The sequence below is a fragment of the Flavobacterium mesophilum genome, assembly GCF_039581405.1.
Lineage (GTDB): Bacteria > Bacteroidota > Bacteroidia > Flavobacteriales > Flavobacteriaceae > Flavobacterium.
This window is the reverse complement of the sequence record NZ_JBCPXZ010000004.1, coordinates 230,687-287,721: the sequence shown is the minus strand read 5'-3', so window position 1 is coordinate 287,721 and position 57,035 is coordinate 230,687. Positions and strand designations below refer to the sequence as shown.

The 57,035-nt window shown below is 33.5% G+C and carries 60 protein-coding genes and 1 tRNA gene (2 of these 61 running past the window's edge); 24 read left to right on the top strand and 37 right to left on the bottom strand.

What is annotated here, in order from left to right:
* The 11 genes from AAYQ19_RS14475 to AAYQ19_RS14425 form a co-directional block, all read left to right on the top strand.
* Positions 1–287: the 3' end of a hypothetical protein gene (locus tag AAYQ19_RS14475; RefSeq protein WP_343537186.1), read on the top strand. It extends 328 nt beyond the left edge of the window; only the last 287 of its 615 coding nucleotides appear in the window; its start codon lies off the left edge, out of view; it ends in the stop codon at positions 285–287.
* A gap of 4 nt (positions 288–291) precedes the next feature.
* The gene (locus tag AAYQ19_RS14470; protein WP_132989222.1) at positions 292–582 is read left to right on the top strand and encodes a winged helix-turn-helix domain-containing protein; all 291 of its coding nucleotides are present in this window, start codon (positions 292–294) and stop codon (positions 580–582) included.
* Between the two features lie 59 nt (positions 583–641).
* On the top strand, positions 642–2,036 hold the full coding sequence (locus AAYQ19_RS14465) for a DUF4153 domain-containing protein (protein ID WP_343537185.1): 1,395 nt from the start codon (positions 642–644) through the stop codon (positions 2,034–2,036).
* A gap of 221 nt (positions 2,037–2,257) precedes the next feature.
* Positions 2,258–2,716 (top strand): hypothetical protein, encoded by a 459-nt coding sequence (locus AAYQ19_RS14460; RefSeq protein WP_343537183.1) that lies wholly within the window; start codon positions 2,258–2,260, stop codon positions 2,714–2,716.
* A 94-nt stretch (positions 2,717–2,810) separates the two neighbouring features.
* Complete coding sequence (locus AAYQ19_RS14455; RefSeq protein ID WP_343537181.1) at positions 2,811–4,553, top strand: tetratricopeptide repeat-containing sensor histidine kinase; 1,743 nt, start codon at positions 2,811–2,813, stop codon at positions 4,551–4,553.
* On the top strand, positions 4,546–5,292 hold the full coding sequence (locus AAYQ19_RS14450; protein ID WP_343537179.1) for a LytR/AlgR family response regulator transcription factor: 747 nt from the start codon (positions 4,546–4,548) through the stop codon (positions 5,290–5,292). Before AAYQ19_RS14455 ends, AAYQ19_RS14450 begins: the two co-directional genes overlap by 8 nt.
* Positions 5,293–5,568: 276 nt before the next feature.
* Positions 5,569–6,504, top strand: coding sequence for a DUF2589 domain-containing protein (locus AAYQ19_RS14445; protein ID WP_343537177.1), 936 nt, complete (start codon positions 5,569–5,571; stop codon positions 6,502–6,504).
* Between the two features lie 30 nt (positions 6,505–6,534).
* Complete coding sequence (locus tag AAYQ19_RS14440; protein ID WP_343537175.1) at positions 6,535–7,305, top strand: hypothetical protein; 771 nt, start codon at positions 6,535–6,537, stop codon at positions 7,303–7,305.
* The gene (locus AAYQ19_RS14435; RefSeq protein WP_343537173.1) at positions 7,302–7,850 is read left to right on the top strand and encodes a DUF2589 domain-containing protein; all 549 of its coding nucleotides are present in this window, start codon (positions 7,302–7,304) and stop codon (positions 7,848–7,850) included. The genes AAYQ19_RS14440 and AAYQ19_RS14435 overlap by 4 nt, the downstream gene beginning before the upstream one ends.
* On the top strand, positions 7,847–8,071 hold the full coding sequence (locus AAYQ19_RS14430; protein WP_343537171.1) for a hypothetical protein: 225 nt from the start codon (positions 7,847–7,849) through the stop codon (positions 8,069–8,071). The genes AAYQ19_RS14435 and AAYQ19_RS14430 overlap by 4 nt, the downstream gene beginning before the upstream one ends.
* A 41-nt stretch (positions 8,072–8,112) precedes the next feature.
* Positions 8,113–8,877: a trypsin-like serine peptidase gene (locus AAYQ19_RS14425; RefSeq protein ID WP_343537170.1), complete on the top strand. Its 765-nt coding sequence runs from the start codon at positions 8,113–8,115 to the stop codon at positions 8,875–8,877.
* A gap of 93 nt (positions 8,878–8,970) precedes the next feature.
* On the opposite strand, the gene rluF is transcribed toward AAYQ19_RS14425, so the two are convergent.
* The 3 genes from rluF to AAYQ19_RS14410 all read right to left on the bottom strand — a co-directional run bounded on the left by rluF (position 8,971) and on the right by AAYQ19_RS14410 (position 11,397).
* Positions 8,971–9,789 carry a 23S rRNA pseudouridine(2604) synthase RluF gene (gene rluF / locus AAYQ19_RS14420; protein ID WP_343537168.1) on the bottom strand — a complete coding sequence of 273 codons (819 nt, stop codon included), beginning with the start codon at positions 9,787–9,789 and terminating at the stop codon, positions 8,971–8,973.
* A gap of 99 nt (positions 9,790–9,888) precedes the next feature.
* On the bottom strand, positions 9,889–10,236 hold the full coding sequence (locus AAYQ19_RS14415; RefSeq protein WP_343537167.1) for an antibiotic biosynthesis monooxygenase family protein: 348 nt from the start codon (positions 10,234–10,236) through the stop codon (positions 9,889–9,891).
* 12 nt (positions 10,237–10,248) lie between these two features.
* Entirely contained in the window at positions 10,249–11,397 is a 1,149-nt protein-coding gene (locus AAYQ19_RS14410; protein WP_343537165.1) for a cytochrome P450, read from the bottom strand.
* 77 nt (positions 11,398–11,474) lie between these two features.
* On the opposite strand from AAYQ19_RS14410, the gene AAYQ19_RS14405 reads away from it, so the two are divergent.
* Complete coding sequence (locus AAYQ19_RS14405; protein WP_343537163.1) at positions 11,475–12,152, top strand: ArsR/SmtB family transcription factor; 678 nt, start codon at positions 11,475–11,477, stop codon at positions 12,150–12,152.
* Positions 12,153–12,202: 50 nt separating this feature from the next.
* Here the strand turns inward: AAYQ19_RS14405 and AAYQ19_RS14400 are convergent, their stop codons facing one another.
* From AAYQ19_RS14400 to AAYQ19_RS14390, 3 genes are all read right to left on the bottom strand, one after another.
* Entirely contained in the window at positions 12,203–13,075 is an 873-nt protein-coding gene (locus AAYQ19_RS14400) for an alpha/beta fold hydrolase (protein ID WP_343537162.1), read from the bottom strand.
* Positions 13,076–13,232: 157 nt separating this feature from the next.
* Entirely contained in the window at positions 13,233–14,012 is a 780-nt protein-coding gene (locus tag AAYQ19_RS14395; RefSeq protein ID WP_223708607.1) for a zinc ribbon domain-containing protein, read from the bottom strand.
* Between the two features lie 3 nt (positions 14,013–14,015).
* Positions 14,016–15,110 carry a Nif3-like dinuclear metal center hexameric protein gene (locus AAYQ19_RS14390; protein ID WP_343537161.1) on the bottom strand — a complete coding sequence of 365 codons (1,095 nt, stop codon included), beginning with the start codon at positions 15,108–15,110 and terminating at the stop codon, positions 14,016–14,018.
* A 98-nt stretch (positions 15,111–15,208) separates the two neighbouring features.
* Here AAYQ19_RS14390 and lpxK point away from each other — a divergent pair, with 98 nt between their 5' ends.
* Positions 15,209–16,231 (top strand): tetraacyldisaccharide 4'-kinase, encoded by a 1,023-nt coding sequence (lpxK, locus tag AAYQ19_RS14385; protein ID WP_343537160.1) that lies wholly within the window; start codon positions 15,209–15,211, stop codon positions 16,229–16,231.
* A 28-nt stretch (positions 16,232–16,259) separates the two neighbouring features.
* Here the strand turns inward: lpxK and AAYQ19_RS14380 are convergent, their stop codons facing one another.
* From AAYQ19_RS14380 to lipA, 3 genes are all read right to left on the bottom strand, one after another.
* A complete protein-coding gene (locus AAYQ19_RS14380) occupies positions 16,260–18,434 on the bottom strand; it encodes a tetratricopeptide repeat-containing hybrid sensor histidine kinase/response regulator (RefSeq protein WP_343537159.1) in 2,175 nt (724 codons plus the stop codon).
* Positions 18,435–18,459: 25 nt separating this feature from the next.
* Positions 18,460–19,458, bottom strand: a complete 999-nt coding sequence (gap, locus tag AAYQ19_RS14375) for a type I glyceraldehyde-3-phosphate dehydrogenase (protein ID WP_343537158.1) — start codon at positions 19,456–19,458, stop codon at positions 18,460–18,462.
* 83 nt (positions 19,459–19,541) lie between these two features.
* Positions 19,542–20,408, bottom strand: a complete 867-nt coding sequence (gene lipA, locus AAYQ19_RS14370) for a lipoyl synthase (protein ID WP_343537157.1) — start codon at positions 20,406–20,408, stop codon at positions 19,542–19,544.
* A gap of 294 nt (positions 20,409–20,702) precedes the next feature.
* On the opposite strand from lipA, the gene AAYQ19_RS14365 reads away from it, so the two are divergent.
* Both AAYQ19_RS14365 and AAYQ19_RS14360 read left to right on the top strand, forming a co-directional pair.
* Entirely contained in the window at positions 20,703–21,572 is an 870-nt protein-coding gene (locus AAYQ19_RS14365) for a M48 family metalloprotease (RefSeq protein WP_343537156.1), read from the top strand.
* Positions 21,573–21,771: 199 nt separating this feature from the next.
* Positions 21,772–22,653: a M48 family metalloprotease gene (locus AAYQ19_RS14360; RefSeq protein WP_343537155.1), complete on the top strand. Its 882-nt coding sequence runs from the start codon at positions 21,772–21,774 to the stop codon at positions 22,651–22,653.
* A 65-nt stretch (positions 22,654–22,718) separates the two neighbouring features.
* Here the strand turns inward: AAYQ19_RS14360 and AAYQ19_RS14355 are convergent, their stop codons facing one another.
* The 12 genes from AAYQ19_RS14355 to recF form a co-directional block, all read right to left on the bottom strand.
* Positions 22,719–23,099: a PH domain-containing protein gene (locus AAYQ19_RS14355; RefSeq protein ID WP_343537154.1), complete on the bottom strand. Its 381-nt coding sequence runs from the start codon at positions 23,097–23,099 to the stop codon at positions 22,719–22,721.
* A gap of 77 nt (positions 23,100–23,176) precedes the next feature.
* Positions 23,177–23,566, bottom strand: a complete 390-nt coding sequence (locus AAYQ19_RS14350) for a DUF4184 family protein (RefSeq protein WP_343537153.1) — start codon at positions 23,564–23,566, stop codon at positions 23,177–23,179.
* 8 nt (positions 23,567–23,574) lie between these two features.
* On the bottom strand, positions 23,575–23,904 hold the full coding sequence (locus AAYQ19_RS14345; protein WP_343537151.1) for a DUF4184 family protein: 330 nt from the start codon (positions 23,902–23,904) through the stop codon (positions 23,575–23,577).
* An 85-nt stretch (positions 23,905–23,989) separates the two neighbouring features.
* On the bottom strand, positions 23,990–24,811 hold the full coding sequence (locus AAYQ19_RS14340; RefSeq protein ID WP_343537150.1) for an energy transducer TonB: 822 nt from the start codon (positions 24,809–24,811) through the stop codon (positions 23,990–23,992).
* 156 nt (positions 24,812–24,967) lie between these two features.
* Positions 24,968–25,519 carry an RNA polymerase sigma factor gene (locus tag AAYQ19_RS14335; RefSeq protein WP_343537149.1) on the bottom strand — a complete coding sequence of 184 codons (552 nt, stop codon included), beginning with the start codon at positions 25,517–25,519 and terminating at the stop codon, positions 24,968–24,970.
* Positions 25,510–26,616, bottom strand: coding sequence for a glycosyltransferase (locus tag AAYQ19_RS14330; protein WP_343537148.1), 1,107 nt, complete (start codon positions 26,614–26,616; stop codon positions 25,510–25,512). The genes AAYQ19_RS14335 and AAYQ19_RS14330 overlap by 10 nt, the downstream gene beginning before the upstream one ends.
* An 83-nt stretch (positions 26,617–26,699) precedes the next feature.
* Complete coding sequence (locus AAYQ19_RS14325) at positions 26,700–27,314, bottom strand: FMN-binding negative transcriptional regulator (protein ID WP_343537147.1); 615 nt, start codon at positions 27,312–27,314, stop codon at positions 26,700–26,702.
* Between the two features lie 63 nt (positions 27,315–27,377).
* Positions 27,378–28,391 (bottom strand): UDP-N-acetylmuramate dehydrogenase, encoded by a 1,014-nt coding sequence (gene murB, locus AAYQ19_RS14320; RefSeq protein WP_343537145.1) that lies wholly within the window; start codon positions 28,389–28,391, stop codon positions 27,378–27,380.
* Positions 28,392–28,534: 143 nt separating this feature from the next.
* Positions 28,535–29,509 carry an AbiH family protein gene (locus AAYQ19_RS14315; RefSeq protein WP_343537144.1) on the bottom strand — a complete coding sequence of 325 codons (975 nt, stop codon included), beginning with the start codon at positions 29,507–29,509 and terminating at the stop codon, positions 28,535–28,537.
* Between the two features lie 54 nt (positions 29,510–29,563).
* Positions 29,564–30,604: a glycosyltransferase gene (locus tag AAYQ19_RS14310; RefSeq protein ID WP_343537143.1), complete on the bottom strand. Its 1,041-nt coding sequence runs from the start codon at positions 30,602–30,604 to the stop codon at positions 29,564–29,566.
* Positions 30,605–30,703: 99 nt separating this feature from the next.
* The gene (locus AAYQ19_RS14305) at positions 30,704–31,381 is read right to left on the bottom strand and encodes a DUF2461 domain-containing protein (protein WP_343537141.1); all 678 of its coding nucleotides are present in this window, start codon (positions 31,379–31,381) and stop codon (positions 30,704–30,706) included.
* 114 nt (positions 31,382–31,495) lie between these two features.
* Complete coding sequence (gene recF, locus AAYQ19_RS14300) at positions 31,496–32,575, bottom strand: DNA replication/repair protein RecF (protein WP_343537140.1); 1,080 nt, start codon at positions 32,573–32,575, stop codon at positions 31,496–31,498.
* 242 nt (positions 32,576–32,817) lie between these two features.
* Here recF and AAYQ19_RS14295 point away from each other — a divergent pair, with 242 nt between their 5' ends.
* The 6 genes from AAYQ19_RS14295 (at position 32,818) to AAYQ19_RS14270 (ending at position 39,200) form a co-directional block, all read left to right on the top strand.
* Positions 32,818–33,597, top strand: a complete 780-nt coding sequence (locus AAYQ19_RS14295; protein WP_343537139.1) for a tetratricopeptide repeat protein — start codon at positions 32,818–32,820, stop codon at positions 33,595–33,597.
* Positions 33,598–33,693: 96 nt separating this feature from the next.
* Entirely contained in the window at positions 33,694–34,266 is a 573-nt protein-coding gene (gene ribH, locus AAYQ19_RS14290; RefSeq protein WP_343537138.1) for a 6,7-dimethyl-8-ribityllumazine synthase, read from the top strand.
* 209 nt (positions 34,267–34,475) lie between these two features.
* The gene (gene mutL, locus AAYQ19_RS14285; protein ID WP_343537137.1) at positions 34,476–36,413 is read left to right on the top strand and encodes a DNA mismatch repair endonuclease MutL; all 1,938 of its coding nucleotides are present in this window, start codon (positions 34,476–34,478) and stop codon (positions 36,411–36,413) included.
* On the top strand, positions 36,410–37,222 hold the full coding sequence (locus AAYQ19_RS14280) for a rhomboid family intramembrane serine protease (RefSeq protein ID WP_343537135.1): 813 nt from the start codon (positions 36,410–36,412) through the stop codon (positions 37,220–37,222). Before mutL ends, AAYQ19_RS14280 begins: the two co-directional genes overlap by 4 nt.
* A gap of 46 nt (positions 37,223–37,268) precedes the next feature.
* Positions 37,269–38,135 (top strand): rhomboid family intramembrane serine protease, encoded by an 867-nt coding sequence (locus AAYQ19_RS14275; RefSeq protein ID WP_343537134.1) that lies wholly within the window; start codon positions 37,269–37,271, stop codon positions 38,133–38,135.
* Positions 38,136–38,153: 18 nt separating this feature from the next.
* Positions 38,154–39,200, top strand: coding sequence for an endonuclease/exonuclease/phosphatase family protein (locus AAYQ19_RS14270; RefSeq protein WP_510727477.1), 1,047 nt, complete (start codon positions 38,154–38,156; stop codon positions 39,198–39,200).
* 62 nt (positions 39,201–39,262) lie between these two features.
* On the opposite strand, the gene AAYQ19_RS14265 is transcribed toward AAYQ19_RS14270, so the two are convergent.
* The 6 genes from AAYQ19_RS14265 to AAYQ19_RS14240 form a co-directional block, all read right to left on the bottom strand.
* The gene (locus AAYQ19_RS14265) at positions 39,263–39,877 is read right to left on the bottom strand and encodes a WbqC family protein (RefSeq protein ID WP_343537132.1); all 615 of its coding nucleotides are present in this window, start codon (positions 39,875–39,877) and stop codon (positions 39,263–39,265) included.
* Positions 39,878–39,969: 92 nt separating this feature from the next.
* The gene (gene lepB, locus AAYQ19_RS14260; RefSeq protein WP_343537131.1) at positions 39,970–41,526 is read right to left on the bottom strand and encodes a signal peptidase I; all 1,557 of its coding nucleotides are present in this window, start codon (positions 41,524–41,526) and stop codon (positions 39,970–39,972) included.
* 71 nt (positions 41,527–41,597) lie between these two features.
* The gene (gene dapB / locus AAYQ19_RS14255) at positions 41,598–42,296 is read right to left on the bottom strand and encodes a 4-hydroxy-tetrahydrodipicolinate reductase (RefSeq protein WP_343537129.1); all 699 of its coding nucleotides are present in this window, start codon (positions 42,294–42,296) and stop codon (positions 41,598–41,600) included.
* 36 nt (positions 42,297–42,332) lie between these two features.
* Positions 42,333–42,896, bottom strand: coding sequence for a DUF5683 domain-containing protein (locus AAYQ19_RS14250; RefSeq protein WP_132989256.1), 564 nt, complete (start codon positions 42,894–42,896; stop codon positions 42,333–42,335).
* A complete protein-coding gene (locus AAYQ19_RS14245; protein ID WP_343537127.1) occupies positions 42,896–43,798 on the bottom strand; it encodes a ParB/RepB/Spo0J family partition protein in 903 nt (300 codons plus the stop codon). Before AAYQ19_RS14245 ends, AAYQ19_RS14250 begins: the two co-directional genes overlap by 1 nt.
* 5 nt (positions 43,799–43,803) lie before the next feature.
* Positions 43,804–44,571: a ParA family protein gene (locus AAYQ19_RS14240; RefSeq protein WP_132989258.1), complete on the bottom strand. Its 768-nt coding sequence runs from the start codon at positions 44,569–44,571 to the stop codon at positions 43,804–43,806.
* A gap of 457 nt (positions 44,572–45,028) precedes the next feature.
* Between AAYQ19_RS14240 and AAYQ19_RS14235 the strand changes: the two genes are divergently transcribed.
* Complete coding sequence (locus AAYQ19_RS14235) at positions 45,029–47,188, top strand: pectate lyase-like domain-containing protein (protein ID WP_343537122.1); 2,160 nt, start codon at positions 45,029–45,031, stop codon at positions 47,186–47,188.
* Between the two features lie 82 nt (positions 47,189–47,270).
* Here the strand turns inward: AAYQ19_RS14235 and AAYQ19_RS14230 are convergent, their stop codons facing one another.
* Positions 47,271–47,522: a GIY-YIG nuclease family protein gene (locus AAYQ19_RS14230; protein ID WP_343537120.1), complete on the bottom strand. Its 252-nt coding sequence runs from the start codon at positions 47,520–47,522 to the stop codon at positions 47,271–47,273.
* A 49-nt stretch (positions 47,523–47,571) separates the two neighbouring features.
* Positions 47,572–47,646, bottom strand: a tRNA-Pro gene (locus AAYQ19_RS14225).
* 249 nt (positions 47,647–47,895) lie between these two features.
* On the opposite strand from AAYQ19_RS14225, the gene trxB reads away from it, so the two are divergent.
* On the top strand, positions 47,896–48,843 hold the full coding sequence (gene trxB / locus AAYQ19_RS14220; RefSeq protein ID WP_343537119.1) for a thioredoxin-disulfide reductase: 948 nt from the start codon (positions 47,896–47,898) through the stop codon (positions 48,841–48,843).
* Between the two features lie 146 nt (positions 48,844–48,989).
* On the opposite strand, the gene AAYQ19_RS14215 is transcribed toward trxB, so the two are convergent.
* From AAYQ19_RS14215 to AAYQ19_RS14195, 5 genes are all read right to left on the bottom strand, one after another.
* Positions 48,990–49,823, bottom strand: coding sequence for a GIN domain-containing protein (locus AAYQ19_RS14215; protein WP_343537117.1), 834 nt, complete (start codon positions 49,821–49,823; stop codon positions 48,990–48,992).
* An 84-nt stretch (positions 49,824–49,907) separates the two neighbouring features.
* Positions 49,908–50,642, bottom strand: a complete 735-nt coding sequence (locus AAYQ19_RS14210) for a head GIN domain-containing protein (protein ID WP_343537115.1) — start codon at positions 50,640–50,642, stop codon at positions 49,908–49,910.
* Between the two features lie 11 nt (positions 50,643–50,653).
* A complete protein-coding gene (locus AAYQ19_RS14205; RefSeq protein ID WP_343537113.1) occupies positions 50,654–52,384 on the bottom strand; it encodes a PspC domain-containing protein in 1,731 nt (576 codons plus the stop codon).
* Positions 52,385–52,387: 3 nt separating this feature from the next.
* A complete protein-coding gene (locus tag AAYQ19_RS14200; protein ID WP_017498072.1) occupies positions 52,388–52,720 on the bottom strand; it encodes a PadR family transcriptional regulator in 333 nt (110 codons plus the stop codon).
* Between the two features lie 119 nt (positions 52,721–52,839).
* Entirely contained in the window at positions 52,840–53,295 is a 456-nt protein-coding gene (locus AAYQ19_RS14195; protein ID WP_343537105.1) for a DUF4870 domain-containing protein, read from the bottom strand.
* 254 nt (positions 53,296–53,549) lie between these two features.
* Between AAYQ19_RS14195 and AAYQ19_RS14190 the strand changes: the two genes are divergently transcribed.
* Positions 53,550–54,002, top strand: a complete 453-nt coding sequence (locus AAYQ19_RS14190; RefSeq protein ID WP_343537103.1) for a DUF4442 domain-containing protein — start codon at positions 53,550–53,552, stop codon at positions 54,000–54,002.
* 82 nt (positions 54,003–54,084) lie between these two features.
* Here AAYQ19_RS14190 and AAYQ19_RS14185 read toward each other — a convergent pair whose 3' ends face one another.
* The 3 genes from AAYQ19_RS14185 to AAYQ19_RS14175 form a co-directional block, all read right to left on the bottom strand.
* Complete coding sequence (locus AAYQ19_RS14185; RefSeq protein WP_343537101.1) at positions 54,085–54,243, bottom strand: hypothetical protein; 159 nt, start codon at positions 54,241–54,243, stop codon at positions 54,085–54,087.
* Positions 54,244–54,351: 108 nt separating this feature from the next.
* Entirely contained in the window at positions 54,352–55,035 is a 684-nt protein-coding gene (locus AAYQ19_RS14180) for a hypothetical protein (RefSeq protein WP_343537099.1), read from the bottom strand.
* A 480-nt stretch (positions 55,036–55,515) separates the two neighbouring features.
* Positions 55,516–57,035, bottom strand: the 3' portion of a protein-coding gene (locus AAYQ19_RS14175; protein WP_343537097.1) for a multicopper oxidase family protein. Its footprint extends 721 nt past the window's final position; only the last 1,520 of its 2,241 coding nucleotides appear in the window; its start codon lies off the right edge, out of view; its stop codon occupies positions 55,516–55,518.

Here is a 57,035-nt window from a genome sequence, read left to right as displayed (position 1 = left end):
TGTTTAATTTGGCTATACCTCTTGTTTCAGGAGGGATATTTTGTTTGGCATTAATCTATCATGGAAACTTTGGTTTAGTAGCGCCATCAACATTGATTTTTTACGGACTTGCAGTTGTAAATGCAGAAAAATATACTTTTTCAGATATTAAATATTTAGGCTATTTAGAGCTTATTTTAGGAGGTATTTCGCTTTTTTATATAGGATATGGTTTGATATTTTGGATCATCGGATTCGGAATTCTGCATATTATATACGGATTAGTGGCGTTCAAAAAATACAAATAACCCAATGGGAATTATTGATAAACTAAATAAAGATTTTGAAAGCCGTGTCAGACTGGGTATTATGTCCGTTCTGATGGTGAACGACTGGGTAGATTTTACCGAGATGAAAACCCTTTTGAATATCACCGATGGTAATTTAGCAAGTCATGCATCAGCGCTTGAAAAATCAGAATATATTGAAGTTAAAAAAGAATTTGTTGGCAAAAAACCGAAAACATCCTATCAAGTAACAGCTTTAGGGCGAGCGGCTTTTAAAGAACATCTTTCTTACCTCGAAAAATTAATGAAATCTTAATAACTATATTTTTTTGTCTAATAACTTTGAAATACAAAGTACTTTTAAATTAAATAACCATGAAAAAACACCACATTATTTTTGTTTGCAGTTTTATTTTCCTACTGCTTTTTTATAGAGAAGATCCAGGACTTAACTGGTCTATTTTTGGACTTGTGTTAACGGGTTTTATTTGTTATTTCTTTCAAGATAAATTCACTGAAAGGACACATTTGTTGTTAGTTATAACTTCGGTTTTGTCCTGTTTGGCGTTTGGATGGTATGGCGATGCGGCTTCATTTTTTGCAATGGCAATTTCGATTTTGTTTTTGCAGTTCAAAACGCAGGATAACAAACTAAAAATGATTCAGATTTTTCCGTTGGTAATCTTAAACGGAATAACTTCTTTAGGACGCATTTGGATTTTTAAACAGTGGCTTCCAGAAAAGCAAATCCATAATAATTTTGCTAAAAAGTTGGTTGCTTTTGTTTTAATTCCGGCTATTTTTCTAGGATTGTTTTTTGTTGTGTATTCTTTCGGGAGCGAGCATTTTTCTTCTCTTTTTACCGATTATCAATTAGATATTGATGTGCCGCAATTTTTACTGTTGAGTATCGCTGGATTTTATATTTCTTTCAGTTTCTGGAATTATTGGGTTCCTGAAGTTTGTTACGAAAAAAATGAACTTCTTGACAATGAATTTAAAAATATTGCAGAAGTAAAAAATCAAAATACATTTTCATTTTTGGATTTGGATTTCGAGAGAAAAAGTGGCGTAATTACTTTGTTGTTGTTGAATTTGATGCTTTTGGTTTTTATTGTAACGTATAATTACGAGCAGTTTTTTGAAGTAGTGACAGCGCAAGCTTCTAAATTGAGTGCAGATACACATGAAAGAGTAAATTCTGTTATTCTTTCCATTCTAATGGCAGTTGGTGTAATTATGTTTTATTTTAAAGGCGGATTCAATTTTGATAAAAAAGCAACACTTCTTAAAACATTGGCTAAAATCTGGATTTTTCTAAACGGAATTTTGATTGTAAGTACGATTATTAAAAATTCAGAATACGTTTCATTTTTTGGTTTAACATATAAACGTCTTGGAGTTTACGCTTTTCTTATTTTGGCAATTATTGGTTTGGTTTATACCTTTTTGAAAATTTCAAAACAGAAAACAAACGCTTATTTGGTCAATCAAATGGTTTGGTATTTTTACGGAACCGTACTTTTATGCAGTTATATAAACTGGGGAAATTTAATAACCAATTATAATATCTCAGTAAATAAAGGAGTGACACCTACTTTTTTAAGTAGTTTGAATTTTAATGATGATGCGCGTCGAGCATATTTTCAAACGAATCATTTAGATGGAGGCAAAACTGAAATGCAACGAGAAGAATTGATTGATTTTTACCAAAATTCTACATTTTTGTCAAAAGCTTTATATTACGAGTTTTTGAATAAAAAAAAGTAATTATATAAATTGTAAATATTTTTTAAAAGCCTCATTATCTATGATAATGAGGCTTTTTGTTTTTGTGAATTTGCAATCTGTGAAAACAAATTCTTAAGAAAATCTTTACTATATTTGATTTGTAATAGTTTTCTATATTTTTTTTGATTACGCAGTTTTATTGAAGTGATTTTTTTGTCAACCAAAAGCAAACTAGATAAGTATAATTAATTAATAGTATTATGGAAAAAAACAACGACCAATTGAACCGAAAGACAGTTAAGCCTCCCGGAGAAAGAATTACCGAGGTGATAAAAAAATCGAGAGGATCAATTAATTTTCCCGAAAGCAAATCAAAATCTCTTTTATCCCCTCTTGTAGAAGCTTTATACAATAATGGTACAATGACAATAACAGCCGTTATTTTTGTAGCACCTCTAGAGAATGAAGCGATAGACCTTAAAATTTACCAAAACTGGTATACAAATATTGAAGGATTTCCACAGCTCCAATTTTTTGTATCGTATGACATGTCTGAAAAAGTTTCTAAAGATTTTTTAGTGTATGAAGTTACCTTTGATGCAAAATCGTTTCCTTTTCAGGATCAAATGTCTCAGATAAAAACAATTCAAACCTTTTTATGGGATGTAGATCCCGTTACCTCTAGAGGTACTGTAACAACCGTACAATCAGGAGGATAATTTGGTTCTGTAATTTTGATCGCTACAATCACAAACAATCAAAATAATATAATTGTTTGTGATTAGTGTTTTTTTGATCACCTAAAAAAAGGCAATGCTAAAAAGTCTACTATTTATTTTTTTCCTACTATCTTCTTCCATATTTAATCTTTATTCTCAAGAAAAATTCATTCAGAATGATTTCTTGTACCAAGAAATAAAATTAAAAGCACAAGAATATAAGGACGATATCAATTTTTATAAGGCGCAATATTATTTTACAAAAAAGAACTGGGATTCAACGTTAGTTTATTCTGGGAGACAACTTGAAAGTAATAGGAATTTGGCACTAAAAGATTACTGTTATTATTTTAGGGGATTCGGTTTTAGAGAAAAAAAACTTTTTCCTGAGGCCGTAAAAGATTTTAAGAAAGTCTCTAGAAAGTTTACATTCTATTGCAAGATTCAAATCAATCTAGGTGAAATTGCTTTGGAACAAAATAAATTTAAAGATGCTTTATATTATTTTCATTCTGCTGAAAAATCCGAAAATGATAATTGCAATTTTAAAAAAAGCACTGCTATTCATAATATAGGATTGTGTTATTTGCATATTGACCAATTTGACAAAGCTGAAGCTTATTTGTTTAAAGCCTCAGAATTGCAGGAGCTTGAAAAAGATACTCTTTTGCTTATTGGATCTTATATGGATATTGCTAATTTATATTATAATCAATTTAAAGACAGCCAAGCAATTCCTTACTTCGAAAAAGCCTATAAACTCGCAACAAAAGTCAAATCGTTTGAATTGAAACAGAATGCCACTCTTAATATGGCAATTGTCGAAGAAAACAGAAAAGAATTTCAAAAAGCTTTATTGTATCGCAAAGAATATGAATCATGGAGAGATTCGCTTCGGAATCAAAATAAAGTTTGGGCGGTAGCAGATTTAGAAAAGAAGTTTACTGTAAAGCAAAAACAAAAAGAGATTGATGTTCTTGAAGCCGAAAATAGACTTAAAAATTCAGAGAGAAATTTGTTTCTTACTGTCTCCGTATTCCTGCTGTTTTTGTTTGGCGCAGGTATTTATTTTTATAGAGAAAAAAGTCGAAGCAATAAAATCATTCTAATTCAGAAAAATGAATTAAAAGAGTTAAACAATACAAAAGACAAGCTTTTTTCTATCGTAAGCCATGATTTGCGCTCTTCTGTTAATGCTTTGAAAAGAAGTAATTCTAAATTATCAGAAAACCTTGAAAACAGAAATTTTTCAGAGTTAGACGTTTTGCTCACAAAAAACACTGCAATAACTAATGATGCCTATAATTTATTAGATAATTTACTCAATTGGGCAATACTGCAAACGGCACAAACTTATTTTTATATTGAATCTCTGCATCTTCATTCGATTGTCGAACAAGTTCAATACAACTTTAAAGCGTTATTGCTAGATAAAGAAATAAGTTTTGAAAATAACGTTGATGAAGAAGTTTATATCCTTGCTGACCTAGATTCGTTGAAAATAATTATTAGGAATCTATTAGATAATGCAATCAAATTTACACCTCCAAAGGGAAAAATTTCTTTTTGTGCAAATACTGAAATTGAAGAAGATTTTTGCTACATAATAATTGAAGATTCTGGAATAGGAATAAGTCCTTCTCTTCAAAAAGAAATATTAGAAGAATCATTTCTGCTTTCAAAAAAACGCACCGATGATACTAAAGGTACTGGGTTGGGAATGCAACTCTGTAAAAACTTAATTAGCAAAAATGAAGGAAGGTTAAAGATTGAGAGTGCAGAAAATCAAGGGACAAAATTCATTATAATATTGCCTAAGAGTAAAAAAGATGGATAATATAAATGTACTGGTAATTGAAGACAATAATGAAGAGAGCGGTTTACTTGCTTCATATCTCATTGCAAATGGTTACAATGTTGCCGGTGTTGCTACGACATTTAAACAGGCTTTAGATCTTTTTTATAATAATGTTGTGGACATCATTATTATAGATATATATTTAGATGGCAAACCAGATGGCATTACTTTTGCCGAAACGATTAGTATTGTTCCTAATGCTTTAAAGCCATTTGTGTTTTTGACAAGCTCTAAAGACCGTGAAATTTTTGATCGCGCAAAACTGACTCGTCCTTTTAGTTTTTTATTAAAACCCTTTAACGAATTAGAACTGTTGTATTCACTTGAAATGGCAGTCGAAAAATTTTATCATCAGCCAAGTATTTTAACAGGTAAAAATCAGAATGCAATCATTAGTGATAAATATCTTTTTATAAAAAAAAACAAAGCACTCAAAAAAGTGCGTACAGATGATATTTCTTACATAGAAGTTGAAGATCGATATTGCAATATTATTACCGAGAAAGAAAAGTTTCTAATTCTAATGTCGCTCATTAAGATTTTAGAAATTCTAGATCCGGTAAAATTTATTAGAACACATCGAAATTATATTGTAAACTCAGATAAAATTGTTGAAATTATTCTGAGCGATAATGTGGTGATTTTAAAAGGAAACCATACTGTAATACTTAGTGAAAAGTATAAAGACTTTGTAAGTAAGTTTACGATATTAAAATAATACAGCGTTTATAGTTGGTAAAAAAAATCCTTCTTCTTGAAGAATTTTTTTTTTTGATACAATCTTATGTCTCATTTATTAAATCTTGTACCAATAAATACGGGTCTTGTACCATCTTTTTATTTAGAATACTAATTATAATCTAGTTTTACTATTGAAAATCAGGGAATTGCTAGCGTTTTTTGATTTTTGATGAGTAGTGGAGTTCAGAATCCACTTAAAAAAACGAGGTGTACCCGAAAAACCAAACGAGTAGGTAATTAAATAATTTTTATCATGCCAATCGATACTACTCCGTCCACAGTGGCGACAAATGCCTTACAGGCATTACCGTTTTCATCCCTTATTGGTGGCCCTCTTGATGCTGCAATCAAGGCTCAAGCTATGGCTGCTAAAACAAGTTGGGAATTTATTCAACAAGTAGGTCTTAATGAAGACAAAGCGACAGGAAAAAAAGAAGCAGTCAACGTGACGTTTTACTACAACAAAAACGGACAAATGACAAAGCTTATCGTCCCGCTCTTAACGATTGTACCAATACCATATATTGCTATAGATGAGGTACAAATTAATTTCAAGGCTAATATTTCTGCATCTTCATCTTCAGTTTCTGAAACATCTTCATCTGAAAGTACAGAAGCAGGAGGTAGCGCAAAAGCAAGTTTTGGTTATGGACCTTTTAGTGTTTCTGCTGAGTTTAAAGCTAACTATTCAAGTAAAAAAGATTCAAAAGCTTCTGAGGAATCTAAATACTCTGTAGAATATACAATGGATGTACAAGTGCATGCAGGACAATCAGATATGCCAGCAGGACTTGCAACGGTTTTGAATATTTTGCAGTCAAGTATTACAGATGCAAATTCAAAAGGAACGTTTACTTTCTCTCCTGCAAACCCTCAGGTTGATGCAGCGACTTTAGCTAAAGACGGAAAATTTGCTGTAAATATAACTGCAAATATTAAAGACTCTAACGGTCTTGTTCTAGCTGGTGAAAAAGTTACGTTTACTCCTGAAACAGGTAAAAACATCACTTTTGATCCTGTAACAGAGCAAACAACAGACGACAATGGTAACGTGACATTTAGTGTAAAAGGTGTATTAACTTCGGCAGATGCTTATGACGAAGCAGTGGGCTTTACACTTGCAGATGCTAAACAAGGATTAAGTGCGTCTGGCGTACTATCTTTCATCGGTCAATTGCCAACGACTTAATTGATTTTTTAACCTTAAATACGTACAGCCATGACAGTGGAAAATTTATTTACAGATGTTCTTAATAACCTCGTAGAGGCACAGTATCATTCTTACGTATTTTCTCAGAAATTAGGTGAGCGGGATAACAACCTGCTCCCTATTCCTACTGCTGAAATAAAACAGATTACATTAGATATAAACTATGCTTACGAGAAAAGAGATGAAATAGGATATCAAGAATGTTTTGATATAGTTTTGATATTCAATAAGATGAAAAAATTGATAAAAAAATCTTTGCTAAGGTATCAAAACAAGATTATTGATGAAGTCGATCATTCTTCGGAATCCTTGGATGCCAAATGGTTGGAGATCAAAAAAAATCTTTTATCCGGAAAACTAATCGATTTTATGCTTGCTGATATAAAAACGGCTTTTGTTAATGATCTCGATACGCTTCTTAATAAATCAAATGAAAAGGAGTCAGAGCATCATCAGATTGTGACAAGTACATTAATTCCTCTTGCACAAGATGCGGTAGAACGAAATATTTTGAATCACCAGCATATGGCGCCCTTTGTTAAGCATATTAGTCTAAATGATGTTTCAGAGAAAGTCAAAAACAATCTCGAAAAACATACTCAGGAAATTGATGATTCTGTTAAGTCTTCTGTAAAATATATTCCAAAAAGCATAAATATAATTGTAGATGCGCAGGTTTTAAAAGAGCTTCCGCCTCATGCAATACAAAATGCTAAAGTAGTCATGAAAATGCGAAATCTAATGGTAGAAAGAGTACCACCAAACACATCAGAAAAATGAGAAGAGGATTATTTAGTACAGGGGCAACAAGACTAACAGATATTTTTCTGGCCCCTCTCGAAGCAGTTATTCAGGCTGATATAGATTTATCTGAAAGAATAACCAAATTTATAATGGACTATGGATTTGACGATTGGGATAAAAAGGGAAAATTGCCAAAACTCAAAATGGTCAGCTTTTCGTATAGAAACGAACAGGGCAAAGTGGAAGTTTTTAGTTTGCCTGTACTTTCCTTAATCCAGCTTCCGCTACTACGGATCAAAGACGCCAATTTTGATATGAAAGTTAAAATGATAACCGTAGACGTAGACGAAGCAGATCAGCCTCCTTCATTGCTAGATGATGATGACACAGCTGTAAGATTACCTCAAAGACAATCCGCGATAAAAGCCTTTCTGACTCCAAGTACGGCTAGTAATATGGAGACTATGAAATCTAACATGAAGGTTAGGCTCAATATGATTGATGGAGACATGCCGGGTGGTATTATTCAGCTTTTAGCAATGATGGGTGAAATTAATAACATAAAAGAAATAGAGTTATGAAAAATTCAAAACCAAAAGAGGAGCCTAACGGACTAGAATGTCCTGCCTGCAGATTCAAGATTAAGTTTACGATGATGGATCTTGTGATGAAGAAAAACATTATTTGTCCTTCATGTCATTTAACGATGGATATGGATGTTCCAGTAGAAATGAAGAAGCATTTGCAAGAAATCTCATTAGCAGAACAAATGGTGAAGGAGTCGAGTACTTTTTCTAGATAACTAAAAAAAAATAAGTTAATTAACTTTTAAAAATTAAAACTATGAATGCACATAATTTAAATGAAGAAAATGTTTATGCACCAATTCCTGGAAATATTCCAGATCCTGTTGCAGATACAAAAGTAGCACCCTACAAATTTATCGGGTTATTGAAAATGACATTTCCGAACGGTAAAAAATATTTTGGAACAGGTACAGTAATTGCAAAAAGTAATGAGAACGATAGCCATTATGTATTAACTTGTGCCCATAATCTCTACGATTCTGAAGATGGAGGTAAAGCAACAAAAATAGAATTCGTTAGAGCTTACAATGATCCTGATAAGCCATTTCCGTCAATAGAAGCAGTAAGTTGGAAGTATCCAGACGGATATCCTGCTGTTTCAGTATCCAAACATCATGAAAAAATATTATTGTTAGAAAATAAAATTGACCTTTTACAGAAAGATATTAATCTTGATTATGGAATTGTCAAGCTTGCATCTAAAGTGAATTCAGTTGACGGTTTCCCTGGATTAATTGTTAAAACAACCGAAGAACTAAAAGATCTGGCAGTTCAGATTAATGGGTATGGATGGCTAGATGAAAAAATGTCAAGCGCTAAAGGACCTATTAAAGAAGTAGGAGATAAATATCTTAGATATCCAATTTCGACAAGAGTAGGAGCCAGTGGTTCTGCCATTACTAAAGGGAATAGCAAAGAAATTGTTGGGATTCATACTCGTGGATACGATGACAAATTAAACCAAGGTGTACGCATCACGCAAACGGTTAAAGATGAGTTTCTTGGCTGGATGAATGAATGATGTAGATATTGATATACATGTAGACATCCGTTAAATAATTCTATAAATAAAATGGCCACTATATATTTATAATGGCCATTTTTTGATTTATATTTATTTATCTCCTCTTTTTCTAAATCTAGGATCGTGTTTTGAAATAAAAGTCTTTCTTCGCGTTGGAGCTGGTGCTTCAACTTTTGGAAGACTTGCTTCTTCTGTTTTGCTCGAAGGCTCAATCAACTGATTTAATTCTTTTATTTCGTCATCAGTCAAATCGCGGTAACGACCAATAGGGACATCCAAAGAAATATTAATAATTCGGATACGTTTAAGCGCAGTAACTTCGTAACCCAAATATTCAGACATTCTCCTAATTTGACGGTTTAAACCTTGCGTCAAAATGATTTTAAAAGTGTATTTGCTGATTTGTTCTACTTTACACTTTTTGGTAACAGTATCCAAAATCGGAACTCCATTTCCCATTCTTTGAATAAATCGCTCTGTAATAGGTTTGTTTACCGTAACCGTATATTCTTTTTCGTGATTGTTTCTTGCACGAAGAATCTTGTTTACAATATCACCATCATTGGTCATAAAAATCAAGCCTTCACTGGCTTTGTCCAATCTTCCAATAGGGAAAATACGTTTTGGATAATTGATATAATCGACAATGTTGTTTCGAACTTCTAGATTAGTTGTACATTCAATTCCGACAGGTTTGTTGAATGCCAAATAAATCATTTTTTCGTGTTTTTCCACGATTAACTTTCCGTCTATACGTATTTCATCCTCTGACGAAACTTTGGTCCCCATTTCTGCGACAGCGCCATTTAATGTTACGCGTCCTTCTTCGATCAGCTTATCTGCTTCACGACGAGAACAATAACCAGTTTCTCCAATAAATTTATTCAGACGTTTTAAATTCTCTTCCATACTGCAAAAGTAGGCAAAATTTAAATTTTAGACTTCAGATTTTAGATTTTAGATTTTTTGAAAAACTTTGTCCCTTTGTTTCTTTGTGCCTTTGTAACTTTATTGGCGGTGAAACTCCTTGCTATCTTCTGGAGTCTCTTTTCTTTCAAACATTCCATAATCACGAACTACAGTAGCAATTCGCAAATGATAATCTTTAAATATTTCATTTCTGCCTTTTTCCTGTGCGTGACGATGCATTTCAAGATTTCGCCATTGCTGAATACTGTCTTCATCTCTCCAAAAAGACAAAGACAAAATTTTCCCTGAATCGCTTAAACTCTGAAATCTTTCAATAGAAATAAATCCGTCGATATGACTTAATTCAGGTTTCAGACTCGCTGCGATATCTAAATATTCTTCCTTTTTTCCTTCATTCGGAATTACTTCAAAAATTACGGCTATCATTTTCTGTGTTTTTTAATTATAAAGTGAAATCCAAACTGCTTTTGGCAATCTGGCATTAATAAGCGGTTCATATTCTATTTCTTGTTCTAAAATAGCTATATTTTCAAAACTGTGGAACAAATAATACAATGCTTCTGTTGCAAGATTTATAGAAAAATATTTGGCAAGACACATATGTCCGCCAGTTCCAAAAGTTAAGTGTTCGTGATTGTTTTTTCTTTCGGTATCAAAAAGCATTGGTTTCTCAAATTGCTTGGAATCTCGGTTTGCCGAAGCTAAAACAAGTAAAATAGATTCGTTTTTTCGGATCGTAATTCCATTCAATTGAATGTCGTTTATAGCAATTCGTCGCGTGTTATGAATTGGCGGATCAAATCGTAATGTTTCTATAACCAGTTTCTGAATCTGAGTTTTGTCGGTTTTGTCGAATTTTATTTCTTCAGAAAAATAGTTTAACAATGTATTACTCAACAATCCTCTTCCGGCATCATAGCTTTGAATAAATAGGCCAATTAAATTGCTGATAAGCATTGATTTTACTTCTTCTTCAGAAATGCCATGTTTCGTTGAAATCGTCGTTATTAAATTTTCATAAAATGAAAGTGTACGAATGTGATTTTCGACAACCAAGAAAACTTCTTTCGAAACAATATTAATAAATTCGATGTCTTCAGACTTTTTAATGGGTTGCATTATTTTTATAAGCTGAAAAATGTTTTCTGAAATAAAAAGAGAATCATTGTCATTAAAATCAAAGCTTTTTAAAACAGCCAAAACAGGAAGTTTTTTGCAGATCAATTCGACCCAATCTATTTCAGTACTGGTATTTTCAAGGAATAACTCAGAAAGTATTGAATTCACTCCGACAGATTTCATATAAGAAAAAAGAACCATTGCAGTTTCTTTTGAGATTTCATGATGCACTCCATTTGAAAGTCGGGCCAGATTTCTGCTGATTTTTAAAGCATATTCATTCAGATTGTTTTCCGAAACTGCTGGAATGTGCGCGTTTCTATGATTTAATATTTCGAGACAATATTCATAAGAATAAACAGCCCATATTTTATTTAGTTCATCCCAATAAACAGGATTTTCTGCTATATTTTTTTGATAGAACAAATAAGGGTTTTTAGTTTCCGATTGTAGAAATAAAGTTGACATGGTGTATGTTTTTTAGCAAAGTTATTTACCTTTATTCTTCAATACTTCAGTTTACCCTTAACTATGATTGTTTTGAAATGGAAAATCAGTTTGTAAAGATAGCGGCATTACTTGGTGACCCAACGCGCGCGATTGTGATGTGGACATTGCTTGATGGAAAGGCTTTTACTGCAACCGAATTGGCAATAACTGCTAATACTTCGCCTCAAAATATGAGTATGCATTTGGCCAAACTTCTTGATGCAGGATTATTGTTTGTTGAAAAACAAGGGCGTCATAAATATTACAGATTTGCTAATAAAGAAACGGCTTATGCCATTGAAGCCATGGCAAGTTTGATTCCGCCTTCAATTCCTGAAAAAAAGAAGGCAGACAACAATTCACCCATAAAACATTGCAGAACTTGCTACGATCATTTAGCAGGAAAAATTGGTGTGGCTGTTGCCGAAAGTTTGCTGGAACAAGAAATTATTTTGAAGACTGATAGCGAATTTGAAATCAGTTCAAAAGGAGAAAAATGGTTTTCTGATTTTGGAATCAATGTTGAAGAACTCAAAAAGCAAAGACGCATTTTCTTGAAACCATGTCTAGATTGGAGTGAAAGAAAAAATCATATTGCAGGATCAATAGGTTCTTCTTTATTGGATAAAATGATTGCGGATGATTGGTTGCGAAAAACGAAAAATTCAAGAGCAATCCAAATTACCGGCAAAGGCGAAAAAGAATTGTTCCGAATTTTTAAAATAGTAATTTAAAGATAAGCCAAAGTTGAGAGCCTTTGCAACTTTGTCCCTTTGTTACTTTATTACTTTGTTTCTAAAGAGCTTTGCTCGTTAAAGAGAAATTCAATCACTTTATCATACAAATCGTCATCATGCATTCCGTGACCTAAGCCTGTTGTTTCAATAAATTGGCTGTTTTTCCAATTGCTGGCTATTTTTTTTCCTTCTTCAAAAGCAACAATTTTATCCGAAACATCGTGGGCAATTAATCCAGGAATATTAAATTCTGATGCAAATTTCTGTCCCGAAAAATCTTCCAATTTAAAATTAAATCGATCCAGGAATTTGCTTTCTAAAAGTGAAAACATTTTGGTGTTCAAACTCAACATTGAAACATAATTGTCGATCAAAGTTTTTAGCTCAGATGGTGCTCCTAAAATCACCATTTTATTGATGCTCGTATTCGGAAATAAATATTGATGATACACAGATGCTGCGCCACCAATTGAATGTCCAATAATGATTTCTGGCTGATATTTTTCTACCGCCTTATTGATGAATTCAGCATAAAGAGGAACATTGAACTCTTTTCCGCTGCTTTGTCCGTGCGCCGGTGCGTCAAGGGCAATAATGGTACTTCCTGATTTTTGAAGATGAGGTAATGTTTTTTTCCAACGCGAAGCATTGCTTTCCCAGCCGTGGACTAATAAAATTTTGGTTTCATTTCCTTTCCAGATATAAGTTTGAAAATGATGTTCATTGTGATGAAACGTTTCGGTTTCTGTATTTTTTAAAACTTTTGGTAGTGATTCTTTCTCAAGTCGTCCAATTCTTGGCTGGCTAAATAAGGCATAAGAAAGTTCAACAGCCTTTTGCGGGCGCACATAACTTAAAAAGTTAATATAAGATCCAACCGATTTTAATGTAATAAAACGAATTCCTTTTTTAATTCCCAAAACTTAAATTTTTTCTAAAGGTAAAAAAAGGTCTGCCACGAATTACACGAATTAACATGAATTTTTTATTCTCATTAGTTTACACAAAAGAACAATTAGTGAAAATTTGTGTAATTAGTGGCAAAAAAAAAGTCCCGATTTAATCGGGACTTGATATTTAGAATTTTGCGAACAATTGTTCCATTTTTTCTTTTTCTTCTTCAGCTAACTGCGTATCAACTAAAATTCTTCCAGAGTGCTCATCAGTGATGATTTTCTTTCTTGAAGCAATTTCAACCTGAGTTTGTGGTGGAATTGTGAAGAAAGATCCAGCAGAAGCTCCTCTTTCGATAGAAACTACAGCTAATCCGTTACGAACACTGCTTCTGATTCTGTTGTAAGCTGCTAATAATCTGTCTTCGATTTGTGCAGCATATTCAGCAGATTTCTCAGTTAAGAAAGCTTCTTCTTTCTGAGTTTCAGCCATGATAGCGTCTAATTCAGATTTTTTATGTTTTAAATGAGAGCTTTTAGCATCAAGTTTTTCTTTTAAGTTAGAAATAACTTCTTTTTTGTGCTCGATAGAAGCTTTCATTTCTTTGATTTGCTTTTCAGCTAATTGAATTTCTAATTCTTGAAATTCAACTTCTTTTGTCAAAGAATTAAATTCTCTGTTGTTACGTACTGATTCTTGTTGTTTTGTGTACTTTTTAATAACCTCTTTATGCTCCTCAATAGCAATTTTCTTTGCTTTGATTTGCTCCTCAATCACTTCAAGTTCACCTTTCAGTTTCTCTGAACGAGTGCTCAAACCTGCAACTTCATCTTCTAAATCTTCAACCTCTAAAGGAAGTTCTCCTCTAACGTTTCTGATTTCGTCAATTCTAGAGTCAATAAGCTGTAAATCGTATATTGCTCTTAACTTGTCCTCAACACTTAATTCTTTCGTATTCGTCATATTTTATAAGTACTTAACTGGATTTGTATTTTCTTCCGATAAAATGATGGCAAAATTAAGAATTTTTTTTCGAAGAAAATCAACAATATAGTTTTTTGTATAGCGTTCGCTCTCAAAATGACCAATATCGGCTAAAAGTAACTTGTTTTCGGCTTCATAAAATTGATGATATTTCAAATCGGCGGTCAAAAAAGCATCTGCTCCAGCCTGAATAGCATTTCTTATCGCAAAACTGCCAGAACCTCCAAGTACTACTACTTTCTTGATTTTCTTGCCTAAAAAAGCAGAATGACGAATTCCGTCAGCAATCATTTTGTCTTTTACAAATTGCAGAAACTCTTTTTCATCCATTTCGTTTTCAAATTCACCAATCATTCCCAGACCAATATTTTGATGCGAATTTTCAAGATTGTAAATCTCATAAGCGACTTCTTCGTAAATATGATTTGCAAAAAGGGCTTTCAAGATTCTAGATTGAAGATGTTTTTCAAACGTAACCTCAATTTTAATTTCGTCTGTTTCTGTCAATTCAAAACGCTCACCAATTACTGGATTACTTTCAGAATTTCCTTTGTATGTACCAATTCCATTGGAGTTAAAACTACAATTTTCATAATTTCCAATTGTTCCGGCGCCTGCTTCAAACAAAGCTTGACGCACTTTTTGAGCATTTTCAGGAACAGTATACGTCACTAATTTTTGAATGAAATTTTGTTTCGGAATCAAAACTTTGGTATTTGTCAAACCCAAAGCATCGCAGAAAATTTTGTTTACGCCTTGCGAATGATTATCAAGCGCGGTATGAACGGCAAAAATAGCAATGTCATTTTTGATTGCTTTTAAAATAGCGCGCTCCACATAATTTTTTCCTGTGATTTTTTTGATTCCAGAAAATAATATCGGGTGAAAACAAACGACCAAATTGCAATTTTTACTGATTGCTTCCTCAATTACATTTTCTAAAGCGTCATGGCAAACTAAAACTCCAGTACTTTCGGTTTCAGAATTTCCAACTAAAAGTCCAACATTGTCAAAATCTTCGGCGTATGCCAAAGGAGACATTTCCTCCAGAACGGATATGATATTTTTGATTTTCATTTTGAATTTTGTTTCACGTTTTAGGTTTTAGGTTTCAAGTTCTATGACTTCCACCAAAACTTAAAACAAAATAACGAAAAAAATTATACTTTCGTAAAATGAACTTACTTCGAAAATTACTTTTCCCATTCGCTATTTTATACGGATTCATAACTTCGATCCGTAATTTTCTTTTTGATAAAGGGTTTTTAAAATCAACTTCATTTGATCTCCCAGTAATTGCAGTTGGAAATCTAAGCGTTGGCGGAACAGGAAAAACGCCTCAAATTGAATATTTGATTCGATTATTATCTGATAAGTATAAAGTAGCAACTTTAAGCCGTGGTTACAAAAGAAAATCGGAAGGTTTTGTTTTGGCTGATGAAAATTCGAATGCTGAAATTTTGGGAGATGAGCCTTTTCAATTTTATCAAAAATTTCCAAATGTGATGGTTGCTGTTGATGCCAATCGTACAAACGGAATTCAGCAATTGCTTTCGCAGATCGAAAAACCAGAAATTATTTTACTAGATGATGCTTATCAGCACAGAAAAGTAAAAGCAGGTTTTTACATTTTATTGACTTCTTACGGAGATTTGTATGCAGATGATTTTATGCTCCCAACTGGAAATTTAAGAGAAAGCAGGAGTGGAGCAGAAAGAGCAAGTATTGTTGTGGTTACAAAATGTCCTAAAATTTTGACTGAAGAAGAACAAGCCGAAATTCGCTTAAAGCTAAAGTTAAGCTGTTCGCAACAGATCTTTTTTACCTTTATAGATTATGATGAAATAATTTATGGAGAAAATGAAAAACTTGAAGTAGTTAAAATTAAATCAGAATCAAAACTGCTTTTGGCGGGAATTGCAAAACCAAAACCATTTTTTGATTATTTAAAAAATGAAAAGGACGAATATTTGACTTTTCCAGATCATCATCATTTCTCTGATGCAGATTTAGACGCTATTCGAAATAAAGCAAACGGAAGAAAAATAATTACAACCGAAAAAGATTATGTGAGATTAAAAGATTCAAAATTGGTTTCGCAATTGTATTATTTGCCAATAAAAAGCTCCTTTATCAACCACCAACAAAATTTTGATGCGACAATTTTAGAGTACGTAAAGAAAAACTTAGAATCTTAGCAACTTAGTATCTTAGCGCCTAAAAAAATTAATCAAAAAACTTAGCAATTGTGCTATAAAATTCGTCTGGAACAAATGGTTTGGTAATAACGTCATTCATTCCGAAAGATAAAAGCATATCCCTATTTTCGTCAAGAGAAATCGCAGTTAAGGCGATAATCGGCGTTGTTTTGTCAAACTCGCGAATCATTTTTGTCGCAGTTGTTCCGTTGATGCCAGGCAGATGGACATCCATTAAAACCATGTCAAAACGTTTCACTTTCAAAAGTTCGACAGCTTCTTCACCGTTGTCGATTATTTCGCAACAAATAGCTTTGTTTTCAAGCATTTTGCGCGTAATCATCTGGTTGATTTTATTGTCTTCAATCAATAAAATCGATTTGTGCTCAAGTTGTTTGTCATTGTAAAGTTTAGATGTTTCTTCTACTACTTCCAATGGTTCCGTATTGATATTGAAATTCAGCTTGAATGTAAAAGTTGATCCTTTGCCTACTTCACTTTTAAGTTTTATTTCTCCGCCTAAAAGCTCAATGAGTTTTTTCACAATAGTCAATCCCAAACCTGTACCGCCATATTTGCGGTTTACTTCGATAGAGCCTTGAGAAAAACTTTCAAATACGGTTTGCAATTTGTCCTCCGGAATTCCAATTCCCGTATCGACGATTTCAAAGTACACAGTTGCATTTTCTTCTTCAATTGCATACAATTTCGCGATCACATTTACATGTCCGTTTTGTGTAAATTTTAAAGCATTGTTGATTAAGTTGAGTATAATCTGAGATAATTTTGTTGGGTCCCCAATTAAATTATCTGGAATAGCTTCATCAATTTCAAGATTGAAATAGTTTTTATTGGCTGCAGCCAATTCTTTTAAAGAGCTTTGAATGTTAAATAAAAGCTCTTTTAAATTGAAACTAATATATTCAACTTCAGCTTTTGTAGAGTCGATTTTGTTGATTTCCAGAATCTCATTGATAAATGTAGTCAAGTAATTACCTGAAAATTTCAAAGATTCCAAGTATTTTAACTGATTCTTTTTTGGATTGTCTTCTAAAAGCAAATGCGTAATTCCGTTGATTGCATTCAAAGGAGTCCGGAGTTCGTGACTTACGGTCGACAAAAATTCAGATCTGGCTTTTGACGCTTTTTCGGCTTTGTTTTTGGCAAGAATCAATTCTTTGTTTTTTTCTCTTAAAAGCAAATTATTCTGATTTCGAATAATGTTGTTTTTGTATAGAGCCAAACTCAAAAGCGACAAAATAGAAATCAAGGCTATTGCCAAAATACTTACTAATTTGGAATAACGATAGGTTTTCAGTTGGATTTTTTGATCACTTTCGCGTTTTAGCGTATTGTTTATGGATTGCGTTTTTTTGAATTTTTCAAAATCGTTGAAATCCAGTTTCGCATTTTTCAGTTTTAAAATATAGTTTTCGATTTGATAATGCTCATCGAGATAAGAATAGGCAAGATCAAAGTTTCGATTCTTTTTATAGTACTGGCTAATTGCAAGTATGATTTTTGATTTTTGAGTCAGATTATTGTTTTTGGCACTGTAATCTAATGCATTGTCAAAATGAACTAAAGCCGAATCATTTCTTTTAAGTGTTGTCTCGATCAATCCAAGCTGATAATACGAATCGGCTTTGGTTTTGATTATTTTTGGGTTGTCTGGTTTCTTTACTATTTTTTGGAAAGTCTTTGCTGAAAGTGGTAGATTTTTTCCAATTTTTAAAGCCATTGCCTTTTGATAATCCAAAATTTCGGCATGGTCAACAAGTTTTAGTTGTCGCAATAAACTATCGGCTTTTTTGTAATAGATGTTTCCGATTTCAAAATTTCCCTGCGCAGTGTTTGAGGCTCCAATATAATGCAGTGCCAAAATTTTAGTGCAAGTTGGTTTTACTTTGTCAAATAAGGAAACGCTTTTATGAAAGTTTTTTAGTGCCTCATCATATTTTTGCTGGTTATAATAAATTTTCCCCAGTTTAAAAGTCTGATTGGCTAAATTTTCGGTTTTATTGTTTGTTTGGCAAAAGTCAATAGATTTTTTAGTGTAAAAAACGGCTTGTTTGTACTTTTGCTTATCAAGATTTGAATTGGCTAATTTATTGTAATAGGAAACGCTATCTGTATTCTTTTTGGTTTGAGAATACAAAAATGAATTAAAAAAACAAATAAGAATAAGAATGTGGTATTTCATGTATGGCAACGCTTTTACAATGAATCTATGTTTTTCTTATCAGTAAAATCAAATCTATTAATCTTGATGAATAGCCAATTTCATTATCATACCAACCCACAACTTTTACCATTTTATCAATAACCGAAGTAAGTTGAGCATCAAATAAACACGAATGCGTATTGCCAATAATATCAACAGAAACGATTGGATCTTCTGTGTAATCTAATATTCCTTTTAAATTTGTTTTTGAGGCTTTTTCAAAAGCTTTATTAATTTCTTCAATAGTAACAGCACGCTTTACATTGAATGTGATATCTGTTAATGAACCATCGGGAACTGGAACTCGAATACCACATCCTCCGATTTTTTGATGCAATTTAGGAAAAATTTTTGTTAATGCCTTAGCTGCACCTGTAGTTGTTGGAACAATTGATTGACTTGCGCCTCTCGCTCTGCGTAAATCCTTATGTGGCTGGTCATGAAGACTTTGGTCAGTGGTATATGAATGGATAGTTGTAATGTAAGCTTGCTCGATGCCACATAGCTCGTCAATGATTTTTATCATTGGAGCCGCATTGTTTGTGGTACAGCTTGCATTTGAAACTATGGTTTCATTTCCGTCCAAAATATTTTCATTCACACCTAAAACAACAGTCTTTATTGTGTCAACTTCAGAAGGAGCCGAAAGAATCACTTTTTTTGCTCCAGCTTCCAAATGCGCATTTAATTCTTCGTGTGTTTTATATTTTCCAGTTGATTCTATTACAAAATCAATATTATGGCTTTTCCAGTCTAAATTTGAAATGCTTTTTTCGTGAAAGAATAAAAATTGTTTGTTGTCGACAATAATTGATTCTTCATTATGGCTCACGGCATAAGGTAAAACACCATGAATGCTGTCGTATTTTATCAAATGTGCCATCGTTTTGTTGTCAGCAATATCGTTGATGGCAACAACTTCAATTTCAGGATGGTTTAAAAGCAAACGAAATAAATTTCTTCCAATTCTTCCAAAACCATTAATAGCAATTCTTGTTTTCAATTATCTAGTTGATTGGTTTAATCGTTTAGTCGTCAAATTATTTATTCGATTAAACGATTTGACGATTAAACAGTTAAACTATTTTATAAAATATGTTTTTGTGCTTTGTATGAAGAACGAACCAAAGGACCGCTTTCAACATGGCGGAAACCTAGCTCAAGTCCGAATTTTTCGTATTTCTCGAATTGTTCAGGAGTAATAAATTCTTTTACTGGCAAATGTTTTTTACTAGGTTGAAGATATTGGCCAAGTGTAACCACATCTACATTTGCGTTGCGTAAATCAGTCATTGTTTGAAAAACTTCTTCTTCAGTTTCGCCAAGACCTAACATGATGCCAGATTTTGTTCTGTTGATTCCTTTTTCTTTTAAGTAACGCAAAACTTCAAGACTGCGATCGTATTTTGCTTGAATACGAACTTCACGTGTCAATCGACGAACCGTTTCAACGTTGTGTGAAACCACTTCAGGATTTGCTTCAACGATTCGGTCTAAATTTCTTTCGATTCCTTGAAAATCTGGAATCAAAGTTTCAAGAGTAGTATTTGGGTTCATTCTTCGGATTGCTTTTACCGTTTCAATCCAGATAATAGATCCTCCATCTTTCAAATCATCTCTGTCAACACTTGTAATTACAGCGTGTTTGATATTCATGATTTTAATAGAGCGGGCAACTTTTTCTGGTTCATCCCAGTCTACAGTTTCTGGACGACCGGTTTTTACACCGCAAAAACCGCAAGAACGTGTACAAACGTTTCCAAGAATCATAAAAGTTGCTGTTCCTTCACCCCAGCATTCGCCCATATTAGGACAACTTCCCGAAGTACAAATGGTATTTAAGCTGTATTTGTCGACTAAACCACGAAGTTCAGTATATTTTTGTCCAATTGGAAGTTTAACCTTTAACCATTTAGGTTTTCCAGTTGGTATATTTTCAATGACTGTTTTCATATATCAAAATTCAAAACACAAAGATACGGAATGTAGTTCATTTTGAGACGTTAATTTGCTTTTCGTTTAGTTTGCTCTTTTGCACTTATTTGTGATTATGAAGTTCAAATGTTAATACTTTATTTTTAAAAGTGTTTTAGGGGTGTCTTTTTATTTCTTGACTAAGATTTTTGTCTTAAAACTTTACTTTTTTTAAATTTTAAATTTGGTCTTAATCTGTTACAAATTTGGCTCAATTGACTATCTTAAAATTTAATCCGTAGTAATTTTGCTGTTAATTTAATGGATTTAAAAATGAAAAAAAGATTATTAGCATTAGGGGTTTTATTAACGACTTTTGGTTTTGGACAAATGAATGCGCAGATTCTTTCAGATAAAGCGATGGGTGCATTAGGTAAAGGTGTTTCGGGATTTACTTTTAGTGATGCTGATGCGGTGGCTTTGGCAAAACAATCAATTGTAGAATTGGATGCCAATAATCCTGTTGCAGGGCCAACGGATGGTTATACAATTCGTTTAAATCGTGTGTTTGGTAAATATGCTTCTACAGATGGCGTTACACTGAGTTATAAAGTTTATTTAGTAAAAGATATTAATGCTTTTGCTTGTGCCGACGGGAGCGTTCGAGTTTTTGCAGGTCTAATGGATATTATGGATGACAATCAATTGCTTGCTGTTATTGGTCATGAAATTGGGCACGTTGTAAATCATGATACAAGAGATGCAATAAAAGCAGCTTATAAAAAAGAAGCTTTATTAGATGCTGCGTCTTCGCAATCTGGAAAATTGGAAACACTTACAAGTTCTCAATTGGGCCAACTAGGAAGCGCTATGATTGACAGCAAACACAGCAGAAAACAGGAATCTGAGGCTGATTTGTTCTCGTATAATTTCATGAAAAAAAATGGTTACGATGTGAATGCTGTAGAATCGGCTTTTAGGATTCTTCAAAATTTAAGCGAAGGAGCAGATTCATCTTTTATGACTAGAATGATGAGTTCACATCCTGATTCTGGAAAAAGAGCCGATGATGCTAAAAAGAGAGCAACAAAAGATGGCTTGTACAATCCTTATGTGCAACAGAAAATTGATAATTCAGCACCTGTGAAAGCAAAAGCGACTACAAAAACAACTGCTAAAAAGACCACAGCAAAAAAGAAATAATTTTTACACAAATAGTAAAACCGGCAAGTTCTTGAGAGTTTGCCGGTTTTTTGTTTGGTTTCGAATGAATAATAGTCTCAGGCCGTTATATTAGTCATTTAAAATTTATATCTTTATTTGTTGAAAAAACAAGCTTTGTGTGAAATGATAAAGCATTTTGTTGTGTTAAATTTGTTGTCAAATTGTAATAAATAAAAACATGAAAAAGAAATTACTAGTTTTTGGAGTTTTATTTGCCACATTGGGTTTTACTAAAATGAATGCGCAAATTAATTTAGGAGATAAAGCTATAGGAGCTCTTCAAAAAGGTGTTACGGGGTTTACACTAAGTAATGCTGATGCTGCGGCGTTGTCAAAAGAAGCAGTTCGTAAATTAGATTCAACAAATGAAGTGGCAGGCCCAAATGATGGCTACACTTTAAGATTAAACAGAGTTTTTGGAAAACATAGTACAGGGGAAGGATTTACGCTGAACTTTAAGGTTTATAAATTGAAAGAAGTAAATGCATTTGCAACTGCAGATGGTAGCGTACGTGTCTATTCTGGTTTGATGGACATTATGGATGATAATGAATTATTAGCGGTTATTGGCCACGAAATTGGTCACGTAGCAAACAACGATTCAAGAGATGCAATGCGTGCAGCTTATCAAAAAGAGGCATTGATTGATGGGGCTTCTTCTCAATCTGCAAAGATTACGGCAGTTACGGATAGCCAATTAGGGAAAATTGGAAGCGCTATTATTGACAGTAAATACAGTCGTAAACAAGAAACTGAAGCTGATTTGTTTTCATATAATTTCTTAAAAAAGAATGGTTACAATGTAAATGCTGAAGAATCTGCTTTTAGAATTTTGGCTAAAATGAGTGAAGGAACTGAGGCTTCTTTTATTGATCAAATGATGAGTTCGCATCCAGATTCGAAAAAAAGAGCTGACGATGCTAAAGCAAGAGCTGAAAAAGACGGATTGTACAAGCCATATGTGCAACAAAAAATTGTAAATACAGCTCCAGTTGTAAAAGCAACAACAACTAAGAAAACAACGACTACTAAGAAAACTACAACAACTAAAAAGAAATAGTTATTCTTTAAAAATAAAAAAGGCGGTCAATTTTAAATTGGCCGCCTTTTTGTTTATTTAAATGATTATCCTAAAACGTGATGCGCTAAAACTTTTTGAACATCATACACATTTACAGATTTGTTGAATTGTTTTACAATGCTTGGATTTAATTCGCTTGAAACCCAGATTTTCAATTCGGCATCCAAATCAAAAGTTCCAGCAGTTTCGACGCTGAAACGAGTTATGCTTTTGTAAGCAATCGATTTGTATTCTGTTTTGCTTCCTGTGATCCCTTGAACATCAACCAGAATTAATCTTTTATTAGTGAAAATAAAAGTATCGCGAATCAATTTGAAACCCATTTCAATTTCCTCGCTATCGGTTAAAAGTTGTCCGTATTTTTTAAGCAAATCGTCTTGGTTTACAGTGCCTGCGTTGCCCATCAGAGCAGAAAATATTCCCATTTTTTAGTTTTTAATTTTGGTTTAAAATGTTTGCCTTCTTTAGGAAGGACAAAAGTAGTATGATTTTGTTAATTTTTCTAATTGACTTTTGATTTAATTATTAGTGGTGTTAAGGTCAATGAGGCTAAAACTGCAGAGATTATGGAAACAATTATATTTCCAAATGCTTTTATTTCAAAAGAAAATGAAAATCTAAAAATTAAAATGGCTACTACTGAAATAGAAAGTATGATCCAATACTTTTTGTTGATAGAATTTGTGTGAACAGAGTTTTTAGGAAGTTTAAGTAAAGCTAAAAGAATAAAAAATCCTCCAATAAAAGTGCTCAAGTGTTGTAATGTTTTCCAAACGAAGATTTTCTTTTCGGAGATAGTGATAGATCGGCTTAAATCTGGAATATGATTTACAAAATAGCCATGTTCGTGAGTGAAGGAATCCCAAAAGACATGAGAAAATATTCCAATCAATATTGAAATTAATATTGTGAACCAGTTTTTTTAAAATAAAAATTCCAGTTAAACCCTGTAAACGAATAAAATCTTTTTCGGATTGCTTTAGGTAAATTAAGAAATAAACTGTTGCATACAATACTGTGAAAAATGAAAGTTAATGCAATTGCAAGAGGCAAATCAAACCAAAAGACGCCTAGAAGAGTGTGGCTATAAATGCTCTGAACTTTCATGCGCATAAAATATTCGAAATCTGGGGTTAAACTTCCTATTACAAGGCCAGTCATTGAAAACCAACTTTTTGGAAAATATTTAAACGGAAGAATAATGGCAGGATGCGAAAAAGTAAATGGCATTCTTGATTGAGATAAGGATTTTGTTTTTAAAAATAACAAAAAAGCAGAACCTAAGTTCTGCTTTTTCAGTTTTTCGATTATTATTTTATTCGGGTTGCGTTTTAATTGTGATAGGAAGATTATATGCTGTTCTCACAGGTTTTCCGTTTATTATGCCTGGAGTCCATTTTGTTTTTAATGATTTTAATACTCTGATAGCTTCTTTGCCCATTCCATAACCTGGGTCTTTTTGTACCATGATGTCAGTTATTGAGCCATCTTTTTCAATTACAAAAGAAACATATACTTTAAGAGTCATTTCAGCGTCTAGTTCTGGTCTTTTGAAATTATTTCCAACATAGCTGTAAAACTTGTCCATTCCTCCAGGGAATCCTGGCATTTTGTCTAAAGTAGCCGGATTTACTGGAGTATTGTCTATCACAGCAGGAGCAGGAGTGTCTCCGTTTCCACCCGATGATGGTATTGCATTTACAATTGTCCCATCTCCCGCTACAGGATTATCCACAACCGGAGCATTGTCAATATTTGTTGCAATGTCTGGCGTAGCTTGATCCACAGTTGTAACGACTGGATTTGCCAATTGTGTATTGATCGATGGTGCAGCTGGAGCACTTTGTGACGGAGGTGCAACTGGTGCTGGAGGTATAGGCGTCACCACGTCAGGCGAAAGATCAACCGGTGTTACAGGTTTGTCAAATGGCGCTGGTTCGACATTTTCATGTCCTTTTAACTTATTAATCAGCATCGACGCGCTTCCTAAAGTCGCTATCAATAGCAACCCCATAAACAATGCGGTAACTGTTGTTTTAGAATTTTCTTGGCGTAATTGATACGCGCCATACTCTTTGTTTTTGTTTTCGAAAACAAGGTCTATCCACTTGCTTTCATAGATGCTTGATTTTGACATGATTTTTGGATTTTAAGGTTAAGTAACTTTAAATCATACGCGAATAGGGTTTGGGTTTTAGCAAACAACGTAGAAGTTGTTGTTTTAGTATGTTAGATAATAATTTTTTTAAGAAAAAGTATGATAATACTTTAATCTTTTCTTAAAGATACTAAATTATCTGTTACGTTCAATGATTTCTGCCAATAATTTTTTAGCACGCAAAAGTTTTACTTTTACATTGCTTAAGGGCTCGTCAATTTTAGTTGCAATTTCCTGATAAGACATTTCTTGGAAATAACGCAACTGAATAACTTCTTGGTAATGGGGTTTGAGTTCTTTGATACATAAAAGCAAACGGGAAAGATTTTGCTCTTTAATTAATGCATCTTCAGCAGATGGGGTAGGGTCGGCAATATTGTATGCCTGTTGATCTTCGCTGTCCGTTATTTCAATAAAAAGACTGGATTTCTTTTTTCGCAGTAAATCTATGTAAACATTTTTTGCAATGCTGATTAGCCAAGTGTTGAATTTGAATTCGGCGTTGTAAGTGGCAATTTTGTCGAAAGCTTTTGAGAAAGTTTCGATTGTTACATCTTCGGCAATTGTTTCGTTTTCGGTGCGTTTCAGCATAAAGCCGTAAACTTCATTCCAATAAAAATCTAATAAAAAAGTAAAGGCGATCTGATCGCCTTTTTTTGCTTTTTCTATTTTAGAATTTATTTCCAATGTACTGGTTTTGAAAAGATATTAGATATAAAGATATTAATTTGTGTGAATATCAGCACTATCTCTACAATAGGAAACCAAATTTTTAAGTCTTTTTCTTTAAGTTTTCCAGCAGAAAATCCCATTACAGTCCATGCAACAGTATAACGTGTTGCGAATATTGCTAATACTGCGATCCATTGAAATTGGAAAGCTAGTAGTATTATAACTAAAATAAAGAAGAATAATTGCGAGGTGTAAAAAATGCCTAATTGCATTTTGTCAAAAAACTTATAATACTCCGCTGTTGAAACATGTCTTCTTTTTTGGCTAAACCATTCTTTGTAAGATTCTTTTGGTTTCGAATACGTAAAACTTTCCGGATTATATGAAATTGTTGTGTTTTCTTTAGTCGCAGCTTGGTTTACAAATAAGTCGTCATCGCCAGAACGCACTTGAATGTGATCGATAAAACCATTTACGTTAAAGAATTCTTCTTTTTTATAAGCTAAATTTCGTCCAACTCCCATATAAGGCAAACCCATTTTTGCCCAAGATAGATATTGCGTCGCTGTTAAAACAGTTTCAAAACGAATGATTTTGTTCAGTATCGAACGATCTATTTTTTCATAACCACCATATCCCAGAACAATGGTTTTGTTCATGGTGAAATTTGAAGTCATTGATGTAATCCAGTTTTTTGAAGTTGGATAACAATCAGCATCTGTAAATAATAGGTATTCTTTTTTAGAAGCTTTGATTCCTAAAGTCAGCGCATATTTTTTATTTCCCCAGAACGCTTCGTTGTTCTCAACTTTTACCAAACGAATATTTGGATATTGTTGTTCAAATTCTTCAAAAACTTCTAAAGTTTCATCTCTTGAAGCATCATCAATCAAAACAATTTCAAAATCTGGATAGTCTTGTTCAGCTAATAGCGGTATAAATTTCTTTACGTTTTCTTCTTCGTTTTTAGCGCAGACAATTACTGAAACTGGAAGTCTTTTTGGTGTAACTTCTTGTTGTTTAGCGAAAGCAAACTTTCCAAATACACCTAAGTAATAAAAAAGTTGTACGACAACGATAGCAATAAAAAAGTAAAATAAAATTGTAAGCATCTGATTTTAATATCTTTTAATTTCTGAATCTTGCGAGTGCAAATGTACTTATGAATTCCTAATTTTCAATGTCCAAAACCAATTTACTTTCGGCATTTTGACATTTCTTTTGCAACAGCAATAGCCTGAGGGTTTTCGGTTTTTTCTAACTCCGAAATTATGTTTTTATAATTGTGATCGTCGCGGTTTTGTGAGAGTTTTTTAGTGGCTTGTATTTCTTCGATTTCAATCTCAAAACCATAGATTCCTCGGGCTTCGCGCATGGTTTTGGCTGATAAATCTTCTACGCGGATTGGCTTTTCTGAATTTGCTTCGTATTTGTCGACTAATTTCTTTAATTGCTCTACCGAAGTTTCATAATCAACAATCTTGATTTTTTCATAAACATGTACGGCTATATAATTCCAAGTTGGCACATTTTCATGATCGTACCAAGACGAAGAAATATAACTGTGCGGACCTGTGAAAACGGCTAAAACCTGATCGTTTTCTTTGAAACCTTCAGCTTGCGGATTTAGTTTTGAAATATGTCCTTGCAGAATTTCTTTTCCATCAGAATTCAATTCCAGCTCTATTGGAATATGCGTTGCACACAATTTTCCGTTAGTTTGATTGATCAGAATTCCGAAGCTGTTTTCTTTTAGGAAAGCTCTGATTTCTTCCTGATTTTCGTTTTTGTATAAATCTGGTGTGTACATTTTTTCATTTTTAGGTTCAAAGACTCACAGAAACAAAGGAGCAAAGGTTTGAAAACGTTGATTCTAAATCACATTCACTTCAGCTTCGATTTGAATGCCAAAAGTTTCAAAAACGGTTTTTTGAACTTCTTTTGAAACGGCTAAGATTTCCTGTCCAGTTGCGTTTCCATAATTCACTAAAACTAAAGCTTGATTTTTATGAACTCCTGCATCTCCAAAACGTTTCCCTTTAAAACCTGCTTGCTCAATTAACCAACCTGCAGGAACTTTTACTTCAGTTTCTGAAACTTCGTAAAATTTCATTTCTGGGAACTTTTGGTGAATTTTCTCAAAATCAGATTTAGATATAATCGGATTTTTGAAGAAGCTTCCGCTGTTTCCTAATTCTTTCGGATCAGGTAATTTGCTTTGTCTAATGGCAATTACAGCGTTGCTCACATCTTTTAATGTTGGTTCTGAAATATTGTTTTTAGCCAATTCAGCCAAAATATCTCCGTAAGAAGTATTGATTTTATGATTGCGCTTGGTCAATTTAAATGTAACTGAAGTAATAATATATTGGTCTTTAACTTCATGTTTGAAAATACTTTCGCGATAGCCAAAATTACATTCGGCATTATCGAAAGTTTTCATTTCTTGAGTAGCAATATTCATCGCTTCGCAAGAAACGAAAGTGTCTTTTATTTCGGTTCCGTAAGCTCCGATATTCTGAACGGGAGTTGTACCGACATTTCCTGGAATAAGCGACATATTTTCTAAACCTCCAAAATTGTTGTCGATGGTCCAAAGAACGAAATCATGCCAAGTTTCGCCAGCCTGACTTTCAACCCAAACAAAATCCTCATCTTCTTTAGTGATTTTTTTTCCTTTTAAATCAATATGAATAACCAAAGCATCAATGTCTTTCGTTAACAACATATTGCTTCCGCCTCCTAAAATGAATTTTTTCTCGTTTTTGTTTTCTTGTAAAACCGTTTTCAATTCAGCGATAGAATGAACTGCAACAAATTGTTTAGCACTTGCTTCAATGCCGAAAGTATTATATTTTTTTAAAGAAAAATTGGATTGGATTTCCATAAATAAAAGGCTTTTTAATATGAGTCAAAAGTAAGGATTATAATTTATTCGGATTAGGTCAGGTTCGAAAGAATTATTAGATTTCGTTCTAAAAAATATCGCGTTGTTTGGAAATGAAATACATTAAAGGAATATGTTGTAATTTATAAAAACATATCGAACATATTTGTATTAACTCCTACGTAAATTTTTTCGTTATATAATTCCTTTTCTTCCTGGGATAGATTTGTCTTTTCTAAAAACAATTTTTTTATAGCACGTTGTGTTCTTGCTGTTTTTTGAGCAAAACGTTGTTTTATTTCTTCTCCCTTGCTGAAAATTATTATTCGCGTGCCCTTTCTTAGTTGTTCTCCAATTAATTGCCACCAATAATTATCAGTGTCGCCAAGAGAAGAACCGAAAATGCATATCAAATTTGCACTATTTATATTTTGTTCGCAAATTTTATCTACATTATGCCTTTGGACACGATTACATTTTGTTTTAATTAAGGCTTCGAGAATTTCTTGATTTTCGTGGAAATCTACTTTCTCTATTTGAGATATGTCATTTACGCCCAGAATGGTTCTTTTGTCTGTATATCCATGAATATGTTGGATTTCTTTTAAAATGATTTTACTAGTATGATGGATTCCAATTTGTAATGATGAAATACTTTCGCCAATAATTTTTTCGATAGAAGTTGTGTAATTTAGTGTTATAATATTTGTTATCCAATGATGATTTTTCCAAGGTTCTCTATAAAGGCGCAGTTCGCGGATATCCTCTTCTGATAATGAATTTTCTGGTTTAGAAAGATTTTCGAAAAATTTAAGAGAACTAATTGTATTGAAATCAAACTGTGCTTGTATGAGATTTAAATAATCTGCTAAATGATTTACAATGTCTTCGTATACTTCGTCAAATTCCTCGATATTGTTAAGATTTGAAGTGTATTTGCCAAAAGCAAGTTCTAAATCAGACCAATTTATAATTCCTTCGGAAATTTCTTTCTTGAGTTGATTTATAAGTTCTGTTTTAGATTCTGTTGATTTGTAATATTCATAAAAATCACTGTACCTAGTTCTCATTCCAAGGTTTATGTCGAAGCCATTTCCTATAAAATATAATATGTTCATCTCTTAATCGTTCAATATTGTTGTTTAATTTTTTTTAATAAAAAAGTAATGATTTTAAGAATTCAATAACTCATGATATTTCTCCGAAATAACCTTCATATTAATATCATAATTCGCATTTTCTTCCACAAATTTTCTATTTCGAATAATCGCCTCGTTTCTCAATTCGGGATTCTCAAAAGACCAAATCAATTCTTCTGCGAGCATTTCAATATCATCAATTGTAATTAATTGACCATTTTCGCGATGTGTGATCCAACTTTGATTTCCAGGAATATCAGAAACAATAGGAAAACAATTGGAAGCCATTGCTTCAAACAAAGAGGCCGAAACGCCTTCAGTAATGGGCATGCTGATATAAATATTAGATTGCTGTAATAATTTAGGAAGTTCTGTATTCGGAATTCTTCCTGTGAAAATTACTTTGTTTTCGATTTGAAGTGCTGTAGCTAAATCTTTTAAAAACTGCAATCTCGTTCCGTCGCCAACAATGGTCAATGAAAAATCAATTCCTTTTTGATTTAAAATTCCGAAAGCTTTTAAAATTGAATCATGACGATATTCTGGTTGAAGCGAGCGTGTTACAATAGCTTCAATTTTGTTCGAATGATTTGTTGCGGGCGTAAAAAGCGATAAGTCAATTCCTTTTGGAAGAATCAAAACTTTATTCATGTCAACACCACTTGCTTTCATATGAATTGCCATTACTGGGCCCCAAGCGTGAATTAAATGCGCTTTTTTGAAAGCATATTTCTGAATGAATTTTTTATAAGGATATAAAGCAGAATCCTCAGGCCATAAATCAGTTCGTCCTTGCTGTGCAATTGCGATGGTTTTAGATCCTGATAATGCAGCAAGAAAACCATAACTGGTTGTTCTTTCGGCAATCACCATGTCTGGTTTTTCTTTTTTAATGATTCTTCGGATGGAAATAGGAGAGAAGAAATACTCTAAAATACGTTTGAATCTCTGATTGTTTGATGTTTGAAGTTCCCAAGTGATAATTTCAAAATCACCAAATTCTTTCAGGCCTTTCATCCATGTAATGGCGTCGGCGCGATACGATTCTCCAAGAAAAAGTATTTTCCTTTTCATTCAATTATTGTTTTTTGCCACAGATTAAAAAGATTAAAAGGATTTTGCAATTGCGAAAAATTAATCTGTGAGAATCTGTGAAATCTGTGGCAAATAAAACTAAAATTCTTCAGTATCCAAAGCGCGGTTGATGAATTCGTTTAACGGTTTTAAAGCAATCAATTTTTGGCTCATTTTCTTTACGAAATCTTTCTCTAGCACTTCAGAAACATTGTAAACCTGAGTTGCTGTGAAACTTTTCAGTTTTAAAAACTCAATTGCCGGATGATCTTTTTCATAACCGCGTGGCATGCTTTTAAGTGAATTGTTTTCGTTTACGTCTAAGCTTCCAAACTCTTTTTTGAAGTTTTTATCGTTTAGGATTTCTTGTAAATCATCGTAGAAAAAAGCAATTTCTTTACGGACTTTCTTTAAATCTTCCGCTTCAGGCGAATAAAATCCGCCAGCAATAAAACTGGCGCCTTTTTCGATATGGACATAATATCCAGCGCGATTTAAGCCTTTCATTCCGCAGGACATCCAAACTCCTAAATGCGCTTTATATGGCGATTTGTCTTTAGAAAAACGAATATCTCGGTTAATTCTGAAAGTACAGTTTTTGACTTCCAATAATTCTAATGAAGGATCAAGCGGTTTCATTGCATCAAGAAAATCGCTTACTAATTGATGGTAGTCCTTCTTGAAAACTTCGTAACGCTTTTTATTTTCCTGAAACCATTCGCGGTTATTGTTCTTTTTTAAATCGTCTAAAAATTGCAATGATTCTTTCGCTAACATATTCCTTTAAATATTAATTGCAGTTATTTTTTAAATTTTGCTCAGGCTAATTTAATAATTTCCACTCTGGGATTGATACTGAAAACTGATACAAATTGTACCAAATTTCATGAATTATAAATTGAATATCTTGTAGGTCTGATGCGTAGATTTTACAATCGCTTCAGTTCTTTCGGGATGCGTGTCAGAGATAAAAAGCTGTCCGAATGTTTCGCTGTTTACCATTTCTACAATTTTGGCCACACGCGTTTCGTCTAGTTTGTCAAAAATATCATCAAACAAAAGAATTGGTTTTACGCCACTTTGTTTTTTCAAAAATTCGAATTGTGCCAATTTCAGCGCAATCAAAAATGATTTTTGCTGTCCTTGCGATCCGAATTTTTTTATCGGATGTGAATCAATTTCAAAAGATAAATCATCTTTATGAATTCCGACAGTAGTGTACTGCAACGCTCTATCTTTATTGATGTTTTCTTGTAAAAGCGTTACTAAGTCTTTTTCAAACAAATTACTTTCATAAACCAATTGTACACTTTCTTCAGATCCTGTTATGGCTTGATGATGTCTATTAAATATAGGTATAAACTGTTCAAGGAAATCTTTTCGTTTTTCAAAAATCGACTTTCCGTATTCGTTCAGTTGCTCATTATATATAGATAAGGTATCATTGTCGAAAGTATGATTGAGTGCAAAATATTTTAAAAGTGCATTTCGCTGCGTAATCACTTTTTGATAATTGATCAATTCATGTAGATAAGCAGAATCTAGTTGCGAAATCACACTGTCCATAAATTTACGACGGGTTTCGCTTCCTTCTACAATTAAATCACGGTCTGCTGGCGAAATAATCACCAGTGGAATAAACCCGATATGATCGGAGAATTTATCATACGGTTTCCCGTTTCGTTTTAAAACCTTTTTTTGTCCTTTTTTTAAACTGCAAACAATTTGCTCGGTTCTCTCGTTTTTATCTAATTCGGCATCAATCACAAAAAACTCTTCTCCGTGTTTTATATTTTGAACCGCAAGCGGATTAAAATAACTTTTCCCGTAAGCCAAATGATAAATTGCATCGAGAACATTGGTTTTTCCAATGCCATTTTTTCCCACAAAACAGTTGATTTTGACGTCGAAATCAAAATTTGCTTCTGAAAAGTTCTTGTAATTGAATAAAGAGATTTTGTTTAAATGCATTTTTTAGGGACTCCAAATATAAAATTTGCTGTTTTTGAACAGTGAAAATTTGAGGGTGCAAATTACCGAAAATTATTGATATAATTGGCTTTGGCGCAACCTCTGGCTGATTTATTTTGACGCTTCCGCGAAAGGACAAGCGACGCTGAAAAATATTTTTTTTAAAATAGTGATAAAATTGATTTTTTTTGCCTCAGTTTCAAGAAAAATTTTATTTTTGCCGTTCACTAAATTATTTTTAAATGGCAACTTACAATAAAAGAGGATATAAGACACCAAAAGAGAAGGAAGTTAAAGAAGTTACTGAAGAACAACAAGTAATTATTGACGAAAAAGACAGCACAACAGCTGGCGTTTTCTCAAAATTAGATGAAACTGCTTCAAGAACTGAGGATTGGGTGGCTAAAAATCAAAAAATCATTATTGGTTTAGTTGCTGGTATTGCGGTAGCTACAATTGGATATTTGGCTTACCAAAAATTTATTGAAAACCCAAAACAAGACGAAGCTGCAAACGAAATGTTTGTTGCGCAACAAAACTTTCAAAAAGCGGTTGATGGTGTTGCAAGTGATTCATTATACAAATTAGCATTAAACGGTTCTGAAGGTAAATTCGGATTCATTAAAATCGCTGATGAATATTCTGGAACTGATGCTGGAAATTTAGCAAACTACTATGCTGGTATGGCATATTTGAATACAGGAAAATTTGATGATGCTATCAAATATCTTGGAGAATTTAAATCTCAAGATGCAATTTTAGGTGCTTTGGCAACTGGTGCAATTGGAGATGCTTACTCTCAAAAAAATAATGCAAAAGAAGCTTTAAGCTACTATGTAAAAGCGGCTGAAACTAATAAAAATGATTTCACTACGCCTCGTTTCTTGTTAAAAGCAGCTAAAACAGCAATTGCTTTAGGTCAAAAAGAAGATGCTTTGAAATATTTAAACGATATTAAAGATAATTTTGATGCAACTCCAGAAGCAGCTTCTGTTGATGTATTAATTGGATTAGCACAATAATTTAATTTTTAGAGTTCAGATTTAGTTTTTAGATTTGTATTTTTACAATCTGAAATCAAATTCCGAAGCATCGGAATTAAATCTTAAATAATAAAAATGGCTACTGAAAATAAAAATTTATCAGAATACGATAAAAACACAATCCCAAATGCGAAAGACTTTCGATTTGGGATTGTTGTTTCTGAGTGGAACGACACTATAACAGAAGGACTGTATAATGGTGCTTTTGATGCATTAGTTGATTGTGATGTTCCTGCACAGCAAATTATTAGATGGAATGTTCCTGGAAGTTTTGAGCTTATTTATGGCGCAAAAAAAATGTTGCAAACGCAAAATGTTGATGCAGTAATTGTAATTGGATGTGTAATTCAAGGTGAAACAAAGCATTTTGATTTTGTGTGTGAAGGTGTAACGCAAGGAATTAAAGATTTGAATGTTCAAACTGATATTCCGGTTATTTTCTGTGTTTTGACAGATAATAATATGCAACAGTCAATCGACAGAAGTGGTGGCGCTCACGGAAACAAAGGAACTGAAGCTGCAATTGCGGCAATCAAAATGGCATACATTCGTCAGCAAGCTTCAATAGCTCATGCTTTCAACCAGCCTTTATTGACTTCTGGAGCGCTTCAAATCGAAGATTCGCCAAGAAAAATTGAGAACGAATAAAACACAATTGTTTTAAAAATACTAAAACCTATACTGTGTAAAATAGTATAGGTTTTTTGTTTTTTTTATGACTGCCGCTATTCCAAATCACAACCAAAATTCATTAAATTTGTACACCTTGGTTTTTTAAAATCCAAAGTGAACTAACATTTTCAATCTAAGATTTTTAACCATAAAATCAAGGAAAAACCTTTAACCCAAATTTTTTAATGTCGAGTATAATTCAATTACTTCCTGATCACGTTGCTAATCAAATTGCTGCTGGAGAAGTGGTTCAAAGACCAGCTTCAGTTGTAAAAGAGCTTTTAGAAAATGCTGTTGATGCAAAAGCAACTGACATTAAATTGATCATAAAAGATGCCGGCAAATCATTAGTTCAGGTTATTGATAATGGCGTAGGAATGACGGTTACAGATGCGCGTTTGTGTTTTGCGCGTCATGCTACTTCAAAAATTCGTCAGGCAGAAGATTTGTTTTCGCTTGGCACAAAAGGTTTTCGCGGAGAAGCTTTGGCGTCTATTGCCGCGATTGCGCACATGGAAATGAAGACGAAACAAGATCAAGATGAGCTTGGAACACATATTATAATTGAAGGAAGTAAATTTGTTTCGCAGGAAGTGGCTGTTTTGCCAAAAGGAACTTCATTTGCGGTTAAAAATTTATTTTTTAATATTCCAGCGCGTCGAAATTTCTTGAAATCAGATACGGTTGAGTTTCGTCATGTTATGGATGAATTTCAGCGTGTGGCTTTGGCACATCCAAATATTCATTTTAGTTTTTATCATAACGGAAGCGAATTGTATAATCTTCCGTCAGCAGGATATCGTCAAAGGATTGTCGGAATTATGTCGGGTAAAACCAATGAAAAACTGGTTCCCGTAAACGAAGATACCGAGATTATCAATATTCAAGGGTTTGTATGCAAGCCTGAATTTGCAAAAAAGAGTAGAGGAGAGCAGTTTTTCTTTGTAAACGATCGTTTTATAAAAAGCGGTTATTTGCACCATGCAGTTATGGCGGCTTACGATGGTCTTTTAAAAGACGGAATGCAACCAAGTTATTTTTTATACTTGCAAGTTCCACCAAATACAATCGATATTAATATTCATCCGACAAAAACGGAGATTAAGTTTGATGACGAACAAGCTTTGTATGCTATTTTGAGAGCGTCAATCAAACACAGTTTAGGTCAGTTTAATGTGGCTCCGGTTTTGGATTTCGATAGAGATTCAAATTTAGATACGCCATATCATTATAAAGATTTAGAAGCTGAAACGCCAACAATTCAGGTTGATGGAAATTTCAATCCGTTTACAGACGATAAAACGAATCAGCATTATACAAAAGGAAGTTCAGGATCTGGCTATAGCTCAGGTTCTTCGTCTTCTTCAGGTTCTTCATATTCAGGAGGAGGATCATCCTATTCTGGTTATTCAAAAAGAGTTGAGCCGACAGTAAGTTGGGAAAGTTTGTATGTTGGTTTAGATACAGAAAATCCAGAAGCGATTGAAAGTTCGCCTTTTACATTCGAAAATGAAGAAGTGACTTCATCACTATTTAATGACGATGAAGTAGAACAAGCAAGCCAGAAAACCTATCAAATTCATAAAAAATATATTGTTTCGCCAATTAAATCAGGAATGATTATTGTTGATCAGCAACGAGCGCATCAACGTATTTTGTACGAACAATTTTTGCTGAATATGACCGTTAATCAAGCATCAAGTCAGCAATTGCTTTTTCCGTTGGATTTATTTTATTCGACTATCGAAATGAAATTGATCGAAGAATTAAAACCTTCGTTAGAAACAACAGGATTTATTTTTGAAGAAGCAAAAAAAGATCACATTGTGATTTCGGGAATTCCGGTAAATATTACTGAGAGTGAAGTTTCGATTGTGATTGATCAATTGTTGAGTGATTTGCAGGACGGAATTCCAGCAAGCAGTTACAGTCAAAACGATACAATTGCCAAATCAATGGCGAAAAGTTTAGCGGTTAAAACGGGATCATATTTAACCGAAAAAGAGCAGGATAATATCGTAAACGGATTGTTTGCCTGTAAAGATCCAAATATTTCACCTTTTCAAAAACCTACCTTTATCACGATGCGTGTTGAAGATATAGATAAAAAATTTGCGTTATGATGAACATGACTCCTGTTGTAAAACAATTATTGATTATTAATATTATATTTTTTATTGGTTCTCAAATCGTACCGGTTTCATATAATTATTTAATGCTCTTTTATCCAGAAAGCGATAATTTTGGATTGTGGCAAATCATTACGCATATGTTCATGCATGCGCCTTGGCCAAATTTTGCTCATATTTTATTCAATATGTTTGCATTATATAGTTTTGGATCTGCATTAGAGCATTTTTGGGGCGGGAAAAAATTCTTGTTTTTTTACATTTCATGTGGACTAGGAGCTGCATTATTGCATACTGGAGTAAATTATCTGCAGATACAATCGCTTTTGAATTCGGTTTCTGATTTAAATTTGTCAAAAGCTGATCTACATTTGATTTTAAATACAGATTACCAGTCTTTGTTTGATGCAAATGGAAAAATGGTTCACGGCGAAGTTTTGAATATTTTGAACAAGGCACATTGTAATCAAGAACAGTTCAATGCCTTGCAACAAGCAAGTTCAATTGTTCAATCCCCAGTTTTAGGTGCTTCGGGAGCAATTTATGGACTGCTTACGGCTTTTGCTTTTATGTTTCCAAATGCACAATTGGGCTTGTTGTTTATTCCAGTTCCGATAAAAGCGAAATATTTTGTGCCCGGGATTTTAGCAATAGATTTATTTTTGGGGTTCAAAGGAAGTTCTTTATTTGGAAGTGGTGGAACGGGAATTGCGCATTTTGCCCATGTTGGTGGAGCAATTGCTGGCTTTTTGATGATGATGTACTGGAAAAAAAATCAGTTTAATAACAATCGTTGGAATTAATTTTTAACTTTAATTTATTAACTTTAAAAAACGAAACGAAGACTTTATGAATATTCTTGACGATTTAAAACTGCAGTATAAATTGGGAGGTATCGCAATGCGTGTGATTTATTGGAATATTGCTTGTTTTCTAATTTCTTTAGTTTTCTTTTATCAATACACAGCGGGTGGAGGTTTTGCTTATCCGACATGGTTGGCATTGACTTCAGATCCACAGGTTTTTATGTTTAAACCATGGACATTTTTGACTTATGCTTTTTTTCATAGTTCATTTTTGCATCTGTTATTTAATATGCTGGTTTTGAATTTTGCGAGTAATTTATTTTTGACATTTTTTAATCAGAAGCAATATTTAGGGCTTTATATTTTAGGAGCTATATTTTCAGGAATCGTATTTGCATTGAGTTTTTATGTTTTAGGAACTTCTGCTTCAATAGTTGGAGCTTCGGCTGCAATTATGGCGATTTTAGTGGCTGCAACAACATATCAGCCCTTAATGAATGTTCGATTGCTTATCTTTGGTAATGTCAAGCTTTGGCATATTACAGGAGTTATTTTGCTTTTAGATTTAATGCAGCTTCGTTTAGAGAATACTGGCGGACATATTTCGCATCTTGCTGGAGCATTTTTCGGATTTGTTTATATCAAATTGCTTCAAAATGGTACTGATTTGAGTATCATTGTTTCTAAAATTTTAGACTTTTTTGCTAATCTTTTTAGAAAATCCCCAACGACCCCATTTACAAAAGTTCATAAGAATTACAAAAAACCTACGGAAAAAACTTCGTCAAGAATTGTTACGAAAGACAAAACGCAGCAACAAATTGATGAGATTTTAGATAAGATTAGCCAGTCTGGTTATGATTGTCTGACAAAAGAAGAAAAAGAGTTTCTATTTAGAGCTGGAAAATAAATCCTTTTAGCAAATAATATGAAAAACCTTTCGTGGTTTAATAAAATAATGTTCTTTTTGAATATAGTGCTTAGCGTGTTGACGTTTAGCATTTATATTTTGCCTTTTTTAGCACCTAAAAGTTTTACACTTTTATCGGTGCTTACGCTGTTTATGCCTGCTTTTTTTGTCGCAAACGGATTCTTCTTTTTGTACTGGGCGATTCAGTTTAAAAAACGCCTTATTTTGTCTGGTTTGGTTTTGTTGATGGGAATTACCTTTATCAGCAAGTTTTATAAATTTTCAGCAAAAGAATATGTAGAAGATGAGCGTGATTTCTCTGTAATGAGTTATAATGTGCGTCTTTTTAATGTTTTCAAGTGGCTGGATCGTGATGATATTCCGGAGAATATCAAAACTTTTATAGATGAAAAAGATCCGGATATTTTATGTATTCAGGAATATTCGAATTCAGCGCACTTGGATTTGAAAGTTTATCCGCATCGTTATATTTTTATTGATGGAAAAAAGATAAAAACAGGGCAGGCGATTTTTTCAAAATTCCCGATTTTATATGAAGGAAATATCATTTTCCCAAATTCGGATAACAATGTCATTTATGCCGATATTAAGCGCGGTAAAGATATTATTCGTGTTTATAATATGCACTTGCAATCGATCAAGATTTCGCCTGATGTTAATGAGATTTCAGATGATATTGACAATGTAAATCAGAAAAAGTCACAGCTTATTTATGCCCGAATCAGTAAAGGATTTAAACAACAGCAAGAGCAAGCGGAGATTTTCAAGGAAAATATAAAGCAATGCAAAACGCCAATGATTATTTGTGGGGACATGAACAATAGCCCTTTTTCTTATGTTTACAGAAATATCAAAGGGAAACTGAAAGATGCTTTTGAAGAAGCTGGCGGCGGTTTTGGCGCAACTTATAAATTCAAATATTATCCGGCAAGAATTGACTATATTTTTACAGATAGTAAAATGAAAGTAAAACAGTTTGAAAGTTTTCCTGATTTTGAAAATTCTGACCACTATCCAATTATGTCGAGACTTTCAATGGAATAAAAGTTAGAAGAAATTCGAAATCTTTCAAATCCCAAATTCCAAACTTTAAAAACGGAAATGATTTATAATATTGTCTGTGTTTTTAAATAATCCATTGCAAACTTGCCTTCGTTAAAAAGCAAATCCAAAACGCTTAAATTGTTGATGAAACCGTGTTTGTCATCAAAAACTTGAGTGTATTTTTCAAATGAATTTTGGTCTTTTTTGCCGTTTGCTAAATATCTGAAATCGACAAACTCCGGTGTTTCGTGAAAATATTCTACGGTTTTTCCGAATTCCAATTTCATTCGAAGGCATTTCGTAACGATGTCAAAAACTTCGAAATTAAGATCCATTAAATAAGTGTGTTTTTTCTCGAAAATCGGAGCGATATCATCTTCGAAGTACTCAAAGAAAGGCGAGCTTCTGTATGCTGCTTCAAGCGACTTAAAATGCTGTTTTTGCCAATCAAATTCATTTTCGATCAAAATGTCTTTCGTTTTTTGATGTGTTGCTTTTGAATGCTTCACAGGAATATTCAATAATTGAATTCCGTTTGGACTATAGATATACGTTCTATTTCTATTAGTCTGCTTCTGAAAATTATCCTCCATTTCAAAAGTAACAGTCTCAGATTGAGCTATAACTGCAAAATGGCTTATTGATGGAAAATAGGTAGGAAGTAGTAAGGAATTCATGATTGTATTTTGTTTAAAAGTTTCAGGTTTCAAGTTTCAAGTTTGTGTGAACTTGAAACTTGAAACCTGAAACAAAAATAGCTTATTTTTTATTATGCTTTATTTTCTTTTCTTTTTCTCCAGAAGAATTCTCCAACGAAATAAAGAGCAAGAAGGATTAGGAAATATTTGAAATACGATTGAGGTTGTCCTTCACCGTCAACGGTTGTGAAAACTCTGCTCCAACGAATTTTATTGATTCCTTTTCCGTTACTATCCCAGCTTAACCAGATGAAAACAGGTTTTCCAACAATATGATTTTCCGGAACGTAACCCCAATAACGGCTGTCTTCAGAGTTATGACGGTTGTCTCCCATCATCCAGTAATAATTTTGTTTGAAGGTGTAGCTGTTGGTTTCTTTGCCGTTTATGATGAATTTAGAACCTTTTAATTCTAAAGTGTTTCCTTCATAATTGGTAATGATTTCTTTGTAAAAAGGCAACGATGTATTGGTCAAAGCAACTGTTTTTCCAGCTTGCGGAATGTAAATCGGTCCAAAATTGTCTTGACTCCATTTCTCAACGTGTGGAAATATTCTGTTGTCGCTTGTGTTATCGATTATGCGTGTAACCGAAAGAACTCCAGGAGTGCTTCTGAAACGTTCTGCGCTTGCATCTGTTAAAGCTCCTAAAACGAGAGTGTCTCTTGTTTTTTCATTTTTGAAGTAACCTCCGTCAGTGATGTCTAATTCTTTCACTAAAGATTGTAGGTCAACTGGTGTTTTTCCGTCAAAAGCAATTGTATAAGAGTATTGTGGTTTTGCTCTTTCTGGCAAAATTAATTTTGTGCCATTAATGAATACAAAACCGTCTTTGATAGATAAGCTATCTCCAGGAATACCCACGCATCTTTTAACGTAATTTGATTTTTTATCAATTGGTTTGATAACGCCTGGTCTTCCTTCTGGTTCATGAAAATAACGTACGGTATCTACCGGCCAGTTAAAAACAACAATATCATTTCGTTTTATGCTTTCAAAAGCAGGAAGTCTGAAATAAGGCAATTGTGGCCATTTCAAGTAAGATTTGCTTTTTGTCAATGGAATAGAGTCGTGCACCATTGGTAAAGCAACAGTTGTCATTGGAACTCTTGGGCCATAGTTTAATTTGCTTACAAATAAAAAGTCTCCAACAAGCAAAGATTTTTCAAGAGATGATGTTGGAATGGTGTAGGGTTGTACAATGTAAGTGTGAACCAATGTCGCAACGATTATGGCAAAAAGTAAGGAGCTTACAGTATCTCCAGTTTTGCTTTTTGAAGTTAAATCTCTATTGGCATTATATTCTAATTTCTGAGTGTAATTCACATAATAGATGTAGAATCCTAAAGTGAAAATTCCTAGAATAGTATCTAAAGTTGATTTTTTTCCAAACGTTCTCAAAGTTTCAACCCAAACAACTGGAAACATAATCAAGTTGATAATTGGAATAAAAAGCAACAAAGTCCACCAAGTTGGACGGCTGATTATTTTCATTAAAACAATTGAGTTGTAAACAGGAATAGCAGCTTCCCAGCTTTTTCTTCCTGCTGCCTGATACAATTTCCATGTTCCAATAAAATGAATCACTTGAACTGCAAGGAAAAAGACAAACCAAAAATATAGTGTCATAATGTTTTTGTTTAAAGTTTGAAGCCTAAGACTGTTTGAAATTTAAAATCTTAAACTTTATTTCAATTTTATTATAGATTCAAAACGTCTTTCATCGTGTAAATTCCCGTTTTTCCTGCCAACCATTCAGCAGCAATAACGGCACCAAGAGCAAAACCTTCACGGTTATGAGCAGTGTGTTTGATTTCGATGCTGTCAATTGCAGAATCATAGTTTACAGTATGCGTACCAGGAACTTCTCCAATTCTTTTTGCTTCAATACGAATTTCATTTGATTTTGCTTCGTCTAAAGTCCATTTCTCGTAGTTGCTGTTTTGAATAACACCTTGTGCCAATGAAATAGCAGTTCCGCTTGGAGCGTCAAGTTTATGGATATGGTGAATTTCTTCCATTGTAACGTTGTACGAATCAAATTGATTCATGATTTTGGCTAAATATTCATTTAATCCAAAGAAAATATTCACACCTAAACTGAAATTTGAACTTGAGATAAAGCCACCTTTTTTCTCATTACAAAGCGCAATCATTTCGTCATAATGTTCTAGCCATCCCGTAGTTCCAGAAACTACAGGTACATTTGCATGAAAACAACTTGAAATGTTGTCAACGGCTGCAGTAGGGACACTGAAGTCAATTGCAACATCAGCATCTGAAAGCCCGTCGTAAGTATTGAATTCGTCTTTTCTTAAAATAATTTCATGACCTCTTTCTAAAGCAATTCTTTCGATTACTTTTCCCATTTTGCCATATCCTAAAAGCGCAATTTTCATTTTTTTGTGTGTTTTGAATTTTAGATAGCGTTTATTCTATTTAAAAGTGTAGTTAAAAGTTAGTCCAACATTTGGCCTGAAAGTGGCATCGTTGGGATAAATCTCTGGACGCATTGATAATCTTTCGTTTACGTTAAATTGAATCAAGGCGGCATCAACGTTAGCGTCTATAATATTAAGGACGTAAAAGCCAACAACAAACAGGGCAGATAAATCTCTGTTTCGTTGATAGAATTTTTGTCCTGCAATAAGTCGGCTATCATCTAAAAATTGATAGTTGTCGTCATTGTAGCCTTCAAGTCTTCGTTTGTAGGCGTCGCGATAATCGTGATATTTTTTGTTGTTATCAATGTAGAAATAAAGGCTGGTACCAATTGCTCCGTACACGAGTGGAATTTTCCAATATTTTTTATTGTATGCTTGGCCTAAACCAGGTAAAATCGCAGAGTAAAAAGCAGCTTTTGCTGGTGTTAGCGGGTCTATTTCTTCTAACTTGGTAGTGTCTTTAGCGACTAAAACCGCATCTGATTTTGCTTGGGCAAAAATAGAGGCGGTTCCTATGAGAAAGAACAATAAACTTATGGGGACAATCTTATTCACTATCCATTAATTAATTTTATAATCCTATTAAAGTCGGCTTCAGAATTAAAAGGAATTGTAATTTTTCCTTTTCCGTTGCCAGCGACTTTAATATCAACTTTCGAACCAAAATAGTCGTTGAAAGTATTTTTTTGTGTTTCTCTAACCACAAAAGAAGATTCAGCTTTTGGTTTTCCTTCCGCTTTTGGCTGTTGCCCTTCGTGGTAATTTTTAACTAAAGCTTCAGTTTCACGAACAGATAAATTCTGACTTACAATTTTTTGATAAATATCAGTCTGAACGTCTAAATCTTCAATGTTGATAATTGCTCTACCGTGCCCCATGCTGATAAAACCATCACGAATACCAGTTTGGATAATCGGATCTAATTTTAAAAGACGTAGATAGTTGGCAATTGTAGAACGTTTTTTTCCAACGCGCTCACTCATTTGCTCCTGTGTTAATTGAATTTCGTCCATCAAACGTTGGTAAGAAAGAGCGATCTCAATTGGATCTAAATCATGACGCTGGATATTCTCTACTAACGCCATTACTAATGATTCATTGTCATTAGCAATACGAATATATGCAGGAACATGTGTTAATCCAACTAAAGTTGAAGCACGCAAACGGCGCTCTCCAGAAATTAGCTGGTATTTGTTGAAGTCTAATTTTCGAACAGTAATAGGTTGAATTACGCCAAGTTCCTTAATAGAAGTGGCTAATTCACGTAATGATTCTTCATTAAAATTGCTTCTAGGCTGAAACGGATTTATTTCGATAGCACTTATTTCAAGCTCAATGATGTTTCCAACAACTTTGTCAGCATTTTTATCGTCAACTGATTTGATGTCGTTTTCCGGATCTTTTAATAATGCTGATAATCCTCTTCCTAAGGCTTGTTTTTTAATTGCTTTTGTCATAAAAACTATTTGCTGTTTTTCTTTATAATTTCTTGAGCTAAATGAATATAGTTTACCGCACCTTTGCTTGTTGCATCATAATTAATGATACTTTCACCAAAACTTGGTGCTTCACTCAATTTTACATTTCGCTGAATCACAGTTTCAAAAACCATGTCGTTAAAGTGTTTTTGAACTTCTTCAACAACTTGATTAGATAAACGTAATCTTGAATCATACATGGTTAATAACAAACCTTCGATGTCAAGATCTGGATTGTGTATTTTTTGAATACTTTTAATAGTGTTCAATAATTTTCCTAATCCTTCAAGAGCAAAATACTCACACTGAATAGGAATAACTACAGAATCAGCAGCTGTTAAAGCATTCAAGGTTAACAAACCTAAAGATGGCGCACAGTCAATAATGATGTAATCATATTCTTGTTTTGCCTCTTCTAATGCTTTTTTAAGCATATATTCACGGTTTTCTTTGTCAACCAATTCAATTTCGATCGCAACAAGGTCAATGTGAGCTGGAATCACGTCAACATTTGGCGATGTACATTTTAAAATGGCTTCTTTTGGTGTTACAGTATGTTCAAGAATTTGATAAGTTCCTGTTTCTACTGTTTCTACGTCAATTCCAAGGCCAGATGTTGCATTGGCCTGAGGATCAGCGTCGATCAACAATACTTTTTTCTCTAAAACACCTAATGAGGCAGCAAGATTTACTGATGTAGTAGTCTTTCCAACGCCTCCTTTTTGATTAGCAATAGCAATGATTTTGCCCATTTATTTTCTGAATTTTGAACCGTAAAAATACAATTATTTATGGTTTTTGAAAATCTATTTTGTTAACATTTAAGAAACTTTGTTTAATCGTTATACGGTGGGTGTTCGGCAGAAAATAATTTTAGTTAAGAATGAAATTATTGAAAGAATTTTGACCGGCTAAATTCATATTAACGTCAAAAAACATTCAGGTTTGGTTTTTATTGGGAAAAAGTTAGTTTTTAGAAATTCGAAATAAAAATATAAGTTCAATCTTTTTTTGTCCAGAAGTAACTTTTTGAGTGAGTTTAGTTTCTTCTTCAGTATGAAAAACCTTCGATACGTCCCGTAAATTGGGATTTTGTATAGTTTTTGATAAGAAAATGGAGTGCAAAAATGAACTTTTAGGTTAAAGATTATCGCTATTTTTCAAATCTCAAAAAACTATTATTACTATTAAAACCAAAAAAGAATTTTTATGATTAAGAAGGTAATCTCTTTGTGTTTCGTATTTGCATTTACATTGATTTTATGCAGTTTCGCGACACCTTATTCATCTAGTGAAAAACCAGAAAATAAGATTGAAGGCAAGATTGTTTACAACAAGAAAAAACACAACATCACATTGTCTTGGCCGGCATTTGGCTCGTCTGGAAATTATACAATAACAAGAGGAGGAAGTCATTCGGCATCTGATTTTGTTACGGTTGGCACTACGTCTAAGCTAACTTTTGTTGATAATAAGCCAAACACAAATAAATATGAGAACTATTATAAAGTAACTCGAAACGACATCACTGTAGTGATTTCGCTTGAAAACCAAATTTTCGGTGATAATATGTATTTCTATGACAGAAAATATGAAAAAGCAGAGACTGCAAAAAACGAAATTAATTCGCATTTTAGTAAAATTGGTCTAGGCGGATCAAATGGCGAATGGACTACAAAGCGTCAAGCGTATTATTTCAAGGCTAATGTTAACGGACAAACGTATGATGTTGGCGGATCGGGTTCTGCATCTTCGGCGGAAGCCAACTCAATCGAATTGGGATTTTATTCTCATATTGGAGGTTTAGGAAGAGTGCCTTCAGATGTTAAATTGGGTTCGATATTTACAAGGCCTCATCTTTCTGGTGGAGCAAATGCAACTTGTACTTTTTGGCGTTCAGTTGAAAACGTAGAAGTTATGCGTGATTTTTCTTGGACAGTTTCACAATCAACTAGTGCAAGAAGATTATTGATCGAAAGCACGTCAAAATATATTTCGGATATTGGAAATACAAATTTTTGGGGAAGTGGCGGTTTTATTGCTGATACCCATTATACAACTGACCGACCAAATTGGAAAGGACAACAACAATGGTATACGAGAAATACTGTTTTTCCTACGGGTTCTGGCGCTATGGGAGGGTCATATAATATGGTTTGGCAAGGTTGCTTAAATCCACCACAAGCTGATGATGTAAATTCACCAGTTCCTACGACGCCTATAATTAGAGAAAAGCCTTTTTTGTTTATTGATAAAGATGGTGAATATAAAGTATTTGTTCCTGCTTGGCAAAAGGACAGAGTAGGAGTGTCGTGGTCGGCGACAGATATGGGGAAAGGAAAAGTTCAGGATTTAATTGCTGACTGGTATGTTGCTAAAGAAGGTGATACTGATGTTGAAATTAATAATGCTTTAAAAGCGGGCAAGAATATATTTTTCACGCCAGGGCATTATGCATTAAATGCTCCTATTCAAGTAAACAGAAAAGATGCAATTCTTCTTGGTGCTGGAATAGCTTCGGTAACCCTCGAGCCAACAGAAAAAAATACTTGGGGATGCATTTATGCAGATGATAAAGACGGAATTATTATTGCCGGACTTTTAATGGATTCATTTAATAGCACAACTTATCAAGTAAGAATTGGTGCAGAAGGTGCAAATGCAGATCATGCTATTGACCCTATTTTGCTAACTGATATTACTTGCAGAGTAGGAGGAGTTCAGTCAAAAAATATTCAGATTCAAGCGGCGATGCAAATTAACAGCAATAATGTTGTGGGAGATCACTTTTGGTTGTGGCGTGCGGATCACGGTTCGCAAAAAGGCGGTGATTTGCGTTGGGTAAGAGATCGATGCAAAAACGGACTTATAGTTACGGGTGATGATGTTACGCTGTATGGTTTGTTTGTGGAACACTTTCAGGAATATGAAGTTTTATGGATGGGAGAGCGAGGAAGAGCTTATTTCTTTCAAAACGAACCGCCGTACGATGCACCAAATCAAGCAACTTGGAGCAGTCAAGGTGGAAAAGTTGATGGTTATGCCGCATTTAAAGTAGCAAATACAGTAAAAGAACATCAAAGCATCGGAATGGGTTCGTATGCTGTTTTTACGGGAACTGATGGAAATGTAAACAAGAAAAATGGCTTCGAAATTCCAAATAGTCCGAATGTGAAATTAGAGAAAATGTGTATTACTCGTTTTGCGGGCCCAGGAAATATTCAAAATGTTATTAATGGAACAGGCGGAAGCACAGCAACTGGTCCAAAACGTGTAGCGTTATATAATAATGGTACAGGAACACAGCCTTTTGATGAAGAATTTGTTTTGCCAAGTAAAGAGTCTTATCCAGAATATATTAGTATGTAGAAGTAAATCTTAAAGTAAAATCTTTTAAATAAAAACTCTGAAGACTAATGGTTTTCGGAGTTTTTTTATGGATTGTTTCGTATTACAATTGATATTCGAAATTTATGTCTTGAAGATATCTTTTTGCGCCACGTTTTTTTATTTTGGTTTCTAGAACAACAGCTTCAGATCTTGAATTGAGCTCAATCGTATAGATGACTTTCCAAGGCGCGCCATTTTTTGTGGATAATGATTGTCCGTTATTGTGTCTTTTAAGTCTGTCTTCGATGTCGTTTGTTTGACCGACATAAAACTTTTCTTTTGTGTAGCTGTATAGAATATAAACGAAAAACATATGGCGTGGAATTAAAAACAAAAAGCCGAACATTTCTGTTCGGCTTTTGTCGGGGTGGCAGGATTCGAACCTGCGGCCTCCTGCTCCCAAAGCAGGCGCGATAACCGGGCTACGCTACACCCCGTAGCTTTGCTTAGTAACGTTACTGTGGTCTTCCCGCCTTAGAGCGGGACACGATAACCGGGCTACACTACACCCCGATGATGTATTGTGATACTGCCCGAAAGCGGATGCAAAGATATAAATAAATTTCGTTTACAAAAGAAAAAAATGAAAATAAATAAAACTTATTTTGGGATAGTTATTTAGGATTTATTTTCGTCTGTATTTTTTATAATAAAGTTTACATTTGCAACTCAAAAATACTATTACTATGTCAAATACAATCGAAAAAATTAAATGCCTTATTATAGGTTCTGGTCCTGCGGGTTATACTGCAGCTATTTATGCGGCTAGAGCTAACATGAATCCAGTGTTATATCAAGGAATGCAACCTGGTGGTCAATTGACTACAACTAATGAGGTTGAAAACTTTCCAGGTTATGTTGATGGAGTTACTGGACCAGAAATGATGATTCAATTGCAGGAGCAAGCAAAACGTTTTGGTGCAGATATTCGCGATGGATGGGCAACAAAAGTTGATTTTTCTGGAGATATTCATAAAGTTTGGATTAACGATTCAATCGAATTGCACTGTGAAACTGTAATTATTTCTACAGGTGCTTCGGCTAAATATTTAGGATTGCCATCAGAACAACATTATTTAAATATGGGTGGTGGTGTTTCTGCTTGTGCAGTTTGTGATGGATTCTTCTACAGAAATCAAGAAGTTGTAATTGTTGGAGCTGGAGATTCTGCTTGTGAAGAAGCACATTACTTATCTAAACTTTGTAAAAAAGTAACGATGTTGGTAAGAAGCGAAAAATTCAGAGCTTCAAAAATCATGGAAGAACGCGTTCGTAAAACAGAAAATATCGAGATTTTAATGAACCACGATACCGTTGAAGTAGTTGGAGACAATCAAGTAGTTCACGCTATTAAAGCATTAAACAAAACAACTGGAGAAGTTATCGAAATTCCAGCAACTGGTTTCTTCGTAGCAATTGGACATAAACCAAACACTGACATCTTCAAAGATTATATTACACTTGACGAAACAGGTTACATTGTAAATACTCCTGGAACATCAAACACAAACGTTGCGGGTGTATTCGTAGCAGGAGATGCTGCAGATCACGTGTATCGCCAAGCAATTACTGCTGCAGGTACAGGATGTATGGCAGCTTTGGATGCTGAGAGATATTTAGCATCTAAGGAATAATTTGTTTCAAGTTTCAGGTTTCAAGTTGTTGAAGCTGAAAAAAAAATCAAATAAAAAAATCCCAGTTTCAATTGAAACTGGGATTTTTCGTTTTATATAATTTCGTTCAGTTAACCTGAAACCTGAAACCTGAAACAAAAAAAAACTTATTTCATTTTCTTAAACAATTTAGCCTCTTCAGAAAAACGTGTCAATTGAATCGTTGGGCTTCCAAATAATGAAAGTTCTGCTTTGTCTCCAACAGCGATTGAAATAGTTGTTTCGGCTAAGATGGTTCCGGTAGAATAACTTTCTGCCGTAACACTAGCATCTTTTAAAGTGAATTTTGTTCCTGTGAAAACAGAATTGTTGTCTAAACGAATTGTCGCTTTTTCAGCAATACCTTCAATAGTAGCAGTTCCTTTTTGGTACAAATCACATTTGAATTTGATTGCAGAAACTAATGATTTCAATACTGAATTTTTACTTAATTGAATATTGGCTTCATCTGCTTTTAGGTTTATTTCCGATTTTGATTTGTCATCGGAAATTAAACTGAATTTTTTTGCATTTACATTTAAGTATAGTTTTGAGTAATCAACACTATTAAAAGTAATATCGTCTAGTTTAAGTTCTTGGATAGCATAAATAACGGCCTCGTTTTTTGCGATTACTTTATTTAATGTTCCAGTATAAGTAACGCGTACTGCAAGTTTTTTGAAAATGGTGCTTTCTTTTGAAGTATACAAACGAAGGACTTTGTCTCTTAAATCCATTGCAACAATTTCATGTAGATTGTCGTCGGCTTCAATTTTGATTTCGTTTTTTTCTCCCCTTTCCAGGTAAACTTCTAAATTGTCATCTACTTCGAGTCCGTCAAAGCTTCCAACTTCTTTTACTGATGTGGTAACTATTTTTGTTCCTTTTACTTTTTCTCTTCGTTGTGCAAAAGTTAATGTTGTAACTAATAGTAATAAAATCAGGGCAATATTTTTTTTCATTATTCTAGATTTGATTTTGACAAATATAAAAAAATCATCCACTTTTGATGAATGATTTCTTTTATATTTAACAGATAAATTCGTTTATCCTTGGCTGATACTTCCTCCAGAATGTGAAGTTTTTTCAACAGTTTTAGGATTTGAATCGTAGTTGATGCTTCCGCCGCTTGATGCTTCTGCTTTCAGACTTACAATCGGGTGTACATTTACGCTACCTCCGCTTGACGCTTCGGCTTGAACTTCATTTGCCAACATTTTTTTAGCATTGATGTTTGATCCGCTTGATGCCGAAGTTTTGATTTTTAGTGCTTTTCCTTCAAGAGAAATTGTGCTTCCGCTTCCAGAATCAGCAGAAATGTTGTCAGATTCTACATTAACATTTATTGATGCTGCACTTGAAGTTTCTAAATCAATATTTTCTGCCTGAATTACATTTTTGCTTTGAACAGATGATGCGCTAGAAGCTTCTAGCTTGTCAATAACAGGCATTTTTACCGTTACCTTTTTAGCAGTGATATTTCTGAAAGAACTGAATTTGCATTTGATGATTAAAGTTCCGTTTTCCACTTTTGTAATGATGTCTTTTTGCAAATTATCATCAGCTTCCACTAAAATTTCAGTTGAATCAGACTGAACAATTACTAAATCAATCGCATTGCTTACAGATACTTTTTTGAAATCTCCTTGAACAATTCTTTTCTCAGTTGTTACATTTCCACTTCCTTCAACTGTATTCAAATTAAAGTTGCAAGAGGCAAACAATAGTGCGGTAACAGCTGCAATAATAAATTTTGTAATATGAATGATTATTTTGATCATGGCCTTAGTTATTAGTTGATTTTAATTATAACTCCGTTTTTATCAGTGGTTAACTTTCCTTTGGTTTTTTTTCCGTTTAAAATTTCTTTTCCGTTAACTTTAATCGAAACTTCCTTTACAGTGTCATTTTCAATAGTGTTGTCGTCACTATCATAATCTCCATCATTATACTCGTTTTCTTCTGCAGGGCAGTTTAAGCATTTTATTTTTGAACCTTCAACTTTGTAATTGTAATCACCGCTGAAGTGTAAGTTGAAAAAATCATTTTCAGAACGATCGTAATCTTGTACGGAAGAGTCTGGTTTAAACAACTGCCCTTCTGGCAAGTACAAATATACATCAACTTCTTGTCCTCTGAACTTATTTTTTGCATCTGTCAGAAAATAATTATCCAAAATTAAATGATTTCCTTTAATCTCAAGATTGTAAGTGATTTTTTCTGCTCTTTGTTTTGCTGTTGAAAACGAATTTCCTCTTGCACTTTTTTCGATCTGCAAATATGCCGTTGCGTTGTCAGTGTGAAGAACGTGCAAACGAACATCATTTGAATAAATCAAGTTATTGTTTGCAGAATCTTGTACAAATGTAAATTCATGATGATGACCTAAATCTTTTGCGTAATAATCGTTGTATCTGAATTTTACAAAAAGTGTATCTTTTGGTAAGATGTTAAGTGTTTTTTTCTCAACAGATTTATTGTCATAAGATATTTCAGTCGCTTGTTTGATTCCGATACTGATTGCAATAGCAACTGCAATAATCCAAATAGCAAGCAAGGTATATTTTGTAATGTTTCCGATTGATTTCAAATTTGGAGACAACAATTTAAATCCTAATAAAGTAAGGAAGAAAAACGGAATCCCAACCGCAAAAAGCATCAATAAACCGAAAGACCAAATTGGATATTCTGTAAAATTTCCAGCTTCAATAAAATTCTGCCAAGGGAAATCAATAAAAACATTTGTGCCTAAAGTGAATACACCAATTAACAATAATATTAAAGTGGTGATTCCTGCCATTATCAAGATTACGCCTAAAAACTTAGCGAAGATTTTAAAAACCGTCATGATAAAGTCTCCAAATGAACTACTTATTCTCTCAGCTCCCGACTTTACCTGGTTTCCCATTTTGTCATAATCTGCATTTTTGAATTTTTCAGATAATGAGTCAATTTCTTCACGAACTTTTTTTTCGATGTTCGAAATTGTAACTGGCTCTCCAGTCATTTCAAGTTTCTCTGACGTAGTTATCGCTTCAGGAGTAACAATCCAAAGTACAAAGTAAGCCAAGATTCCAGTTCCAAAACCTGCAAAAACAAAGATTAAGAAGATGATTTTGATCCAAACTGCATCAACTCCAAAATAATGTCCTAAGCCTGTCGCAACTCCACCAATCATACCTTTTTCTTTATCACGGTATAATTTTTTGTGCTGTCTAGCACCGTAATTGTTGAACGATTGGTTTGAGTTTTCTTCGTCTTCAATTCGGTAATCTTCTGGTTGTCCCATCACCGCAATCACTTCGTCAACGTCTTTTAAACCAACAACATGTTTTTCGCTTTTTTGTTTTTCTGTTAATAATTCAGAAACACGCATTTCGATATCTTTAATAATTTCATCTTGACCAGATGAGTTGTTAAGTGATCGTTTTATAGCGTCAAAATAGCGTGTCAATTTTAAATATGCATCTTCATCGATGTGAAAAAACATACCGCCTAAGTTAATATTTACTGTTTTGTTCATGACTTATTGATTTTGATTGGTGATTAGTTTTACGGCGTCAGATAATTCTGTCCAAGTGCCGCTAAGTTCGTTTAAAAAAGTTTGTCCTATCTCGGTTAATCCATAATATTTTCGCGGCGGCCCTGAGGTCGATTCTTCCCAGCGATAATTTAGTAAACCGTCATTTTTCAATCTAGTTAACAACGGGTAAACGGTTCCTTCTACAACTAGTAATTTTGCGTTTTTTAAAGTGTCTAATATTTCAGATGTATATGCGTCTTTTTCTTTTAATACTGATAAGATGCAAAACTCAAGAACACCTTTGCGCATCTGTGCTTTTGTGTTTTCAATGTTCATAATTTCATTTTGTTTTTTTTTGATTGAACAATTCGTTTTTTGATTGATGATGATGATTGATGATTGATTGTGTCTATAACCTTTAACCTTTTTATGTTAGACTGAGCAAAGCCGAAGTCTTACTTTAAAAAAGGAATCGTTAGCGGATAATTGTATAATTCTCCATTTGAAGCCTTTATTGAAGCGTAGATCACTAAAAAGAATTCAACAAATTTTAATAACCCAAAAAGTACTACCGCTGTGGCTCCAATGCTTAACAGCGCAATATTTCCTTGAAAATTGAAATTTCTGATTACGAAATCTTCGTCATTAAAAACAGCTTCCATTGGAATGTTCTGTAATACTACTGATACGAAAATCGGAATTGCGATTAAAGCTAAAATCAAAGTGTAAAGCAATAAACTCAATTGAAAATTCAATGTCTGTTTTCCGTGGTGATTTACAAATTCTGATTTGTCTTTGTAGCTCGACCAAAAAATGATTGGGAAAATATAATTCCCAAACGGAATAATGTACTGGCTTAATGTGCTTAAATGCGTAAATGCCGCAGTGTTTCTTTCTGATGTTGTTTCCATGATGAGTGGTGTTGTTGTTTCCATGATTAAAAGTATATAGTAATTTCTTATGCAAATATATGGCTAAAAAACAGTATCTTGTTTTGCATAGTACCAAATATTAACAAAATTTTAACAATTTTTAAATTTGTAGGAGCATGATAATTTGTTGAAAATCATTCGGAATACCTGATTTTATTGGCGTTTTTTAAAAGTGTTCAGAATTTATTGTGCGCGCATAGTTTTTTTGTATTTTTACATAAAAAAGAAAGAATATGGCAGTTTCAGTTTCCAAACTCAACAAATTTGTATTGTTCAAATTACCATCGGCATACTTTTGCGGTGTACGTGTAAAAGCTATCGATAAGGACAGCTGTATTGTTAGTGTTAAGCATCGCTGGATCAATCAGAATCCGTTTAACTCTATGTATTTTGCAGTTCAGGCTATGGCGGCAGAGTTAACGACGGGAGCTTTGGTGATTTCTCAAATTCAAGAAAGCGGCAAAAAAATCTCAATGTTAGTGGCCAATAACAAAGGAAACTTCACTAAAAAAGCTACTGGCAGAATCACATTTGTTTGCAACGACGGACATTTAATTGCTGAAGCAATTCAAAAAACAATTGAAACCGGAGAAGGGCAGACGTTCTGGATGAAATCTATCGGAACAAATGAAGAAGGTGTTCAGGTTTCTGAAATGGATTTTGAATGGAGTGTACGATTGAAATAGTCTCACAAAGTTTAGAAACAATATATAATAAAAGAGGCCTCAAATTTTTTTTGAGGCCTCTTTTACTGAAATAATATTTCATTTATTTTTTCATACAACAAGATTTTTTATCTTTTTTGTCTGTTGTCTTTTTGCAACATGATTCTTTTTTTGCTTTTTCTTTTGTTACAGGTTTTGTCTCTTGAGCTGTTACGCCAATTGAAAATAAAGCGGCAGTCACTACGGTGATTACTTTTGTCATTTTGGTATAATTTATTCTGTTAGAAGTATATAATTGGTGAATCAAATATAGTGACTATTGTTTGAGTTGATTCTTACAAAAAGTTAATGTTTTTATAAAAGAAAGTGGTTAAAATCCGTACGCAATTTTTCTTTCTTTATATCTTCCCTTTTCTATAATCCATACGATTTCGTAGCCACCCGCACCATCGCTATTGCTGGAAGTAATATAAATCGTATCTGATTTTTTATCATAATTTATTTTTGTATTGAAAAGCGTAGGTTCAAACAAATCTTCTAAATCGCGTGAAGGAATTTCAATAGTATTTTTGCCAATAATAATCGTTATTGATTTATAAGTTGTCTTGGGAATATCTCCATCAGTCCCCCAAAATTGTCTTCCGTTGATTCTTTGTAGAAACGATTTGTCTTTTGAAAATGTAAGTTTTGCAGTTTTTGAATCAAATTTTTTGCTTTCAATTAAGAAATTTAAGCTGTCTTTTTGAAAAATTACTTTGTCGGGAGTCTCTTTAATTAATGGAATTTTTTCAAACTCAGATAAATATTTTATCCTGTCTTTGTACAAATAACCATTTTTGTATTTGTCGTTTTTTGAATAGTCAATGTTGATCCAGTTGCTTTCTGGACTAAAGCAATACACTACGAAACCATTGTTTAGTTTGTCTGAAATGTTGCTTCCTTTTGAAGCTGTAGTTCTAATGTTTACATATCCGTCATTATCTTTGATAACAGCAAATTGAGCAAATGATTTGCAACTGATTAACAACATGAAATAAAAGGAAATTGACTTCATTTCTCTAAATATTACTGTTGCACGATTTTCTTATTGAAAACTGAATAAGCATTGCAATAATCAAAAGGGCCGTAAAAAACAGCTCCATTATGATAAGTCCAACGAATGGCATTCCGCAGTGAAATTGACCATCTGATTCTGATCGTATTTTATAATCGAGAAGGTTAAGGGCAAAAAAAGAAAATAAGATTTGCGAAAAAAAGCTAATCAGGCTCACTTTTGATAAATTTAGTTTTATGCTTTCTAAGATGGCTTTTCTTCCATAGATGACTTGAAATAATAACGGTAAAATCAGCAATAACAATAATAGAATTCCGTACATAAATTTTAGTTTAGGTTAGTTGTTTACTTACCTTTCAAAATCAATGCCATTATTTAATTCAAACTTTTTCTATTTTGTTAATTACCCATTTCGTTTTTATTTTTCTATGAACCAGCACAATAAAATGAACTTAAATCACTTATATGGTTCAAAAAAAATCAATAATTCAAATTAACCCCAAAACCAATTCCCATATCGCTGTCATAATGCGTTGTGATTCCGAAGTTTCTGGCAACAATATATTTTAAACCAGCCATATATTCTTTATCGGTATTCCACATTAAATTCATTCGTAAACGTTTCGCAAGCGGAATATCTTTTCGCTCAAATTGAACTCGCACATTTCCATCAGTATAAACTTCAACTTGCGCTTTTATGAGCATTGGCAAAGTATATTCTAAACCGGCACTGAAAACCGAACGATTGTCTTTGGTGTTTTTCTGTCCGAAAAGATTTTGTTCCTGCTCGTCCATTCCCATTCTTCGGTATCTCCAATCAAAACCAATAAAAGGCATCAACCACTGATTTTTTCCGATGTATCTTCCAATATGAGTTTCTGTTTCGTAACCGTGTTCGTTATTATAACCCAATCTCCATTCCGTTCCAATGCTCCATCTGGTGTTGCTGAACATTGCCTCTCCGTCGTTTCCGTTGGATGCAAAATCATTTTCCGCCATAAAATGAAACATTCGGTCATCCATTTTTAGCATTTTAAAAGCCATTTCCGGATGATGTATCAACGGATTTGGCGCTGAATTTTCATAAGTAAAAATACGTCCCATTCCCGCCATCATGTGATATAAAATATGGCAGTGAAAAAACCAGTCGCCATCTGCATTTGCCTGAAATTCGATTGTATCGGTTTCCATTGGCATAATGTCAATCACATTTTTTAATGGAGCATAATCGCCATGTTCGTTCAAAATTCTAAAATCATGGCCATGTAAATGCATTGGATGGCGCATCATCGAACCGTTGTACAATACAATTCGAACGTTTTCTCCTTTTTTAATTAGAATCTTATCCGTTTCAGAAACCACTTTGTTGTCTAAACTCCAAACATAACGATTCATATTTCCAGAAAGAGTAAAACGTAATTCTTTTACTGGCGCCTCTTTTGGAAGATTGGTTTTAAATGGAGATTTCAGCATTCCGTAATTTAAAGTCACAATTTCAGAAGTTTCGGTGCTGTCACTTTCCATTTTCATGTCTTCCATATTATGATTCGAATGATCCATTGCAGGTTTTGCATTTTCATCTTCGCCCGAAATTTCAGGATACATTACGGCGTTCATGTCCATTTTATTCAAAGACATATTCATACCCATATCGTTCATTTCGCCGTTCATTTTCATCATATCGTTCATCATTTTCATGCCTTCAAAATATTTTAATTTTGAAAGATGATGAACGGGTTGTTTTTCGCCATTTCCTAAAAACAAAGACGCAGATCCTGTTCTATCTTCGGCTGTAGCCAAAAAAGCAAAAGATTTATTGTCTTCAGGAATCGTAACGACAACATCATAAGTTTCAGAAACCGCAATAATCAAACGATCGACTTCTACGGGTTCGACATCATTTCCGTCGCTGGCTACAACAGTGATTTTTCCTCCGCCATACGTCAGCCAAAAATAACTTGAAGCACCTCCATTTGCAATTCGTAAACGGACTTTTGAGC

Excerpts from the sequence above, each read along its gene's own strand:
- AAYQ19_RS14180 (WP_343537099.1), bottom strand. The coding sequence starts at position 55,035 with ATGAAGTCAATTTCCTTTTATTTCATGTTGTTAATCAGTTGCAAATCA.
- AAYQ19_RS14435 (WP_343537173.1), top strand. The coding sequence starts at position 7,302 with ATGAGAAGAGGATTATTTAGTACAGGGGCAACAAGACTAACAGATATT.
- AAYQ19_RS14215 (WP_343537117.1), bottom strand. The coding sequence starts at position 49,823 with ATGAAAAAAAATATTGCCCTGATTTTATTACTATTAGTTACAACATTA.
- AAYQ19_RS14415 (WP_343537167.1), bottom strand. The coding sequence starts at position 10,236 with ATGATAGCCGTAATTTTTGAAGTAATTCCGAATGAAGGAAAAAAGGAA.
- AAYQ19_RS14240 (WP_132989258.1), bottom strand. The coding sequence starts at position 44,571 with ATGGGCAAAATCATTGCTATTGCTAATCAAAAAGGAGGCGTTGGAAAG.
- AAYQ19_RS14380 (WP_343537159.1), bottom strand. The coding sequence starts at position 18,434 with ATGAAATACCACATTCTTATTCTTATTTGTTTTTTTAATTCATTTTTG.
- AAYQ19_RS14190 (WP_343537103.1), top strand. The coding sequence starts at position 53,550 with ATGGCAGTTTCAGTTTCCAAACTCAACAAATTTGTATTGTTCAAATTA.
- AAYQ19_RS14235 (WP_343537122.1), top strand. The coding sequence starts at position 45,029 with ATGATTAAGAAGGTAATCTCTTTGTGTTTCGTATTTGCATTTACATTG.
- AAYQ19_RS14185 (WP_343537101.1), bottom strand. The coding sequence starts at position 54,243 with ATGACAAAAGTAATCACCGTAGTGACTGCCGCTTTATTTTCAATTGGC.
- AAYQ19_RS14430 (WP_343537171.1), top strand. The coding sequence starts at position 7,847 with ATGAAAAATTCAAAACCAAAAGAGGAGCCTAACGGACTAGAATGTCCT.
- AAYQ19_RS14315 (WP_343537144.1), bottom strand. The coding sequence starts at position 29,509 with ATGAACATATTATATTTTATAGGAAATGGCTTCGACATAAACCTTGGA.
- AAYQ19_RS14360 (WP_343537155.1), top strand. The coding sequence starts at position 21,772 with ATGAAAAAGAAATTACTAGTTTTTGGAGTTTTATTTGCCACATTGGGT.
- AAYQ19_RS14460 (WP_343537183.1), top strand. The coding sequence starts at position 2,258 with ATGGAAAAAAACAACGACCAATTGAACCGAAAGACAGTTAAGCCTCCC.
- AAYQ19_RS14345 (WP_343537151.1), bottom strand. The coding sequence starts at position 23,904 with ATGCCATTTACTTTTTCGCATCCTGCCATTATTCTTCCGTTTAAATAT.
- AAYQ19_RS14355 (WP_343537154.1), bottom strand. The coding sequence starts at position 23,099 with ATGGGAATATTTTCTGCTCTGATGGGCAACGCAGGCACTGTAAACCAA.
- AAYQ19_RS14395 (WP_223708607.1), bottom strand. The coding sequence starts at position 14,012 with ATGACGAATACGAAAGAATTAAGTGTTGAGGACAAGTTAAGAGCAATA.
- murB (WP_343537145.1), bottom strand. The coding sequence starts at position 28,391 with ATGGAAATCCAATCCAATTTTTCTTTAAAAAAATATAATACTTTCGGC.
- rluF (WP_343537168.1), bottom strand. The coding sequence starts at position 9,789 with ATGGAAGAGAATTTAAAACGTCTGAATAAATTTATTGGAGAAACTGGT.
- lipA (WP_343537157.1), bottom strand. The coding sequence starts at position 20,408 with ATGAAAACAGTCATTGAAAATATACCAACTGGAAAACCTAAATGGTTA.
- AAYQ19_RS14450 (WP_343537179.1), top strand. The coding sequence starts at position 4,546 with ATGGATAATATAAATGTACTGGTAATTGAAGACAATAATGAAGAGAGC.
- AAYQ19_RS14330 (WP_343537148.1), bottom strand. The coding sequence starts at position 26,616 with ATGCTTACAATTTTATTTTACTTTTTTATTGCTATCGTTGTCGTACAA.
- trxB (WP_343537119.1), top strand. The coding sequence starts at position 47,896 with ATGTCAAATACAATCGAAAAAATTAAATGCCTTATTATAGGTTCTGGT.
- AAYQ19_RS14310 (WP_343537143.1), bottom strand. The coding sequence starts at position 30,604 with ATGAAAAGGAAAATACTTTTTCTTGGAGAATCGTATCGCGCCGACGCC.
- AAYQ19_RS14365 (WP_343537156.1), top strand. The coding sequence starts at position 20,703 with ATGAAAAAAAGATTATTAGCATTAGGGGTTTTATTAACGACTTTTGGT.
- AAYQ19_RS14275 (WP_343537134.1), top strand. The coding sequence starts at position 37,269 with ATGAATATTCTTGACGATTTAAAACTGCAGTATAAATTGGGAGGTATC.
- AAYQ19_RS14205 (WP_343537113.1), bottom strand. The coding sequence starts at position 52,384 with ATGAACAAAACAGTAAATATTAACTTAGGCGGTATGTTTTTTCACATC.
- mutL (WP_343537137.1), top strand. The coding sequence starts at position 34,476 with ATGTCGAGTATAATTCAATTACTTCCTGATCACGTTGCTAATCAAATT.
- AAYQ19_RS14230 (WP_343537120.1), bottom strand. The coding sequence starts at position 47,522 with ATGTTTTTCGTTTATATTCTATACAGCTACACAAAAGAAAAGTTTTAT.
- AAYQ19_RS14440 (WP_343537175.1), top strand. The coding sequence starts at position 6,535 with ATGACAGTGGAAAATTTATTTACAGATGTTCTTAATAACCTCGTAGAG.
- AAYQ19_RS14410 (WP_343537165.1), bottom strand. The coding sequence starts at position 11,397 with ATGTCAACTTTATTTCTACAATCGGAAACTAAAAACCCTTATTTGTTC.
- lepB (WP_343537131.1), bottom strand. The coding sequence starts at position 41,526 with ATGACACTATATTTTTGGTTTGTCTTTTTCCTTGCAGTTCAAGTGATT.
- AAYQ19_RS14295 (WP_343537139.1), top strand. The coding sequence starts at position 32,818 with ATGGCAACTTACAATAAAAGAGGATATAAGACACCAAAAGAGAAGGAA.
- AAYQ19_RS14445 (WP_343537177.1), top strand. The coding sequence starts at position 5,569 with ATGCCAATCGATACTACTCCGTCCACAGTGGCGACAAATGCCTTACAG.
- dapB (WP_343537129.1), bottom strand. The coding sequence starts at position 42,296 with ATGAAAATTGCGCTTTTAGGATATGGCAAAATGGGAAAAGTAATCGAA.
- AAYQ19_RS14305 (WP_343537141.1), bottom strand. The coding sequence starts at position 31,381 with ATGTTAGCGAAAGAATCATTGCAATTTTTAGACGATTTAAAAAAGAAC.
- AAYQ19_RS14340 (WP_343537150.1), bottom strand. The coding sequence starts at position 24,811 with ATGTCAAAATCAAGCATCTATGAAAGCAAGTGGATAGACCTTGTTTTC.
- AAYQ19_RS14405 (WP_343537163.1), top strand. The coding sequence starts at position 11,475 with ATGGAAAATCAGTTTGTAAAGATAGCGGCATTACTTGGTGACCCAACG.
- AAYQ19_RS14455 (WP_343537181.1), top strand. The coding sequence starts at position 2,811 with ATGCTAAAAAGTCTACTATTTATTTTTTTCCTACTATCTTCTTCCATA.
- AAYQ19_RS14425 (WP_343537170.1), top strand. The coding sequence starts at position 8,113 with ATGAATGCACATAATTTAAATGAAGAAAATGTTTATGCACCAATTCCT.
- AAYQ19_RS14270 (WP_510727477.1), top strand. The coding sequence starts at position 38,154 with ATGAAAAACCTTTCGTGGTTTAATAAAATAATGTTCTTTTTGAATATA.
- recF (WP_343537140.1), bottom strand. The coding sequence starts at position 32,575 with ATGCATTTAAACAAAATCTCTTTATTCAATTACAAGAACTTTTCAGAA.
- lpxK (WP_343537160.1), top strand. The coding sequence starts at position 15,209 with ATGAACTTACTTCGAAAATTACTTTTCCCATTCGCTATTTTATACGGA.
- AAYQ19_RS14210 (WP_343537115.1), bottom strand. The coding sequence starts at position 50,642 with ATGATCAAAATAATCATTCATATTACAAAATTTATTATTGCAGCTGTT.
- AAYQ19_RS14470 (WP_132989222.1), top strand. The coding sequence starts at position 292 with ATGGGAATTATTGATAAACTAAATAAAGATTTTGAAAGCCGTGTCAGA.
- AAYQ19_RS14465 (WP_343537185.1), top strand. The coding sequence starts at position 642 with ATGAAAAAACACCACATTATTTTTGTTTGCAGTTTTATTTTCCTACTG.
- AAYQ19_RS14265 (WP_343537132.1), bottom strand. The coding sequence starts at position 39,877 with ATGAATTCCTTACTACTTCCTACCTATTTTCCATCAATAAGCCATTTT.
- AAYQ19_RS14390 (WP_343537161.1), bottom strand. The coding sequence starts at position 15,110 with ATGAAAATCAAAAATATCATATCCGTTCTGGAGGAAATGTCTCCTTTG.
- AAYQ19_RS14325 (WP_343537147.1), bottom strand. The coding sequence starts at position 27,314 with ATGTACACACCAGATTTATACAAAAACGAAAATCAGGAAGAAATCAGA.
- AAYQ19_RS14280 (WP_343537135.1), top strand. The coding sequence starts at position 36,410 with ATGATGAACATGACTCCTGTTGTAAAACAATTATTGATTATTAATATT.
- AAYQ19_RS14200 (WP_017498072.1), bottom strand. The coding sequence starts at position 52,720 with ATGAACATTGAAAACACAAAAGCACAGATGCGCAAAGGTGTTCTTGAG.
- AAYQ19_RS14195 (WP_343537105.1), bottom strand. The coding sequence starts at position 53,295 with ATGGAAACAACATCAGAAAGAAACACTGCGGCATTTACGCATTTAAGC.
- ribH (WP_343537138.1), top strand. The coding sequence starts at position 33,694 with ATGGCTACTGAAAATAAAAATTTATCAGAATACGATAAAAACACAATC.
- AAYQ19_RS14245 (WP_343537127.1), bottom strand. The coding sequence starts at position 43,798 with ATGACAAAAGCAATTAAAAAACAAGCCTTAGGAAGAGGATTATCAGCA.